Here is a 57,671-nt window from a genome sequence, read left to right as displayed (position 1 = left end):
TCTGCCGTATCGACGCATGCCCGGGCCGGGCGGTTCTCGGTCGGGCCCGGACGTCGCGCTTCTCCGCCGCGGAAGCCTCCCCCGCGGGTGGCCGTGCCGGAGCGTCAACGAGTACGGGTAAGTCGGATAAATGGGATGATCGCGGCATGACGCGAACCGACGGGCACCTCCTGGACAACCGGCAGACCGGAGCGGCGGAACACTTCAGCGCCTTCGCCGCTCTCTTCGATCCCACGACGTTCCGGCACCTCGAAGCGCTCGGCATCGGATCCGGCTGGCGGTGCTGGGAGGTCGGCGCGGGCACCACGGTGGTGTCCTGGCTGGCCAAGAAGGTCGGCCCGACCGGCCGCATCGTCGCCACCGACACCGACGCCTCACGGCTTGCTGTCGCGGCCCGGCCCCCCGTCGAAGTGCGGGCCCACGACCTCGACGCGCAGGAGCCGCCGGGGGAGGGCTTCGACCTGGTGCACGCCCGCATCGCCCTCGTCCACGTGACCGATCGGGAACGGGCTCTGCGGTCCATGATCAAGGCGCTGCGTCCCGGCGGGCGCCTCCTCGTCGAGGACGCCGATCCCGCCCTGCAGCCCCTTGTCTGCCCCGACGAGCACGGCCCCGAGCAGCAGCTCGCGAACCGGCTGCGGCAGGGTTTCCGCAGACTGCTCGCCGACCGTGGGACCGATCTGCCCCGCGGCCGCACCCTGCCGCGGCTGCTGCGGGACGCCGGGCTGACCGGGGTCCACGCCGAAGCTCATTTCCCCCTCGCCTCGCCGGCCTGCGCGGCGCTGGAGTCCGTCACGATCCGTCAGATCCGCGACCAGCTCGTGACGGCCGGCCTCGCCACCGACCAGGACATCGACCGGCACCTGGAGAACGTCACGTCCGGTGCGCTCGATCTGGCGACGGCACCGATGATCTCGGCGTGGGGACGCAAGCAGTAGCCGGGGCGCGCGAGGTGGCCCGTCTGGCGAGGTGGCTTCGTCAGGTGGGGTAGCCCGTCAGGCGAGGTGGCTTCGTCAGGTGGGGTGGCCCGTCTGGCGAGGTGGCTTCGTCAGGTGGGGTGGCCCGTCAGGCGAGGTGGCTCCGTCCGGTGGGGTGGCCCGTCAGGCGAGGTGGCTCCGTCCGGTGACGTGGTCAGTCCGGCACGGGTGGTCTGCCGCCCACCCACTCCACCGCTCGCGCACCCGCCCGGCAGCCCTCCGCCGCGGCGTCCTCCGGCCCGGCACCCGCCAGCAGGGCGGCGAGGAACGCGCCGGTGAAGGCGTCACCGGCCCCCGTGGTGTCCCGCGGCGTCGCCGGCACGGCCGGAACGCGGGCACTCACCTTTCCCGAGCGGGCCACGAGTGCCCCCTCGTGACCCTGCTTGGCGACGACCAGCGGCACGCGCAGACTCAGCTCGGCCGCAGCCTCGGCCGCGTCCGCCAGACCCGTCAGCAGGCACGCCTCGTCCCGGCTCGGCAGCAATAGGTCCACGCCCTCGACGAGCGACAGGAACCGCTCGGCGCCCAGCTCCGCGAGGAAGCCGGCAGAAGCGGGGTCCATGCTCACCGGCACCCCACGCGCGCGTGCGGCGTCGAGGGCCAACGTCACCAGAGCCCGGCCGGGCTCGGAGAACAGCAGGTAGCCCGAGAGGTGGACCCGGGCCACGTCGTCGAGCAGCGCGTCCGACCAGTCGGCGGGTCCGAGCCGCACCGACGCGCCCCCGTCGGTGAGGAACGTCCGCTCCGCCGAGGCGCCGCCGTCGACCACGCAGATCACCGTGCCGGTCGGCACCAGCGGGTCGACGACGAGCTGCGGACGCACCCCCTGGGCGACCAGCTCCCGTTCGTGCCAGGCGGCCGCGTCCGCCCCGACCCGCCCGAGCAACCGCACGTCCGCGGCTCCCCGGTGGGCCGCCCAGCACGCCACGTTGGCGCCCGCCCCGCCGGCCACGGTCCGGATCGAGGCAGCAGTGTCCGTGCCGGCCGCGAGCGGCCCGGCGTGCCGTGCGACGACGTCCGTGATGACGTCCCCGACGACCAGCAACCCCGGGCCCACCGCCACACCCCGGCCTCCGGGAGGCGTACTCCGGGAGCCGGTGCCCCCGTAGCCCGTGCTCCCGGAGCCGGTGCCCCCGTAACCCGTACTCCTGTAGCCCGACCGCCCGGATCCGGTACCCCCGAAGTCCGTACTCCCGGAGCCCGCCGGACCTTCCCGCCCCGTGCCGCCGGCCGTGGTCATCCCCGGGCCCGGGCCGCCGCGATCCTCGCTGCCAGGCGTACGTTCCCCCGGACGGCGGCCAGGTTGGCGCCGAGGGACGCGCCGTCCGTGTGCCGCACCAGATAGTCCAGCAGGAACGGCGTGACCGCCTGGCCGGTGACCCCCTCCGCCTCGCACGCGTGCAGCGCGTCCGCCAGCACGCGCGCGTGCAGCTCCGGATCGAGCTGCTCCTCCTCGGGCACGGGATTGGCGACGATCAGCGCCGATTCCGGCCCGCCGAGTGCGTCCTGCGCCCGCATGACGTCCGCCACCTGCTCCGGCGTCTCCAACGTCCAGTCCACCGGATGCCCGGAGTCGGAGAGGTAGAAGCCGGGGAACCGGCCGGTGCCGTACCCGGCCACGGCGACACCCAGCGTCTCCAGCCGCTGGAGAGTCGCCGGCACGTCCAGGATCGACTTCACCCCGGCACACACCACTGTGATGCGCGTACGCGCCAGCAGCCCCAGGTCGGCCGACTCGTCCTGCGTCACCGTCCACTCCCGGTGCACCCCGCCGAGCCCACCCGTCGCGAAGACCCGCACGCCCGCAAGCGCCGCCAGCAGCGCCGTCGCCGACACCGTGGTCGCCCCGCTGGCCCCGGACGCCACCGCGAGCGGCAGGTCACGGTGGCCGAGCTTGCGAATGCCGTCCTCGTTCGCGACCCGCTCCAGCTGCTCCTTGTCCAGGCCCACACAAGGACGCCCGTCCAGCACGGCGATCGTGGCGGGCACCGCGCCCTCCTGCCGCACGGCCGCCTCCAGCTCCAGGGCCACCTGGAGGTTCCGCGGCCGTGGAAGCCCGTGGGCGATGATCGTGGACTCCAGGGCCACGACGGGCCGGCGCGCGTCGATCGCCTCCCGCACTTCGTCGGACACCACCAGCACCACGCGCCTGCCTCCTGTCAGTCGGTCAGTCGTCTTCCCTCATCTCTGGCGAGCGGCGGACCGGGCCAAACCCTTGCGGGCCGGCGGAGTGGTCACGAGCCTGGGGTACATGACCGATCACACGCCACGTCTCGACCACGTCGTCCTCTGGGCGCGCGACCCGCTCGCAGCCGCCGACTTCTACGAGAAGGCCGTCGGCATGGAAACGCTCCGGCTCGCGGAATTCGCTGCGGGTGAGGCGCCGTTCCCCTCCGTGCGCGTCAACGGCGAGACCATCCTCGACCTCATGCCGCTGAGCCACGCGGAGCGCATGACGATGCTGCCCGGCTCCGCCGACAGCGCGGGGCACCCGGTCAACCACGTCTGCCTGTCCCTGACCCGCGGCGACTTCGACGCCCTTCTCAGCCGTCTCCAGGAGCGCTCCGTGCCGGTGTCGGACCTCGCGCACGGCTCGTTCGGAGCCCAGGGCCAGGCCACCCGCAGCTTCTACTTCCGGGACCCGGACGGCAACGTCTTCGAGGCCCGGCATTACGACTGACCGGGCCCGCTTCCTAGAAGAGCGGCTCCGGAAGCACACCTTCCAGGGCGAGCAGCCTCCGCTTGGTCTCCAGTCCGCCCCCGAAACCGCCGATGCCGCCGTCGCTCTCGACGACCCGGTGACAGGGCACCACCACCGGCAGCGGATTCGATCCCATCGCCATGCCCACGGCCTGGGCGGCGCCCGGCTGGCCGACCCGCCCTGCCAGGTCGCCGTATCCGACGACCGTGCCGTACGGCACGCCCGAGGCCAGTTCGCGCAGGACCTCCCGGTTGAAGCCGGAGATCAGCGACCAGTCCAGCGGCAGGTCGAAGTCCCGCCGCTCGCCCCCGAGGTACGCCTCGACCTGGCGTATCGCCTCGGCCAGCAGCGGGGAGCCGGGCGCCTCGACGGGCTCGGAGCCCAGCCGCGACGCCAACCGCTCGACGGCCCGCTCCCGTACCGCGTCCGTGGCGTGGAACACCACGTTGACCAGGCCGTCCCGGCTTGCGGCCAGCAGCAACGGCCCGATCCCGCTCTCGACGACCGCCCAGACGACCCGCGGCCCGACCTGCTCTCGGCTGTCCATGCGCCCACAGTAGGACCCGCCACTGACAACGCCGTCCGGCCGGGACGCCGGATCAGCCGCCCACCGCCTTGCGCACCACGTCCGGCCTGTTGGTGATGATCCCGTCGACCCCGTACCGGGCGACCCGCCGGGCCGTCCTCGCGTCGTCGACCGTCCAGGCGAAGACCTCCATCGGCTTGCCGTGCGGCCCGTCGAACGCCCGTACGGAGGACACGTACGCCGGGGAGAGCGAGCTGTGCGAGGGGTTGATCTGGTCGGCGAACTGGGCGTACGTGAGCAGGTCCGACACCGGCGGCGTCCCCAGGAGGGCCGTCTTCACGCCGGGCTTCAGCTGGTGCACCGTCCGCACGCTGTTCGCGCTGAAACTCTGCACGATCAGCCGGCGCGCCCGATGCGACCGGTCGAGCCAGCCCTCGTTGCTGAGGACCTTCAGCGTCTGCCGCTCGATGCCCGGGTACAGCTTCGGATTCTTGATCTCCAGGAGCAGCTTCTGACGGTGACGGTCCAAGCGGCGCACGAACTGCTCCAACGTCGGCACGCGCGCGCCCGCGTACGAGGGCCCGAACCAGCTGCCCGCGTCCAGCCGGGCGATCTCCGCTGCGGTGAAGTCCTTCACCTTCCAAGGAGCCCGGCCGGGGAAGACCTCCTCGGCGTCGGTGGTGCGCCGCAGGTTGTCGTCGTGAATGACGACCAGCTCACCGTCCCTGGTCCGCTGCACGTCGTTCTCCACCCAGCGGATGCCCAGCTCCGCCGCCCTGTCCACCGCGGCCAGGGTGTTCTCGGGCGCGTAGGCGGAGGCGCCCCGGTGCGCGATGACCAGCGGCGCCGCGCCGCCTTCCGCGGCATGCGCGGGGGAGAGGGGGAACAGCAGGGCGGCAGTACCCAGGAGTGCGGTGGTCGAGGCGGCAACAGCGCGCGCGTGCATGCGTACTCCTCGCGACGAACGAACGGCGACATCACAGACAGCACAACTGTGACAGCAGAGGGTCAACACGAGGGGGGTGCAGGATGGCCACACGTTGAACGGAGAGGACCCAACTCCGCTCACTGATAACGCACAACTGAGGCAAGGCCGTGTTTCTTTGCCGGAAAGTCGTTCGACCATTCCGGTGGGGGTCATACTCTCTGCGTCAACCCTGACCGCTCCTGCGGTCCTGGGAGGGGGCGCACATCAGGAATTCCGGGACGTACGAGGGCGGGAAGGGCAGCCGCGCATGCAGGGCACGGTCGACGGATTCAGCTACGGCCTGGTCACACCCCTGGTGGCCTACTTCATGGCCTGCCTCGGCGGCGCGCTGGGCCTGCGCTGCACCACGAGATCCATGCTCGTCGCCCAGTCCTGGCGCCCCGGCTGGCTCGCCCTCGGCTCCGCCGCCATCGGCTCCGGCATATGGACCATGCACTTCGTCGCCATGATGGGGTTCAAGGTCCGCGGCACCCCGATCCACTACGACAAGGCGATGACGTTCGCGAGCCTCGCCGTCGCGATCATCATGGTGGGCATCGGGATCTTCATCGTCGGCTACAAAGGTGCGCGCGGTACGGCGCTGTTCACCGGCGGCACCATCACGGGCCTGGGCATCGCGTCGATGCACTACCTGGGTATGGCCAGCATGAGCCTGGACGGAAAACTGGACTACAACACCGTCACCGTGGGCATCTCCGTCGCCATCGCCATGGGCGCCGCCACCGCCGCACTGTGGGCCGCCGGGCAGGTCAGGGGCTTCCTGTGGAGCGTGGGCGCCAGCCTCGTCATGGGGCTCGCGGTCAGCGGGATGCACTACACCGGCATGGCCGCCCTCAGCGTCCACCTGCACGGCACGGCCGAACCCGCCACGGGGGACTCGCCGGCGACTCTGCTGGCGCCCATGCTGATCGGCCCGCTCGCCTTTCTGCTCCTCGCCGCGGTGGTGGTCATGTTCGATCCGCTGATGGTCATGGGGAAGCCCCCCGTCGTCCCCGTCGAGCCCAAGCCCGGCGTCCCCGCCCACACCCACGTCCGTCACTCCGCTCGCCGGCTGCGGTTCCGCCCCCGCCGCACCGTGGAGCCCCGAGGGTCCCGCACCCCGCAGAACCGCTGATCAGAGCCCATTGTCAGTGCGGAGTCGTACGGTGGATCCCATGCGGCCCGTTTCAAAGATCGAACGCACGGTGGCGCCCTTCGAGGTCGTCAGCCCCTACCAGCCCAACGGCGATCAGCCCACGGCCATCGCCGAGCTCGCCCGGCGCATCGAGGCGGGCGAGAAGGACGTCGTGCTGCTCGGCGCGACCGGCACCGGCAAGTCCGCCACCACCGCGTGGATGATCGAGAAGCTCCAGCGCCCCACGCTCGTGATGGCGCCGAACAAGACGCTGGCCGCCCAGCTGGCGAACGAGTTCCGCGAGCTGCTCCCGAACAACGCCGTCGAGTACTTCGTCTCGTACTACGACTACTACCAGCCCGAGGCGTACGTCCCGCAGTCGGACACCTACATCGAGAAGGACTCCTCGATCAACGAGGAGGTCGAGCGGCTGCGCCACTCCGCGACCAACTCCCTGCTCACCCGGCGGGACGTCGTCGTGGTCGCGTCGGTCTCCTGCATCTACGGCCTGGGCACCCCGCAGGAGTACGTGGACCGCATGGTCCCGCTCAAGGTCGGCGAGGAGATCGACCGTGATGATCTGCTGCGCCGCTTCGTGGACATCCAGTACACGCGAAACGACCTTGCGTTCACCCGCGGCACCTTCCGCGTCCGCGGCGACACCATCGAGATCTTCCCGGTCTACGAGGAGCTGGCCGTCCGCATCGAGATGTTCGGCGACGAGATCGAGGCCCTGTCCACCCTGCACCCGGTCACCGGCGAGATCATCAGCGACGACCAGCAGCTCTACGTGTTCCCGGCCTCCCACTACGTCGCGGGCCCCGAGCGCCTGGAGCGGGCCGTCAACGACATCGAGAAGGAACTGGCCGAGCGCCTGACCGAGCTGGAGAAGCAGGGCAAGCTGCTGGAAGCCCAGCGCCTGCGCATGCGGACCACGTACGACATCGAGATGCTGCGCCAGATCGGCAGCTGCTCCGGCGTGGAGAACTACTCGATGCACTTCGACGGCCGCTCGCCCGGCTCCCCGCCCAACACCCTGCTGGACTACTTCCCGGACGACTTCCTCCTCGTCATCGACGAGTCCCACGTCACCGTCCCGCAGATCGGCGCGATGTACGAGGGCGACGCCTCCCGCAAGCGCACCCTCGTCGAGCACGGCTTCCGGCTGCCCTCCGCCCTGGACAACCGTCCCCTGAAGTGGGAGGAGTTCCAGGAACGCATCGGCCAGACGGTCTACCTCTCCGCCACCCCGGGCACATACGAGATGTCCCGCTCGGACGGCTTCGTCGAGCAGATCATCCGCCCCACCGGCCTCGTCGACCCGGAAGTCGTCGTCAAGCCCACCGAGGGCCAGATCGACGACCTGGTGCACGAGATCCGCCAGCGCACCGAGAAGGACGAGCGCGTCCTGGTCACCACGCTCACCAAGAAGATGGCCGAGGACCTCACGGACTACTTCCTCGAACTGGGCATCCAGGTGCGCTACCTGCACAGCGACGTCGACACCCTGCGCCGCGTGGAGCTGCTGCGTGAACTGCGAGCCGGCGAGTACGACGTGCTTGTCGGCATCAACCTCCTGCGCGAGGGCCTCGACCTGCCCGAGGTGTCCCTGGTGGCGATCCTGGACGCCGACAAGGAGGGTTTCCTCCGCTCCGGCACCTCCCTCATCCAGACCATAGGCCGCGCCGCGCGCAACGTCTCCGGCCAGGTCCACATGTACGCCGACAAGATCACCCCGGCCATGGAGAAGGCCATCGAGGAGACCAACCGGCGCCGCGAGAAGCAGATCGCGTACAACACGGAGCGGGGCATCGACCCCCAGCCGCTGCGCAAGAAGATCAACGACATCGTCGCCCAGATCGCCCGCGAGGACATCGACACGGAGCAGCTGCTCGGCTCGGGCTACCGCAAGGCCAAGAAGGACGGCGGGGGCACCAAGGCGCCCGTGCCCTCCCTCGGCAAGGCGGCCGGCAGCGCCAAGTCCGCCAAGGGCAAGGGCAAGGCCGCCGAGACCGCGCCGACCGACCGTCCGGCGGCCGAACTGGCCGGGCAGATCGAGGAGCTGACCGCTCGGATGCGGGCTGCCGCCGCCGAGCTCCAGTTCGAGATCGCGGCCCGGCTGCGCGACGAGGTCTCCGAGATGAAGAAGGAGCTGCGCCAGATGAAGGAGGCAGGCCTGGCCTGACAGCCTGCCGCGTACGCGCAGTGTTGCAAGACCGACACAAAGTGCGGACCGGGGTACGTCGCTGTCAGTGCCCCTGCGTAGGGTTCTGGTCAACCGCGAGCACGCGGCAACAGGGGAATTCGAGAGGGGAATCAGCGCGTGACCGTCAACATGACCAAGGGTCAGGCCATCAGTCTGCAGAAGAACGACGGCGGCAGCCTGACTGCGGTTCGCATGGGTCTCGGCTGGCAGGCGGCTCCCCGGCGCGGCCTGTTCGGCTCGCGCACGCGGGAGATCGACCTCGACGCCTCCGCCGTCCTGTTCGCGGACAAGCAGCCGGTCGACGTCGTCTTCTTCCGCCACCTCGTGAGCGACGACGGCTCCGTGCGCCACACCGGTGACAACCTCGTCGGCGGCGTCGGCCAGGGCGGCGACGACGAGGCGATCCTCGTCGACCTCGCGCGGGTCCCGGTCCACATCGACCAGATCGTCTTCACCGTGAACTCCTTCACGGGGCAGACCTTCCAGGAAGTGCAGAACGCGTTCTGCCGTCTGGTCGACGAGACCAACGGCCAGGAGCTCGCCCGCTACACGCTCGCCGGCGGCGGCCAGTACACGGCCCAGATCATGGCCAAGGTCCACCGCGCGGGTCAGGGCTGGACGATGACGGCCCTGGGCAACCCGGCCAACGGGCGCACCTTCCAGGACCTGATGCCGGCGATCCTGCCGGTGCTCTGAGCACACCCGGGCCCGGACCGGCGGGCCCGGCGAGCAGCACCCGACACCACACAACGACACAGGGGGACGAAGGCGATGACGGCCGAGCTGGTGCGGGGGCAGAACCACCCGCTCTCCCAGGCCCGCCTGGAGGTCCGGATCTCGGCCGGCACACCGATCGTGGCCGCGGCGGCACTCGGCGACGAGAACGGCCGGATCCACGGCGTGGAGTGGGTGGCCCATCCGGGCGCACCCACCCAGCCGGGTCTCGAGGTCTCACGGCAGGCCGCCGCCGACCACCGTCTCGCGGTGGACCTCGACGCCGTGCCCGAGACCGTCCACCGGGTCAGCGTGCTGCTCGCCCTGCCCGTCGGCGGGACGGGCCCCGTCCGTTTCGCCGCGGTGGCGGCCCCCTTCGTCGCGGTCACCGGCCTCGACGGCGAGGAGATCGCCAGCTACACCATCACCGGCCTGGAGGCCGAGTCGGCCGTCGTCGCCCTCGAGCTCTACCGCCGGCAGGGCGCCTGGAAGGTGCGCGCCGTCGGCCAGGGCTACGAGGGCGGCCTCGCCGAACTCCTCACCGACCAGGGCCTGTCGTCGGCCCACCAGCTCGCCGGGAGCATCAACGACGCGGTGGCCCAAGGGCTGGCCCGCTCCGTGCAGGCGCCCCCACCGCGTGCGGGGGACGGCGACCGTTCCCGTCAGGCAGCGGCACCCGCCCTCGGCCCGGACCAGGGCGGCACCGCACCTCAGACCGGCCCCGTTCCACCGCCGCCCCCCTACGGAGGGCAGACGTCCGGCGGACCCGGGCAGTCCGGCGGTCCTGGGCAGCCGGGTCATCCCGGCCGGCCCGCACCCCAGCAGCCGTCGTATCCCGCCGCCGCACCGGACCCCGACGCCGTGACCCAGCCGTCCGCGCCGACGGCCGGCGGCCCGATCGACTACAGCCACCCACGCCGCCGGAACGCCGCACCGCCGCCGCCCCCGCCGACCGCGCCCCCGGCCGCGCCCGGGCAGCCTGCCCAGCCCGTCGCGGGCGACGCGACCGGCTGGTCCATGGAGGAGCGGCTCTACAACCAGGTCTGGGGCATGTTCGAGGACCTGGCCCGCACGACCGCCGCCTACCGCAGTGCCGTCGACTTCGCCGAGTCCCGCATGGACAAGGAGCTGGAGCAGGTTCTCTCCGACCCGCGCAGCCGGATCGGCGGGCAGGGCGACGCCGCCCGCGAGGCGGCCCGCGCCCGGCACGCCGAGCTCGTCGCCCAGGCCCGGGAGGCGCTGGACCGGGACCTGGCCCAGCTCGCAGCCGAGGCCGACGTCGTCGAACCCGCCCTGCCACCGGCGTACGCCCGCTGGGACAACCCCGTGTGGCACGGCTACCGGGTGCCGATGGAGATCCCCATGGCCCTGCGCCTGGGCGATCTCCACCTCCCGGAGGCCGACCGGGTCCGCATCCCGATGCTGGTCCGGCTGCCGTTGGAGCGGGGGCTGTGGATCGACAGCGGAGCGGCCGGATCGTCCGACGGTTCCTTCACCGATTCCCACACCATGACCCGTCTCGCCATGGAGACGGCGGTCGCGCACGCGGCCCGGTTGCTGGCCGCCTATCCGGCGGGCGAGTTCACCGTCCACGTCATCGACCCGGCCGGTTCGGGGGCGCAGGCGCTGGTGCCCCTCGTGCAGACGGGTGTGCTCGCGGCGCCGCCCGCCCTCGGCGCCGCCGGGGTGGCGGACGTGCTGGGACGGCTCACCCAGAGGGTCGACCTGGTGCAGATGGCGGTCCGGGGCGGCGCCGCCGATTCCCTCCCGCCCGGCTTCGACACCTCCCAGCAACTCCTGATCGTCAACGACTTCCCGCACGGCTTCGACGACCGTGCCGTGAACCAGCTGCGCTACCTCGCCGACGAGGGCCCCGCCTTCGGTGTCCACCTGATGATGGCGGCCGACCGGGAGCAGTCCTCCGGGTACGGGCCTTTGCTCGACCCGCTGTGGCGTTCCCTGCTGCGACTGACGCCGGTGGCGGACGATCACCTCGCCGACCCGTGGGTGGGTCACGCCTGGACGTACGAGCCGTCGCTCGTGCCGCCCGGCAGCCAGATCCTCCAGCAGGTGCTCTCCCAGGTGGCCACCGCCCGCACCAAGTACACGTAAAGCCCTCCGACCAGGGATTTTGGCCTTTCTTTTACCAAGTGCTTTACCTGTTCTTGGTGATTGGGGTACTGTTGACGGCACGGAGGGGAGTACTCCCTGTCTGCTGCGGCGTACCCGTCAATACGGATCAGGCCAGATCCCGGGGCGTCGGCCCATCCTTGGGTGGAAGAGACCTCCGGCAGCGACGACGCTGACATTTGCCGTTAACGACTGCCGGAGGCGCAGTGGATGTTTCCGTGACCTTGTGGGTCCTGACGATCGTGGGCCTCGCCGCCCTCATCGCGGTCGACTTCTTCATCGGCCGCAAGCCGCACGACGTGTCGATCAAGGAAGCCGGGATCTGGACGATCGTCTGGATCGTGCTGGCCGCACTCTTCGGGTTCGGTCTGCTCGTCTTCGCCGGTGGCCAGCCCGCCGGTGAGTTCTTCGCCGGCTTCATTACCGAGAAGTCGCTCAGCGTCGACAACCTGTTCGTCTTCGTCCTGATCATGGCGAAGTTCGCGGTTCCGTCGCAGTACCAGCAGCGAGTCCTGCTGATCGGTGTCCTCATCGCCCTGGTCCTGCGGGCGATCTTCATCGCCGCCGGTGCGGCGATCCTCGCCAGCTTCTCGTGGGTGTTCTACCTCTTCGGCGCCTTCCTCATCTGGACCGCCTGGAAGCTCATCCAGGAGGCCCGAGCCGACGAGGAGGACGAGGAGTTCGAGGAGAACAAGCTGCTCAAGGCCGCCGAGCGCCGCTTCGGCGTGGCGGACCGATACCACGGCACCAAGCTGTGGATCGTGGAGAACGGCAAGCGGGTCATGACCCCGATGCTGGTCGTGATGCTGGCCATCGGCACCACCGACGTGCTCTTCGCCCTCGACTCCATCCCCGCGATCTTCGGCCTGACGCAGGACCCGTACATCGTCTTCACGGCCAACGCGTTCGCCCTGATGGGTCTGCGCCAGCTGTACTTCCTCATCGGCGGCCTGCTGAAGAAGCTGGTCCACCTCTCCTACGGCCTCTCGATCATCCTGGGCTTCATCGGCGTGAAGCTGGTGCTGCACGCGCTGCACGAGTCCGGGGTGCATGTCCCCGAGATCAGCATCCCGGTCTCGCTGGGTGTGATCTGCTCAGTCCTGATCGTCACCACGATCACCAGCCTGCGAGCTTCCAAGAAGCAGGCGGCGGCCGAGGGGGCGCAGGGCAAGAGCGGAGACGCTCCGAAGGACAGCATCGACGCCTGACCGCGTCGGGCGTAGGAACAACCATCACCGGGACCGGTGCGCGGCGAATTGCCGACCGCCGGTCCCGGTGCTTGCTTGTTTCCTGAAGCGTTCCCCGGCTCGGGGGCGCCGTGGCCGGCTGGAGGCGTCATGAAGTTCGTGCAGATCATCGAGTTCGAGACCGAGCGTCTGGACGAGATGCAGCAGGTGCTCGAAGAGGCGGGGCAGCGCAACGCCGGCCGTGCGAACGGCCCCACCCACAGCACGCTGCTGAAGGACCGGGACAAACCCGGCCGCTACCTGGCGCTGATCGAGTTCGACTCGTACGAGGAGGCCATGCGCAACAGCGACGACCCCGAGACCAGCGCGATGGCGCAGCGGCTGGACGCGCTCAGCACGGGCGAGCGGGTCTTCACCAACTGCGACGTCCTGGACGCGCGGGACCTCAAGTAGCGCCTCAGCAGCGTCTCGGGGCGTCCTCAAAGGCCCGGCAAACCGGAGTGCAAGGCCCGAGCACGTCTGCGACGATCGCTGCATGATCGTTCGGAGCGGGCGGCTCGCGGCACAGTGGACGACCCTGGTGCCCCTGCTGGCGGTCCTCCTGCTGGTCCTGACCTGGGGACGGGATCTGCCCGTGGCGGTCGTCGCCCTGGTGACCCTGGTCCTTGCGGGCGCAGTCCTGGCCGCCGTGCACCACGCCGAAGTGGTGGCCCACCGCGTCGGTGAGCCGTTCGGCTCTCTCGTGCTCGCCGTCGCCGTCACGATCATCGAGGTCGCCCTCATCGTCACCCTGATGGCCGACGGCGGGGACAAGAGCTCCACCCTGGCCCGGGACACGGTCTTCGCGGCCGTGATGATCACCTGCAACGGCATCGTCGGACTGTGCCTGCTCGTCGCCTCACTGCGGCACGGCACGGCCGTCTTCAACCCGGAGGGCACCGGCGCCGCACTCGCCACGGTCGCGACCCTGGCCACGCTCAGCCTGGTCCTGCCCACGTTCACCACGAGCAAGCCGGGGCCCGAGTTCTCCACCGTCCAGCTGACCTTCGCGGCGCTGTCCTCGCTCGTTCTGTACGGCTTGTTCGTCGCCACACAGACCGTGCGGCACCGGGACTACTTCCTGCCGATCACCCGGCACGGCGAGGTGATCACCGCCGAGGAGCACGCCGAGGCGCCGACCGTCTCCACCGCCCGCATCAGTCTGGCCCTGCTGGGCCTGGCCCTGATCGGTGTGGTGGGCCTCGCCAAGGGCGTCTCGCCCACCATCGAGTCGGGGGTGGAGGCGGCCGGGCTCCACCATGCCGTCGTCGGCGTGATCATCGCCCTGCTGGTGCTGCTGCCGGAGACCATCGCCGCGCTTCGCTCGGCCCGTCGCGACCGTGTGCAGACCAGCCTGAATCTCGCGCTGGGCTCGGCCATGGCCAGCATCGGCCTGACCATCCCCGCCGTGGCCCTCGCCTCCCTGTGGCTCTCCGGCCCGCTCGTCCTCGGTCTCGGTGCCACGCACATGGTGCTGCTCGCCCTGACCGTGGTGGTCGCCTCGCTGACGGTGGTGCCGGGCCGGGCCACGCCGCTCCAGGGCGGTGTTCACCTGGTGCTGTTCGCGGCGTACCTGGAGCTGGCGATCAACCCGTAGGGCGGCACCACCCGGCCCACCCCGCAGCGGCCACCCGGCTCACCCCGCCGCGGCCTCGGCCGCGCTGCCCACCCGCACCGGGCGAGTCTCCGGCAGCAACGCGAAGCACCCCAGGCTGAGAAGCGCGATCGCCGTCAGATAGGCGGCCACACCCCAGGGCACCCGCCCGCCCTGCTCGGCGAGGGCGGTCGCCACGATGGGTGTGAGGGCTCCTCCGACGACCCCGCCGAGGTTGTAGCCGACGGCAGCGCCGGTGCAGCGCACCCGCGGCTCGTACAGCTCCGGCAGATACGCGGCGATCACGGCGAACATCGTGATGAACGCGAGCATCGCCCCGAGGAACCCGACGAACATCGGCAGCGGGGCCCCGGTGGCGGGGAGCGCGACCATCGGAAACATCCACAGGGCGGCAGCCACACATCCGGCGAGGCACAGTGGCCGCCGGCCGTAGTGGTCACCGAGCAGCGCCACCAGCGGGGTGAGAGCACCCTTCACGAGCACCGCGCCCATGATGCAGGTCAGCATGACGCTGCGGCTCACCCCGAGCCGCTCCGTGCCGTAGGCGAGGGACCAGGTCGTCACGGCGTAGAAGATCGCGTAGCCGATCGCGAGCCCTCCGCCGGTCAGCAGCAGGAGCCGCCAGTGGTGGCGGACGACCTCGGCGAGCGGCACGCGCGCGTGGTCGTCGATCTTGAGGAAGCTCGGGCTCTCCGCGAGGGAGGACCGCAGCCACAACCCCGCGACGGCCAGTACCCCCGCCGCCCAGAACGGCACCCGCCACCCCCAGGCGGCGAACTGCGCCTCGGTCAGCGCCGAGGACAGCCCCAGCACCACACCGTTGGCGATCAGGAACCCCAGCGCGGGCCCGACCTGCGGGAAGCTCGACCACAGCACACGCCGTCGGGCGGGTGCGTGTTCCACGGCCAGCAGCACCGCCCCGCCCCACTCGCCGCCGAGCCCCAGACCCTGGAGGAAGCGCAGGACCAGAAGGAGCAGGGGAGCAGCCACGCCGATCGAGTCGTACGTCGGGACGCAGCCGACGGCGACCGTGGAGGCCCCGGTGAGCAGCAGGGAGGCGACCAGGACCGGCCGCCGCCCGCGACGGTCACCGATGTGCCCGAACAGGATCGAGCCGAGCGGTCGTGCCACGAAGCCCACGCCGAAGGTGGCGAAGGCGGCGAGTGTCCCGGCGACCGGAGAGAAGGTCGGGAAGAACAGCGGCCCCAGGATCAGGGCCGCCGCGGTGCCGTAGACGAAGAAGTCGTAGAACTCGATGGCCGTTCCGGCGAGCGAGGCGGCCGCGAGGCGCGGCATGGAGGGTGCCCTTACGGTGCGTACGTGGTGCATGCCGCGTCACTACCCACCGTGACCGCCGGTCAGGGGGGCGCGTAGAGGGACTCGGGGGTTCTCAGTACGTGACCGTGACGCGCCGGGCGGGTCCGTCCACGCGCACCGTGCCGCCATACGGAATCACCAGTTGTGGATCGGTGTGCCCGAAGTCCACGTCGAAGACGATCATGGTGTCGGGGGCGTAGGTCCGCATGGCGCGCAGGACGGCCTCGCGCTGGTCGGCCGCGTAACGAGCCGCCTGGTGAGGGGTGTTGGGGCGGTCGAGGGACCAGGTCTTGGGCCTGCCCATCAGCAGGGCGGGAAAGCGTTCCAGCAGCCCGCGCTCGCCCATGCAGCGCAGGGTGCCGAACACCTCCGTGGCGCTCGGCATGTCCTCCGAGGTCTCCAGCAGCAGCACGTTGCCGTCGTACTCGGACAGGTCCCGGGCGATCTCCCGGTCGGCCATCAGCAGCCAGGCGATGATCTCCAGGCAACCGCCCCAGCTGCGGCCCTCGGCCACCCGGTCGGGGTGCACCCAGGTCCAGCCGGTACCGGGCCGGGTATCCGGCTCGGCGTCGAAGGTCGCCGGATCCGCCCAGTCCCTGTCGATGTCGCGCCACCGCTCGGCGGGCCTCAACTCGTACGGTCCCGAGGTGAACAGGGCCGCGCGCAGGGACTCGGCGGTCTGCGGGTGCATGGCGCCGGGGCGGCCGAGTTCACACATCACGCTGCCGCCGTGGAAGGCGACGACGCCGCAGGTGCGCAGGAACGCGAGCAGGTTCGTGTTGTCGCTCATCCCGAAGAACGGCTTCGGGTTGGCCCGGATCAACTCCCGGTCCAGGTACGGCAGCACGGTGATCTGGTCGTCGCCCCCGATCGACGCGATGACCGCCTTGATCGCCGGGTCGGCGAAGGCGGCGTGGATGTCGGCGGCCCGCTCCCGTGGCGTGGAGCCCATGATGCGGGTCGCCGGGTACTCCACCGGTTCCAGCCCGAACTCCTTGCGCAGCCGCTGAAGGCCGAGCTCGTAGGGGAGCGGGAAGAGTCCCGGCAGGCCCGAGGAGGGCGAGATCACGGCGATGCGGTCACCGGGGGACGGCTTCGGTGGATAGGCCGGGCTGGTCAGGCTCGTCATGCCAGGAGGCTACGACCCGGCGCGCTGCCGTCGCACCGAGATAAAACCGGCCGCGCGCACGGACACGAGCGGCGTGCCGAGCGGGGGAGGCCGGTATGCGCACCGGGACGTGATCAGCGTGCCGAGCGGGCGAGTCCGGCAGGCGCCGGGACGTGATCAGCGTGCCGAGCGGGCGAGTCCGGCAGGCGCCGGGATGAGATCAGCGTGCCGAGCGGGCGGGTCCGGCGAGCGCACCGGGACCTGAGCGGCGTGCACAGCAGGGCGAGACCGGTACGTGCTCCGTGATAGACCGGCTGTGAGCAGCGGTCCGTCACGGGCCGCACGACCCTGAACGGACCGGAGGAACCGTGCCCCGCACCCTGGCCCACGCCCCGATCATGATCCTCAACGGCCCCAATCTGAACCTGCTCGGCCAGCGCCAGCCGGAGATCTACGGTTCCGACACCCTCGCCGACGTGGAGGCCCTGTGCGCCAAGGCGGCGGCCGCGCACGGCGGTACGGTCGACTTCCGCCAGTCCAACCACGAGGGTGAGCTGGTCGACTGGATCCATGAGGCCCGGCTGAACCACTGCGGCATCGTGATCAACCCCGGTGCCTACTCGCACACGTCCGTCGCCATCCTGGACGCCCTCAACACCTGTGACGGCCTGCCGGTGCTGGAGGTCCACATCTCCAACATCCACCAGCGCGAGTCGTTCCGGCACCACTCCTACGTGTCGCTGCGGGCCGACGGGGTCATCGCGGGCTGTGGCGTGCAGGGGTACGTGTTCGGCGTGGAGCGGGTGGCGGCGCTGGCAGGTACGGGCAAGGCGGACGCGTGAGCCGTCACCGGCACGCCCCGTAGCGACCCGGAGCCCCGTCGGCCACCCCGGTAAGCCCCGCCGGCCATGGCGAAAGCCCCTTACACGTACTTCGCGTCGGCGTGTGCCGGGGCCGCCGACCGAGGGCGGGGAACGACAGGCCGGCGGCCCAAACCGCCCAGGAGCCGTCATCCTGCGCGGGGCTGAGACCAGTTGACTGCGCAACTACGTGCGAGGGGAGCGCACGTGCGACACCGGCGTGTGCGAACACTTCACACGGGGCGCGTGCACGGCGCGCACGCTCGCCGACAGCGCCCCGCGCGGCCCCTCACGCCGAACAGCGCCTCACGCGACCCCTCACGGCGAACAGTGCCTCGCACCACCCCTCACGCCCAGCAGCGCCCGGCGCACACAGTCACCACCCGCGCGCGTGCCACTCCGGCAGATGCGGGCGCTCCGCGCCGAGGGACGTGTCGTGGCCGTGCCCCGGGTAGACCCAGGTCTCGTCCGGGAGTGCGTCGAAGATCTTGGTCTCGACGTCGTGGATGAGGCTGGCGAACGCCTTCGGGTCCTGATGGGTGTTGCCCACACCGCCGGGGAACAGGCAGTCCCCGGTGAACACATGGGGGTGCCCGTGCGGGTCGTCGTAGACGAGGGCGATCGAGCCGGGCGTGTGCCCGACCAGGTGGCGGGCGGTGAGCTCCACGCGCCCGACCCGGATGGTGTCCCCGTCGTCGACCGGCACGTCGGTCCGTACGGGGATGCCCTCGACGTCCTCCCGGCCCGCGTAGGTGCGGGCACCGGTGGCAGCCACGACCTCGGCCAGCGCCTGCCAGTGATCGCCGTGCCGGTGGGTGGTGACGACGGACGCGATGCCGTCGCCACCGATCATGCCGAGCAGTGTGCCGGCCTCGTTGGCGGCGTCGATCAGCAGCTGCTCGTCCGTGGCCCGGCAGCGCAGCAGATAGGCGTTGTTGTTCATCGGACCCACCGCGATCTTGGTGATCATCAGGTCCTTGAGCTCGTGCACATCGGCCGGCCCGCCGACCGTCACCTCTCCGCTGTACGTCATGTCCGCCAGCCTATAGCGGCGGCAGCGTGGGAAGCGGCCCGCCGGCCGACGACAGCGCGGAGCCGTCGCGGCGGCCCGCGAGCCAGCCCAGCAGGTCGGCCGGGGTACCGGTGACCGTCACCTCGGGCCCGTGCTCGCCCGGCTTCCGCCCGGTGCTCCACGCGCGCGTGCCGTCCGTGACGTGGGTGGCCGGCACGTCGGGGTGCCCGGTGAACCGGTCGGCCAGGAAGTCGATCTCCCGCTCGGTGAAGTCCTCGGGGAGGTCCTCCAGCTCGTAGCCGATCCCCAGGTCCACGTGGTGCAGCTCCACCTCGACCCAGCGCCGGAACGGCACCCGGGACGCGGAGTCCGTGACCCCGTTGCGCAGCTCCACCGTGCGCGTCCAGTCCGCCGGAGCGTCGCCGGCCTCCTGGAAGCGGGCCGCACTCTCGCGCAGGTCGGCGAGCTGGACGTCGAGGGCCCGCGGGGCGTCCCGCTCGATGTCGGCGTCCCGGGCCTCGCCGGAGACGTACATGGGGCGGCCCCGCAGGACGTTCACGAGGGCGTCCGCGTTGCGGGCGAGGTGGGCCAGGACGTGGCCGCGGCTCCAGCCGGGCAGCCGTGACGGCTCCGTCACAGCCGCGTTGTCCAGTGCACCGACTGCGGTCAGCAGCCGCTCCGTCGCGTCACGTACAGACGCCAGGTCATGAGCGTGATCAATCATGGTGCTGACCCTAGCCGCGCCACTCCTTCGGGTGAAGGTGGTGGAGGAGTGCCGTAAATCGAAAGCACGTGCTATATGGTCGGACGTGGCGTCGGGCATGCTGGAGAGCCGGGGTTTGTTGGCAACCCGTGAACCCGACCGGCGTTGTCAGTGGCTCCCCCTAGTCTGAGAAAGACGGGGGCCCCGCCCCTGTCACTTCTCTCAAGAAAGGTGCGGACCGGCGTGGCCGACCGTCTCATCGTTCGTGGAGCGCGCGAGCACAACCTGAAGAACGTCTCGCTCGACCTCCCGCGCGACTCGCTCATCGTCTTCACGGGCCTGTCGGGGTCGGGCAAGTCCTCGCTGGCCTTCGACACCATCTTCGCCGAGGGACAGCGGCGCTACGTGGAGTCCCTCTCCTCCTACGCCCGGCAGTTCCTCGGCCAGATGGACAAGCCGGATGTCGACTTCATCGAGGGCCTGTCCCCGGCCGTCTCCATCGACCAGAAGTCGACCTCGCGCAACCCGCGCTCCACCGTGGGCACGATCACCGAGGTCTACGACTACCTGCGCCTGCTCTTCGCGCGCATCGGCAAGCCGCACTGCCCGGAGTGCCGCCGTCCTATCTCCCGCCAGTCGCCGCAGGCCATCGTCGACCGGGTCCTGGAGCTGCCCGAGGGCAGCCGCTTCCAGGTGCTGTCGCCGCTGGTGCGCGAGCGCAAGGGCGAGTTCGTCGACCTCTTCTCCGACCTCCAGACCAAGGGCTACTCCCGCGCGCGGGTGGACGGCGAGACGATCCAGCTGTCCAGCCCGCCCACGCTGAAGAAGCAGGAGAAGCACACCATCGAGGTGGTCGTCGACCGCCTCACCGTCAAGGACGGCGCCAAGCGCCGCCTCACCGACTCGGTGGAGACCGCCCTCGGTCTGTCGGGCGGCATGGTCGTGCTCGACTTCGTCGACCTCCCCGAGGACGACCCCGAGCGCGAGCGCATGTTCTCGGAGCACCTGTACTGCCCGTACGACGACCTGTCCTTCGAGGAGCTCGAGCCCCGCTCCTTCTCCTTCAACTCGCCCTTCGGCGCCTGCCCCGACTGCACCGGCATCGGCACGCGCATGGAGGTCGACCCGGAGCTGATCGTCCCCGACCCGGACAAGAGCCTCGACGAGGGCGCCATCCACCCCTGGTCGCACGGCCACACCAAGGACTACTTCGGCCGCCTGATCGGTGCTCTCGCCGACGCGCTGGGCTTCCGCACGGACATCCCCTTCGCCGGCCTGCCGCAGCGCGCCAAGAAGGCCCTGCTCCACGGCCACAAGACGCAGGTCGAGGTCCGCTACCGCAACCGCTACGGCCGCGAACGCCGGTACACCACGGCCTTTGAGGGCGCCGTCCCCTTCGTCAAGCGCCGGCACAGCGAGGCCGAGAGCGACTCCAGCCGCGAGCGCTTCGAGGGCTACATGCGCGAGGTACCCTGCCCGACCTGTGAGGGCACGCGCCTCAAGCCGATCGTCCTCGCGGTCACGATCATGGACAAGTCCATCGCCGAGGTCGCCGCGATGTCGATCAGCGACTGCGCGGACTTCCTGGGCGAACTGAAGCTCACCGCCCGCGACAAGAAGATCGCCGAGCGCGTGCTGAAGGAGGTCAACGAGCGGCTGCGGTTCCTGGTCGACGTCGGCCTGGACTACCTCTCGCTGAACCGCGCGGCCGGCACCCTGTCCGGCGGCGAGGCCCAGCGCATCCGCCTGGCCACCCAGATCGGCTCCGGCCTCGTCGGCGTCCTGTACGTCCTCGACGAGCCGTCCATCGGTCTGCACCAGCGCGACAACCACCGGCTGATCGAGACGCTGGTCCGGCTGCGCGACATGGGCAACACCCTCATCGTCGTCGAGCACGACGAGGACACCATCAAGACCGCCGACTGGATCGTCGACATCGGCCCCGGCGCCGGCGAGCACGGCGGCAAGGTCGTGCACAGCGGCTCCCTGAAGGAGCTCCTCGCCAACGCTCGATCGGAGACCGGTCAGTACCTGTCCGGCAAGAAGGCCATCCCGCTGCCCGACATCCGCCGCCCGCTGGACCCCTCCCGGCAGCTCACCGTGCACGGCGCCCGGGAGAACAATCTCCAGGACATCGACGTCTCGTTCCCCCTGGGCGTGTTCACGGCCGTCACCGGCGTGTCCGGCTCCGGCAAGTCGACGCTGGTCAACGACATCCTGTACACGCACCTGGCCCGCGAGCTGAACGGCGCCCGGAGCGTACCCGGGCGGCACACGCGCGTGGACGGCGACGACCTCGTCGACAAGGTCGTGCACGTGGACCAGTCGCCCATCGGCCGCACCCCCCGCTCCAACCCGGCCACGTACACCGGCGTCTTCGACCACATCCGCAAGCTGTTCGCCGAGACCACCGAGGCGAAGGTCCGCGGCTACCTGCCCGGCCGCTTCTCCTTCAACGTCAAGGGCGGCCGCTGCGAGAACTGCGCGGGCGACGGCACGATCAAGATCGAGATGAACTTCCTGCCGGACGTCTACGTCCCGTGCGAGGTCTGCCACGGCGCCCGGTACAACCGGGAGACCCTGGAGGTCCACTACAAGGGCAAGTCCATCGCCGAGGTGCTGAACATGCCGATCGAGGAGGCCACCGCCTTCTTCGAGGCGGTCCCCGCCATCGCCCGGCACCTCAACACGCTCAAGGACGTCGGCCTCGGCTACGTCCGCCTCGGCCAGGCCGCGACGACCCTGTCCGGCGGCGAGGCGCAGCGCGTGAAGCTCGCCAGCGAACTGCAGAAGCGCTCCACCGGCCGTACGGTCTACGTCCTGGACGAGCCGACCACCGGTCTGCACTTCGAGGACATCAGCAAGCTGCTGACGGTCCTGTCCGGCCTGGTCGACAAGGGCAACACGGTCATCGTCATCGAGCACAACCTCGACGTGATCAAGACCGCCGACTGGATCGTGGACATGGGCCCCGAAGGCGGCGCCGGCGGCGGCCTGGTCGTCGCCGAGGGCACACCCGAGCAGGTGGCCGGGGTCCCGGCCAGCCACACCGGCAAGTTCCTGCGGGAGATCCTCGGCGCCGACCGCGTCAGCGACGCGTCCTCGGTGAAGGCACCGCGCAAGACCACGGCCCGCAAGACAGTCGCGGCCAAGACGGTCGCGGCCAAGACGGCACCGGCACGCAAGACCGCCACCAAGACGGTCACCGGCACCGCCGCCACCAAGAAGACAGCGGCCAAGGCCACCAAGACGACCAAGGCCGCCGCCAAGAAGACGACCCGGTCCAGCAAGGGCTGAGGTCACCCGCGCCGAACGCGCCGGGCCCCACGGGAAACGTCCCGTGGGGCCCGGCGCGTTCGCCGTGCGGTCAGACGCTCTCCCGCGGTTCCACGAACTGCATGTCGAGCTGGATCCTCACCACGTCACCGAGCAGGCCGGGAGCGAAGTCGAGGCCGAAGTCGCCGCGCCGGATCTCACCCGTCGCCTCGAACCCGGCGTGCCGGCTGCCGTCCATGGGCACCTCGACCAGCCCGCCGAACTCCACGGCGAGCGTCACCGGTCGGGTCACCTCGCCGATCGTCAGATCCCCCTCCACGGTCCAGTCCTCGCCCCCGCCCGACACCCGCGTCGAGCGGTACGTCATCGTCGGGCGCTTCTCCACGTCCAGCAGGTCGGAGGCGCGGACGTGCGCGTCCCGGTCGGCGTTGCCGGTGTTGATCGAGGCCAGGTCGACGGTCGCGGAGATCCGCACGTCCTCGACCCGCTCCCCGACGAACAGTCCGGCCTCCAGCCGTTCGAAGCGCCCCCGCACCTTGGCGATGCCCAGGTGCCGAACGGTGAAGTTCACGGAGGAGTGGAACGGGTCGAGGGCCCACTCGCCCGGGGCGAGCGGCAGGGGCGTCGGGGCGGTGTCATTCGTCATGCCCTCCACCCTGAGGGGCGGGCGGCCCGGGAGGGAGACCGGCCGGAGCCTGGTAGTGACGGGGCCACCCTCCGCGTCCGCCCACCCGGTACGTTCGGCGGGTGAGCGACAACGAGTTGGGCACGTTCCTGCGGACCTGGCGTGAAGCCGTCACCCCGGCCGAGGCGGGTCTGCCCGCAGGCCCCCGACGCCGCACGCCGGGCCTGCGGCGTGCCGAACTGGCCACCCTCGCGGGCGTCAGCGTCGAGTACATCACCCGGCTGGAACAGGGCCGCGACCGCAACCCGTCGGCCCAGGTGCTGGGAGCCCTGGCCGACGCCCTGAACCTCTCCCTCACCGACCGGATGCTGCTGCGCCGCCTGACCAAGGAGGCGGGCGGCGGCGACCCGCTGATCTGTGCGGCGGCCCCGCCGCTCAGCCGTACGGCGCGCCCCACCGTACGGGCCGTGCTGGACCGGCTGGAGCCGGCTCCCGCGCTGGTGGTCAACTGGATCGGCGACGTCCTCGCCCACACGGCCGGCTACGAACGGCTGGTCGGCCCTCTCGGCCTGCTCGACGACGAGCGGCCCAACCTGCTCCGGTACCTGTTCACCGACGACCGGGCCCGCAGCGCGTACCGCGACTGGGACCGGGTGGCCGACGACCTCGTCGCCCGGCTCCGGCACGGCGTCCCTCTCCGGGACCCCTACCTCGCCGAGCTGGCCGACGAGCTGACGGTGACGGCGGGGGCGGAGTTCACCGACCGGTTCGCCGATCTGGCGGCGGCGCCGCGCCGGACGGCCGCCCAGCACATCGAGCACCCGCAGGCCGGTTCCCTGCGGCTGCTCAGCGAGACGCTCGCCCTTCCCGACGAGGGGCAGCACCTCATCGTCCAGCTGCCCGCGGACGACGCCACTGCCACCGCCCTGGACCGCCTCAACGGCCGCCGCCCCGGCGCGCTGCGGGCGGTGGCGGCGGGGGAGACCGGCTGACCCGCCGACCGGGTACGAGGCACAGAACCCGAACCCCAGTTGAGCCGCCGACCGGGTACGAGGCACACAGGATCCGGCTGAGCCGCCGACCGGGTAGAAGGCGCACAGGACCCGGCGGTCCGGTCGTCGATGTGGGGACGTCTCGGGTTGAGGAAGGCGGGTGCCCGGCCCGTGTCAGCCCTCCAGCTCGTGCGCGTACGGCGGTTCCGCCCCGGCCCGTGAGCAGGTGATCGCCGCCGCGCGGGCCGCGAAGGTCAGCAGTTCCGTCCAGCCGCCGCGGCCCAGTCCCGCGAGGCCCCGCGTGCTGAGGGCGCCGCGTACGGCGAGTCCGTGCAGCAGGGCCGCGTTGACCGTGTCGCCCGCGCCGATGGTGTCCACGACCTCGACGCGTTCGCCCGGCACCGCGTACTCCCCGTCGGCGGTGAAGGCGGTCAGACCGTCACCGCCCCGCGTGATCACCACCGCGTCCGGGCCCGCCGCCAGCCATTCCCCGGGCGTGCCGCCGAGCCACTCCGCGTCCTCCGCGGACAGCTTCAGCAGCGACACCGACGGCAGCCAGCTCTTGAACCGCGCCCGGTAGGCGTCCGCGTCCGGGATCAGCCCGGGCCTGATGTTCGGGTCCAGCGCGGTGAACACGCCCTCTGCCGCCGCCCGGCGCATCATCTCCTCGTAGGCGCTCGCGCCCGGCTCCAGGACCAGCGAACAGGTGCCGAAGGACACCGCTCGGGTGCCGGACGGCAGCGCCGAGGGCGCCTGGAACAGCCGGTCGGCCGTCCCGTCGACGTAGAAGGAGTAGGCCGCCGAGCCGTCGGCGCCCACCGTGGCGACGGCGAGGGTCGTCGGCTCGGTGCCCCGCTGCACCGAGGACACGTCGACCCCGGTCTCGCTCAGTCCGTCCAGCAGAGCCTGCCCGAAGGCGTCGGACGACACCCGGGAGCAGAAGGCAGTGGGGGAGCCGAGGCGGCCCAGCGCCACGGCCGTGTTGTAGGGGCCGCCCCCGAGCGCGGGACGCAGTGCGGCCAGGGCACCCGTGCCCTGCGGTACCAGGTCGATCAGTGCCTCACCGGCGACGACGATCACGACGGGGTTCCTTCCTCGGACGGACTGGGGCAGCCGCACGACGTGCGGTGGACGAAGGCGCAGGGCAGCCGCACGGTCCGGACGGGCCGGTCCGGCTCGGCGAGCCGCTCCAGAAGCACGTGGACGGCCCGGGCACCGATGTCCCTGCCGGGCTGGGCGATCGCGGTGAGCCGGGGCGAGAACAGATCCGCCCACGCGAAGTCGTCGAAACAGCACAGGGCGATGTCACCCGGCACGGACAAACCGTGCGCGCGCAGGGCCCGCAGCACCCCGATGGTCATGGCGTTGTTGCCGGTCACCAGCGCGGTGGGCGGCACACCCAGCGACAGCAGGGCCCCGGCCGCCTGCTCGGCACCCGCCGACTCCGAGTCGCCGTGCACCAGCAGCCGCTCGTCGTACGCCAGCCCGGCGAAGGCCAGACCGCTGCGGTACCCGGTGATCCGCTCGCTCGTCGTGCTGAGCCCGGGCCGCCCCGCCACCAGCCCGATCCGCCGGTGACCCAGCCCGGCGAGGTGGGTGACCAGCCCGGACATCGGTTCTGCGTTGTCGGCGCACACCTGGTCGACGTGCCCACCGCCGTCCTTCCCCGGTGTGTCCACCACCCGGTCCAGGAACACGGCCGGTACGTCGTGCCGCCCCAGGTAGGCGAGCAGCCCGCGCGGATCGGCGGAGGGCGCGACGATCAGGCCGTCGACCCGGCGCTCGTGCAGCAGCTGGACGACCTTGCGCTCGTGCTCCGGGTCGTCGTGCGGATCGGCGATCAGCAGGCTGTAGCCGGCCTCCAGCGCGGCGGCCTCGACGCCTTGGAGGATTTCCGTGAAGTAGGGATTGCTGATCGCCGACACCGCCAGCCCGATGGACCGGGTGCGGGCCGTTACGAGGGAACGGGCCAGCGTGTTCGGGGTGTAGCCGAGCTCCTCCACGGCCTCCAGCACCGCCTGGCGGGTGTGCGGCAGCACCGGCCGGGTGCCGTTCAGCACATGCGAGACCGTCGCCACGGAGACACCGGCGCTGCGCGCTACGTCGGCCATGGTCGCCATGGGCGTTCCCTCCTCCGGTGGTTCCGGTCCGCTTCCGGCGGAACGTACCGCATCGAGCGCCAGACGTAAACGCTTGCGCAATCGTTTACGTCCGCCGCCTCCCGGCGCCGGAGCCAGATCCGGGCCGGGGGAGAAGGCGGGACCATGCGTCGGAGAGCCCAGATCCGGGCCCTGAGGCGGCGGACCGTGCGCCGGAGAACCAGCTCCGGCCCGGGAAGCGGACAGCTCCGGCCCGGGAGGCGGACCGTGCGGCTACTCCCAGTCCCAGCCGATGCCCAGGAACCCCGCCCGCACCCGGGGCTCGACCAGGTGCACCGAGTGGTGCCGGCCGCTGAGCGACAGGCCCTGGCATCCGCTGCGCGGCGCCGCCGCGGTGTGCTGGGCGAAACGGTGGCACCGCACCGGCAGGGCCGCCGGATCGAAGCACACCTGGAGGACGTACTGGCCCCCGGGGCAGTCGAAGCCGCGCACGTACTCGCGTGACGCACCCGCGGTGCCGTCCTCGACGCCATAGCGGAACAGGAAGGTGTCCCCGGCCCGCAGCCGGGTGTCGAAGAGGAGCTCGGCCGCCAGCACCCCGGTGTCGCGGTGCCAACGGACGCGCCCGGTACGGCAGTTCTCCAGGGCGTGCACCCGCATGCGCTCCGGCGCCGCACCCCGGTCCCCGTGGTGGACGGCCACGAAACGGTCGATGCCGTCCCGGTGGGCGCGCACGATGTGGTGCGACTCACGCTCGGCGAGCTCGCGCCGGGCCCCGATCCGGAGCCGTTCGTGGTGGCCGAGGGAGTGCAGGCCCCCGTCCGGCGAACAGTCCAACTCGGCGAGCAATTGGTCCAGGACCCCGGAGGCCTCGACGAGGGAGCGGTAGGAGCGGGCGGCGGACCGCAGCCCGGACGTGCTGTCCCCGCCCTCGGCGAGCAGCCGGATCAGCGACTCCTCGGGAAGCTCCAGGATCTCCTCCAGCGCGCGCACGGCCCGCAGCGACTCGGGGCGCTGCGGACGCCGGGCCCCCTGCTGCCAGTAACTCAGGCTCGTGACACCGACCTTCACCCCGTGCCGGGACAGGTGGTGCTGAACGCGCTGCAGGGGCAGGCCGCGGGCGGCGATGGCGGCCCGCAGGGCGACGTGGAAGGGGCCGCCTCGCAGGGCCGAGTCCAGTTCCGCGGTGGCGACGTCCGCGTGCTGTGGGGCGTGCGGCATGCAGGGGCCTCTTCTCTGAGTCGGCAACGGCTGGTCAGACCGCTAGCGCGGGGCCCTCCCACCGGCGCGGGCAGGTCTTCACATCCGTACGCCGTCGTTCAGGGCCCGAGTTCCCCCGCATTGAAGCGTGTTGACCCGGCCCCGACAACACCTGATGCCGGACAGTGACCCACCTGCGCTCGGCAGGCTCCACCCGGACATGCGAACGCCCGGGGCGTGCGCCCCGGGCGTTCGCATGGACGTGTGCTTCCGGAAGTGGCCGCCTAGGAGCGGTCGCCGCCGCCCTGCTCCCGCAGAGCCAGGCGCTTGGCCCGCACGATGTCGGGATCGCGCGGGTCCAGGGAGTCGGGCAGCGCGAACGCGTCGTCCGCGTACCGGCGGGCACGGACCGTCCGCCGGGTTTTCTCGATCCGCATCCGCTTCATCTGCGCAGCCCTCCGACCCGTGGCCCGCCCGCTCCCCACCGGGAACGACCGGTCCGCACCGACAACCTGTGCCTGCACCGGCACCGACTCCGCCCACCGGACGTCGCCCTGTGCCGTGGGTGAGCCACATTCCCGCTCCCGGTGGGCCGTAACCCCCGGGCGGCCCATGCCGTTGGAAACTGCCTGCCGCCGGGGCTCTGATCATGTCCCTCCGCCGAGCCTGACTGTCGGTGCTCGCCAGTAGGGTGTGAGACATGGCCGACCCCTCCAGCTACCGCCCCAAACCGGGTGAGATCCCCGACTCGCCGGGGGTCTACAGGTTCCGTGACGAGCACCGCCGGGTGATCTACGTCGGAAAGGCGAAGAGCCTGCGCCAGCGCCTGGCGAACTACTTCCAGGACCTGGCGGGCCTGCACCCGCGCACCCGCTCCATGGTCACCACGGCCGCGTCCGTGGAGTGGACGGTGGTGTCGACGGAGGTCGAGGCGCTCCAGCTGGAGTACTCCTGGATCAAGGAGTACGACCCCCGGTTCAACGTCAAGTACCGCGACGACAAGAGCTACCCGTACCTCGCGGTGACGATGAACGAGGAGTACCCGCGCGTGCAGGTGATGCGCGGTCACAAGAAGAAGGGCGTGCGCTACTTCGGGCCGTACGCGCATGCGTGGGCGATCCGCGACACGGTCGACCTGCTGCTGCGCGTCTTCCCCGTGCGCACCTGCTCGGCGGGCGTGTTCAAGAACGCCGCCCGTACCGGCCGCCCCTGCCTCCTCGGCTACATCGGCAAGTGCTCCGCCCCCTGCGTGGAACGCGTCTCCGTCGAGGAGCACCGCGAACTGGCCGACGAGTTCTGCGACTTCATGACCGGCCGGACGAACACCTACATCCGCCGGCTGGAGAAGCAGATGGCGGAAGCGGCCGACGAGATGGAGTACGAGCGGGCCGCCCGGCTGCGCGACGACATCGGGGCCCTGAAGAAGGCCATGGAGAAGAACGCGGTCGTGCTCGCCGACGCGACCGACGCCGACCTGATCGCGGTCGCCGAGGACGAGCTGGAGGCGGCCGTCCAGATCTTCCACGTCCGCGGCGGGCGGGTGCGCGGCCAGCGCGGCTGGGTCACCGACAAGGTCGAGGAGATCACCACCGGCGCCCTGGTCGAGCACGCCCTGCAGCAGCTGTACGGCGAGGAGACGGGCGACGCCGTCCCCAAGGAGGTGCTGGTCCCCGCCCTGCCGGACCCCCTGGAGCCGGCCCAGGAGTGGCTCACCGGCCGCCGCGGTTCGGGCGTCTCCCTGCGCATTCCGCAGCGCGGGGACAAGAAGGCCCTCATGGAGACCGTGCAGCGCAACGCCCAGCAGGCGCTCGTGCTGCACAAGACCAAGCGCGCCTCCGACCTGACCACGCGCTCACGCGCTCTGGAGGAGATCGCCGACGCCCTCGACCTGGACAGCGCCCCGCTCAGGATCGAGTGCTACGACATCTCCCATCTCCAGGGTGACGACGTCGTGGCCTCCATGGTCGTCTTCGAGGACGGCCTGGCCCGCAAGAGCGAGTACCGCCGCTTCCAGATCAAGGGCTTCGCCGGGCAGGACGACGTCCGCTCCATGCACGAGGTGATCACCCGGCGCTTCCGGCGTTATCTCGCCGAGAAGGAGAAGACGGGGGAGTGGACCGACGGCGAGAGCGCCGCCGCTCCGGTGGCCGAGGGCGAGAGCGCAGCTCCCGTGACCGACGATGAGAACGCCGCGGCTCCCATGACCGACGGCAACGGCGACATCGTCGGCACCGGCCCCACCGAGGACGACGGCCGCCCCAGGAAGTTCGCCTACCCACCCCAGCTCGTCGTCGTCGACGGGGGCGCCCCACAGGTCGCGGCCGCCCGGCGCGCCATGGACGAACTCGGCATCGACGACATCGCCGTGTGCGGCCTCGCCAAGCGACTGGAAGAGGTCTGGCTGCCCGGCGACGACGACCCGGTGGTCCTGCCCCGCACCAGCGAGGGCCTGTACCTGCTCCAGCGCGTGCGTGACGAGGCCCACAGGTTCGCGATCACCTACCAGCGCACCAAGAGGTCCAAGCGCTTCCGTTCCAGCCCGCTGGACGACGTCCCCGGCCTCGGGGACACCCGCAAGCAGGCACTTCTGAAGCACTTCGGTTCGTTGAAGAAACTGCGATCCGCCACGATCGACCAGATCTGCGAGGTCCCCGGCATAGGCCGCAAGACAGCCGAGACGATCGCCGTGGCCCTCGCCCGGTCGGCCCCGGCCGCGCCCGCCGTCAACACGGCGACCGGAGAGATCATGGAAGAGGAACCAGGCACCATGGGTTCCAGTGGGGAACCCGTGGCAACGGGCGCCCCGGACGAACGACGGGGGCAGGAGACATGAATGTGAACGAGCACGACGCGCGACAAGAGCAAGCCGGAGACGGAGCACAGGTGAGTACGGGCACGCCCAACGAGAAGGCCCCGGTCCCGGACGCGGCCATCCCCGAACTGGTGATCATCTCCGGCATGTCCGGAGCCGGGCGCTCCACGGCGGCGAAGTGCCTGGAGGACCTCGGCTGGTTCGTCGTGGACAACCTGCCGCCCGCCCTGATCCCCACCATGGTGGAACTCGGCGCCCGTTCCCAGGGCAACGTGGCGAGGATCGCCGTCGTCGTCGACGTCCGCGGGCGCCGCTTCTTCGACAACCTCCGCGAGTCCCTCGCCGACCTGGAGGCGAAGAACGTCACACGGCGGATCGTCTTCCTGGAGTCCTCCGACGAGGCCCTGGTCCGCCGCTTCGAGTCGGTGCGCCGCCCGCACCCGCTGCAGGGCGACGGCCGCATCGTCGACGGCATCGCCGCCGAACGCGAACTGCTGCGCGAGCTGCGCGGCGACGCCGACCTGGTGATCGACACCTCCAGCCTGAACGTCCACGAGCTGCGCGCCAAGATGGACGCCCAGTTCGCCGGCGAGGAGGAGCCGGAGTTGCGGGCCACGGTGATGTCGTTCGGCTACAAGTACGGCCTCCCGGTCGACGCCGACCTCGTCGTCGACTGCCGCTTCCTGCCGAACCCGCACTGGGTCCCGGAGCTGCGGCCGTACACCGGCCTCAACGAGGAGGTCTCCGGTTACGTCTTCAACCAGCCCGGCGCCAAGGAGTTCCTCGACCGCTACACGGAGCTCCTCCAGCTGGTCGCCACCGGCTACCGCCGGGAGGGCAAGCGCTACGTGACCATCGCCGTGGGCTGCACGGGCGGCAAGCACCGCTCGGTCGCCATGTCGGAGAAGCTCGCCGCCCGGCTCGCCGCCGAGGGCGTGGAGACGGTGGTCGTACACCGGGACATGGGACGCGAATGACACGACGTACACCCCGGCTGAGCCGGCTGCGCCGGGTGGTGCCCGAGAGCAACGGCGACAAGGGCACCGCAGACCGAAAGGGCGGCCGGCCCGCCGAGGCCCGGGGCGGCAGGCCGCGCCGCCGGGGCACCCAGCCCAAGGTCGTCGCCCTCGGCGGCGGCATGGGACTGTCCGCCTCGCTCGCCGCGCTGCGCCGGATCACCGGTGACCTCACCGCCGTCGTCACCGTGGCCGACGACGGCGGCTCCAGCGGCCGGCTGCGCGACGAACTGGGTGTACTGCCGCCCGGGGACCTGCGCAAGGCCCTGGCGGCGCTGTGCGGCGACGACGACTGGGGCCAGACCTGGGCCCGGGTCATCCAGCACCGCTTCCAGTCCCAGGGCGACCTGCACGAACACGCGGTCGGCAACCTGCTGATCGTCGCCCTGTGGGAGCAGCTCGGCGACCATGTCCAGGCCCTCGACCTGGTCGGACGGCTGCTCGGCGCCCAGGGGCGGGTGCTGCCGATGTCCGCCGTGCCGCTGGAGCTCCAGGCCCTCGTCAAGGGCCACGACCCCAAGCGCCCGGAGGAGGTCGACACGGTCCGCGGGCAGGCGACCGTCGCCCTCACCCCGGGCGAGGTGCAGTCCGTGCACCTTGTGCCGTGCGACCCGCCGGCCGTGCCCGAGGCGGTCGAGGCCGTCCTGGACGCCGACTGGGTGGTGCTCGGCCCCGGCTCCTGGTTCTCCTCGGTCATCCCGCACCTGCTCGTGCCCGAGCTGCTGGACGCGCTCACGCAGACGAAGGCCCGCCGGGTACTCTCCCTGAACCTCGCGCCGCAGCCCGGAGAAACCGAGGGCTTCTCCCCGCAGCGTCATTTGGAGGTTTTGGGACGACACGCCCCTAAACTCGCCCTGGACGTGGTGCTGGCCGACGAGGCCGCCGTGCCCGACCGTGACTCCCTGACCGACGCCGCCAAGCGATTCGGGGCCGCGGTCGAGCTGGCGCCGGTGGCCGGACCCGACGGAACACCGAGGCACGACCCGGAGCTGTTGGCCGCCGCGTACGACCGTATTTTTCGGATGCATGGAAGGATCGGCCCATGGCGATGACGGCAGCGGTGAAGGATGAGATCTCCCGGCTCCCCGTCACCCGGACCTGCTGCAGGAAGGCGGAGGTCTCCGCCATCCTGCGGTTCGCCGGCGGCCTTCACCTCGTGAGCGGTCGGATCGTGATCGAGGCGGAGCTGGACACCGCGATGGCGGCCCGCCGTCTCAAGCGGGACATCCTGGAGATCTTCGGCCACAGCTCCGAGCTGATCGTGATGGCTCCGGGCGGGCTGCGCCGCGGCTCGCGCTACGTGGTGCGGGTGGTGGCGGGCGGTGACCAGCTCGCCCGCCAGACCGGCCTGGTCGACGGGCGGGGCCGCCCGATCCGCGGCCTGCCCCCGCAGGTGGTCTCGGGGGCCACCTGCGACGCCGAGGCCGCCTGGCGTGGCGCGTTCCTGGCGCACGGTTCGCTCACCGAGCCGGGCCGCTCCTCCTCCCTGGAGGTGACCTGCCCGGGTCCCGAGGCCGCGCTCGCCCTGGTCGGTGCCGCCCGACGGCTGTCGATCCCCGCCAAGGCCCGCGAGGTGCGCGGCGTGGACCGGGTCGTCGTCCGCGACGGCGACGCGATCGGCGCCCTGCTGACCCGTCTCGGCGCGCACGAGTCGGTGCTGGCCTGGGAGGAGCGCCGGATGCGCCGAGAGGTGCGCGCCACCGCGAACCGGCTCGCCAACTTCGACGACGCCAACCTGCGCAGATCGGCCCGCGCGGCCGTCGCCGCCGGCGCCCGGGTGCAGCGCGCCCTGGAGATCCTCGCCGACGACGTGCCAGAGCACCTCGCCGCCGCCGGCCGGCTGCGCATGGAGCACAAGCAGGCCTCCCTGGAGGAACTGGGCGCGCTCGCCGACCCGCCGCTGACCAAGGACGCCGTCGCCGGCCGGATCCGCCGCCTGCTGGCCATGGCCGACAAGCGCGCCTCCGACCTCGGCATCCCGGGCACGGAGGCCAACCTCAGCGAGGAGCTGGCCGACAACCTCGTCGGCTGATCCCACACGACGTCAAACAGCCGGTTCGGGCACCCACTTGGGTGACCGGAACCGGCTTTTGCGTGTCGCTGATGCGCCCTTGACTCGATCATGGTCTGTCATGAGCCTGGCATCTGTTCGCTGCTGTGGCGGACCCACGCTAGGGGGGTTCATGAGACGAAGAGCGAGATCGATCCTCGCTGTCGGCGCGCTCCTGATCGGCGGAGCGAGCTTCGCACCCATCGCCCAGGCACAACCGGGGAGTCCGGCCCCGTCCGACCCGGACGAAGTCAAGGTCTTCCGGGCCGACGTGAACCAGCAGCAGGTACCCCTGCTGCTCGCGGCCGGCCAGGACGGCCACGAACTGAGTGAGCGCGTCCCCGCCAAGGGCGTCGCGACCGTCGAGGTCTACCTGACGGACCGGCAGGCCGAGAAACTTCAGAAGCAGGGCGTCGAGCTCACCGAGCACGAACTCTCCTCCCGCGCCGAGGCCCGTGTCGAAGCCGCCGCCGAGGGTGTGTTCCGCCCGTTCAGCGGCAAGGGCGGCCTGCGGGAGGAACTCCTGCGCACCGCCCAGGAGCACCCGGACCTCACCAAGGTCGTCTCCATCGGCAAGACCGTCAAGGGTCAGGACATGCTCGCGCTGAAGCTCACCAAGGGCGCCAAGAGGACGAAGGACGGCTCCAAGCCCTCGGTCCTCTACATGTCCAACCAGCACGCGCGCGAATGGATCACGCCGGAGATGACCCGGCGTCTGATGCACCACTATCTGGACAACTACAAGAAGGACCGGCGTCTCAAGAAGATCGTCGACTCCACCGAACTGTGGTTCCTGCTGTCGGCCAACCCCGACGGCTACGACTACACCTTCGCGGACCCCGCCAACCGCCAGTGGCGCAAGAACCTGCGGGACGTCAACGGCGACGGCGTCATCGCCACCGGCGACGGTGTCGACCTCAACCGCAACTTCGCCTACAAGTGGGGCTACGACAACGAGGGTTCGTCTCCCAACCCCACCAGTCAGACGTACCGCGGCGCGGGCCCGAACTCCGAGCCGGAGACCCGGGCCCTGGATGCCTTCCAGAAGCGGATCGGCTTCACCTACGGCATCAACTACCACTCCGCCGCCGAACTCCTCCTCTACGGAGTCGGCTGGCAGGTGGCCACGCACACCCCGGACGACGCCCTGTACGAGGCGCTCGCCGGCACGCCCGACAACTCCGCGATCCCCGGCTACCACCCGCAGCTCTCCTCCGAGCTGTACACCACCAACGGTGAAGCCGACGGCCACGCGGCGAACGTCAACGGGCTGGCGATGTTCACCCCCGAGATGTCGACCTGCCAGACCGCCTCGGACCTGGACCCGAACGACGAGTGGAAGGCGTCCGACTGCCAGTCGGTCTTCACCTTCCCGGACGACGAGAAGCTGATCCAGCAGGAGTTCGCCAAGAACATCCCGTTCGCGCTCTCCGTCGCCGAGTCCGCCGCGCGCCCCGACCGGCCGTCCTCGTCGGTCGGTCTGAAGGCCGCCGACTTCACCCCGGCCGCGTTCACCACCTCCTACTCCCGCGGCGCCGACCAGGAGGTCTCCGTCGTCGCCCGGAAGGCCCTGCGCGACAAGGAACTCAAGTACCGCGTCAACGGCGGCCGCACCTGGGACATGGCACTCAGGCCCTGGAAGGGCGGCGAGACCTACGGCGGTGAGGACAACCTCTACTTCGACGAGTACCGGGCGAAGGTCAAGGACGGCGACCCGGGCGACAAGGTCGAGGTGTGGTTCACCGGCGAGGCGAAGAACGGCAGGAAGGTCTCCAGCGAGCACTTCACGTACACGGTCGCCGAACGGCCCCGGGCGAACACCCTCGTCGTCGCCGAGGAGGGCGCGACCGCCACGCAGGCACAGACGTACGTGGACGCGCTCAAGGCGAGCGGCCGCAAGGCGGCCGTCTGGGACGTCGCCGGGCAGGGCGCGCCCGACGCGCTCGGCGTGCTGAGCCACTTCGACACCGTCGTCCACGCCACGGGCGCGGGCGTCCCGGGCGTCGCCACCCAGCTCCAGTTGCGTGCCTTCCTCAACGAGGGCGGCCGGCTGATCGAGGCCGGTGAGCAGGCCGGTGGCACCGTCGACCTCGGCGGCGGCGCGCTGTCGGACGACTTCAGCCAGTACTACCTGGGCGCCTACACCCGCACCGCCACCCCCGGAGCCACCGGCTTCACCGGCTCCGGCGAGCTGGGCGGCGTCACCGGCCCGCTGGGCGCCGCCCCCGGCAACCCGCTGGACAAGGCCGGCACCTACAGCGTCACCTCCGACGAACTGCGGACCGACGAGTTCCCGCAGTTCGCGAGCAAGGGCGCCGGGCAGTTCGCCGGCACGGTCAACCCGTACGGTCCGTACGCGGGCACCTCGATGGCCGCCGCCGTCCACACCGACGACGCCTACAAGCGCCTCACCCGCACCGTGGACCTCACCGGTACCACCGCGGCCCAGCAGCCGGCCCTGCGCACCCAGCTCCTGTGGGACACCGAGTCCGGCTACGACCACGCAGTGGTCGAGGCCCATGTCACCGGCTCCGACGACTGGACGACCCTTCCCGAGGCGGGCGGCGCCACCAGGACCACCGTGCCGACGGAGTGCGAGGGCGGGTTCTACGTCAACGAGCACCCCTGGCTGAAGCACTACCTGACCGTGGCGGCCGACGGCTGCGCCGCGACCGGCACCACCGGCGGGTGGAACAGCCTCACCGGCAGCTCCGGCGGCTGGCGGCAGGTGAACTTCGACCTGAGCGCCTACGCCGGGAAGACGGTCGAGGTCTCGATCAGCTACGTCACCGACCCGGGCAGCGGCGGGCGAGGCGTCCTCGCCGACGACGCCTCGCTCGTCGTCGGCGGCACGGCGCGGGAGACCGAGGGCTTCGAGACCTCGCTCGGGGCCTGGAAGGTGGCCGGACCGCCCGCGGGCAGCCCGGCCGTCCTCAAGGACTGGGCTCGTACCGGCGCCCTGTTCCAGACGTACGGAGCGGTCACCACGGACGACACCGTGCTGCTGGGCTTCGGCCTGGAGCACGTCACCGCCGCGGCCGACCGGGCGGCGCTGATGAGGAAGGCACTCGCTTCCCTCGACGGGTGAGTTCCCTGGTCAACAGGGAACCCGTGAGGTAGCGAAATCGAGTGATCTTGCTCGCGGCGGTGGGCGGTCCGTACCCCTACTGGCGGGTAAGGGCCGCCCTGCCGTGTATGAGGCATCTGGATGTCACCACCAGGCCTTCAGAGAGGTAGGGTCGTAGGCGGTCGGGGACATCCCAAACAGAGCTCGCCGGCACTTCATGGCCGGCGTACCAACGAGGAGATCGGTTCGTGACGATCCGCGTAGGCATCAACGGCTTCGGCCGCATCGGTCGTAACTACTTCCGCGCGCTGCTGGAGCAGGGTGCAGACATCGAGATCGTGGCTGTCAACGACCTGGGTGACACCGCGACCACCGCTCACCTGCTGAAGTACGACACCATCCTGGGCCGCCTCAAGCAGGAGGTCACGCACACCGCCGACACGATCACGGTCGACGGCAGGACCATCAAGGTCCTGGCCGAGCGCAACCCCGCCGACATCCCGTGGGGCGAGCTGGGCGTCGACATCGTCATCGAGTCGACCGGCATCTTCACAAAGAAGGCCGACGCCGAGAAGCACCTGGCCGGCGGCGCGAAGAAGGTCCTCATCTCGGCTCCGGCCAAGGACGAGGACGTCACCATCGTGATGGGCGTCAACCAGGACAAGTACGACCCGGCGAACCACCACGTCATCTCCAACGCCTCCTGCACCACCAACTGTGTGGCGCCGATGGCGAAGGTCCTCGACGAGAACTTCGGCATCGTCAAGGGTCTGATGACCACGGTGCACGCGTACACCAACGACCAGCGCATCCTGGACTTCCCGCACAAGGACCTGCGTCGCGCGCGTGCCGCCGCCGAGAACATCATCCCGACCACCACGGGTGCCGCCAAGGCCACCGCGCTGGTCCTCCCGCAGCTCAAGGGCAAGCTGGACGGCATCGCCATGCGCGTCCCCGTCCCGACCGGCTCGGTCACCGACCTGGTCCTCGAGCTGTCCCGCGAGGTCACCAAGGAAGAGGTCAACGCCGCCTTCCAGAAGGCCGCGGAGGGCGAGCTGAAGGGCATCCTCGAGTACACCGAGGACCCGATCGTCTCCTCCGACATCGTGAACGCCCCGGCGTCCTGCACCTTCGACTCCTCCCTGACCATGGTCCAGGAGGGCAAGAACGTGAAGGTCATCGGCTGGTACGACAACGAGTGGGGCTACTCCAACCGCCTCGTGGACCTCACGGTCTTCGTCGGCAACCAGCTCTGATCGAATAGACCAGGCACCACGGTGTGAGAGCAGGGCTCGGGCAGCGCGCGGTCGCGCTGCCCGAGCCCTGACTCACGTACAGATCAGATCTGTTAGATCACGAGCGCTTCCGAGCGATCACGAGCTCTTTCAGGAGTCCCCTTTCATGAAGACGATCGACGAACTCCTCTCCGAGGGAGTGGCGGGCAAGCGGGTCTTCGTCCGCGCCGACCTGAACGTGCCGCTGGACGGCACGCGCATCACCGACGACGGCCGCATCCGCGCCGTGCTGCCCACGGTCAAGGCCCTCGCCGAGGCGGGCGCCCGGGTCGTCGTCGCCTCCCACCTGGGCCGCCCCAAGGGCGCCCCGGACCCGGCCTTCTCCCTCGCCCCGGCCGCCGCGCGCCTCGGTGAACTCCTCGGCGCGGAGGTGGCCTTCGCGACCGACACGGTCGGCGCATCCGCCCAGGACACCGTCGCCGGCCTGGCCGACGGCCGGGTGGCGGTCGTCGAAAACCTGCGCTTCAACGCCGGAGAGACCAGCAAGGACGACGCCGAGCGCGGCGCGTTCGCCGACCAGCTCGCCGCCCTCGCGGACGTCTACGTCGGTGACGGCTTCGGCGCGGTGCACCGCAAGCACGCCTCGGTCTTCGACCTCCCGGCGCGCCTGCCGCACTACGCCGGGTACCTCATCGCCACCGAGGTCGGCGTCCTGAAGAAGCTCACCGAGGACGTCAAGCGGCCCTACGCCGTCGTCCTGGGCGGCGCCAAGGTCTCCGACAAGCTCGCCGTCATCGACCAGCTGCTCGGCAAGGCCGACCGCCTGCTCATCGGCGGCGGCATGGTCTTCACCTTCCTGAAGGCCAAGGGCCACGAGATCGGCACGTCCCTGGTCCAGGAGGACCAGCTCCCGGCCGTCCGTGAGTACATCGAGCGCGCCGAGAAGAACGGCGTCGAGCTGGTCCTGCCGGTGGACGTCGTGGTCGCGCCGGAGTTCCCGGACCTCAAGACCAAGGCCCCGGGCCGGCCCAGCACCGTGCCCGCGGACGCCATGCCCGCCGGCCAGATGGGCCTGGACATCGGCCCCGAGTCCCGCACGCTGTACGCCTCGAAGATCGTCGACGCCGCCACCGTCTTCTGGAACGGCCCCATGGGCGTCTTCGAGCACCCCGATTTCGCCGAGGGCACCAAGGCCGTCGCCCAGGCACTCCTCGACTCGAAGGCCTTCACGGTGGTCGGCGGTGGCGACTCCGCCGCCGCCGTCCGCATCCTTGGCTTCGACGAGAACGCATTCGGCCACATCTCGACCGGTGGCGGCGCCTCCCTCGAATACCTCGAGGGCAAGACGCTCCCCGGCCTCGCCGCACTGGAGGACTGACCCTTTATGAGCACGCGCACGCCGCTGATGGCGGGCAACTGGAAGATGAACCTCAACCACCTCGAGGCCATCGCGCACGTCCAGAAGCTCGCCTTCGCCCTGGCCGACAAGGACTACGAGGCCGTCGAGGTCGCCGTCCTGCCCCCCTTCACCGACCTGCGCTCCGTGCAGACCCTGGTCGACGGCGACAAGCTCAAGATCAAGTACGGCGCCCAGGACATCTCGGCGCACGACGGCGGTGCCTTCACCGGCGAGATCTCCGGCCCCATGCTGGCCAAGCTGAAGTGCACGTACGTGGCCATCGGCCACAGCGAGCGCCGGCAGTACCACGCCGAGACCGACGAGCTGGTGAACGCCAAGGTCAAGGCCGCGTACAAGCACGGCCTGACGCCGATTCTGTGCGTCGGTGAGGAGCTGGAGGTCCGCGAGGCGGGCAACCACGTCTCCCACACCCTCGCCCAGGTCGAGGGCGGTCTGAAGGACCTGCCCGCCGAGCACGCCGAGACCGTCGTGATCGCCTACGAGCCCGTGTGGGCCATCGGCACCGGCAAGGTCTGCGGCGCCGAGGACGCCCAGGAGGTCTGCGCGGCGATCCGCGGCAAGATCGCCGAGCTGTACTCCCAGGACCTGGCCGACAAGGTCCGCATCCAGTACGGCGGCTCCGTGAAGTCGGGCAACGTCGCGGAGATCATGGCCCAGGCCGACATCGACGGTGCCCTGATCGGCGGTGCCTCGCTGGACGCCGACGAGTTCGTCAAGATCGTGCGCTTCCGCGACCAGTGAGTAGGCCCTAGCGGCGATCCGTCGTACCCTTGCGGGGTCCAGCGCTGTGCTGGGCCCCGCGTCGTCCATCCGAATCCGAGGAAGTTGGTCCAGCCGTGGTTTTGGGGTTCTCGATCGCCCTGATCGTCTTCAGCCTGCTGCTGATGCTGCTGGTGCTGATGCACAAGGGGAAGGGCGGCGGCCTCTCCGACATGTTCGGTGGCGGCATGCAGTCCTCCGTCGGCGGCTCCTCGGTCGCCGAGCGCAACCTCGACCGGATCACCGTCGTGATCGGTCTGCTGTGGTTCGCGTGCATCGTCGTGCTCGGCATCCTGATGAAGGTGAACAACTGACCGAGCCGCCATCCGCACGGAACTCGTACGTAGGGCCCCATGTTCGGTACGCGCAGCTGAGCGCGGCCTATCATGGGGCTTGCGTCTAGGTGTGAGGGTTGTAACTCCAATCACTGGACGCGCGTTGGGCCTTACGTAGACTGAGGCGCTCGCGGCGAAGCGGAACGCCGACTCGCTTCGCGGCACCATCACGCAGGGAGTTACGACCGTGGCAAGTGGCAACGCGATCCGGGGAAGCCGGGTCGGGGCGGGGCCGATGGGCGAGGCCGAGCGCGGCGAGTCCGCGCCGCGGCTGCGCATCTCCTTCTGGTGCTCCAACGGACACGAGACCCAGCCGAGCTTCGCCAGCGACGCGCAGGTGCCCGATACCTGGGACTGTCCCCGCTGCGGCTTCCCGGCAGGCCAGGACCGGGACAACCCGCCGGACCCGCCGCGCACCGAGCCCTACAAGACCCACCTGGCGTACGTCCGGGAACGGCGCAGCGACGCGGACGGCGAGGCGATCCTCGCCGAGGCGCTCGCCAAACTGCGGGGCGAGATCTAGAGGACGAGACCGGCCGGGCACCAGCGGGTGCCCGGCCGGAACTGCCTCCCGGGCATCAGCGGACGGCCGGCAGGTCCCGGCTTCTCGGCACCGGCGGGCGTCATCCGTGCCTCCTCGCCGTCACCGTCTCACCGTCGGCCGATTGTCAGTGGTGCCCTCTACGGTTTGTGCATCGGACGAACCATGAGGGGGAGCGGTGGCGACGGTCGAGGCGGGGGGCCTACGCGTGCCCGCGTGGCGCGGTGGCTTCGGACGGCTGTGGAGTGCCGCCGTCCTGTCCAGCTTCGGCGACGCGCTGCGCACGTCCGCGCTGCCCCTGCTGGCCGTCACCCTGACCGACGATCCGCTGCTCATCGCCTCCGTCACGGCCTGCGGCTACCTGCCCTGGATCGTCTTCGGCCTGCTCGGCGGGGCCGTCGCCGACCGGGTGGACCAGCGGCGGGCCATGTGGACGGTGGACGCGTCACGCGGGCTGCTGGTGGCCGCCTTCGCGGTGGCGGTCGCGCTCGGACACGCCTCGATCGGCCTGCTCATCGCCCTGGCCGTCGCGCTCACCACCCTCCAGACCCTCTTCGACAACGCTGCCACCGCGTTGTTGCCCGTGCTGGTCGACCGGGAGGCGCTCGGCAGCGCCAACGCCCGGTTGATGACCGGTCAGCGGCTCGCCGGAGGCCTGCTCGGCGGCCCCGTCGTGCCGTTGCTGCTGGCAGCGGGGGCCGCCGTGCCGTTCGCTGCCGACGCCGTGACCTTCCTCGTGGCCGCCGCGCTGATCGCCTCCCTGCCTGCCGCCGGATCCGACCGCGAGCCGAGGCCCGCGGGCAGCACCCTGCGCCGGGAGATCGCGCAGGGCCTGCGCACCCTGTGGCGCGACCGTGCCCTGCGTGCCCTGTGCACGTCCACGGCTCTGTGCAACATCGGCATGGGCACCATGCTCGCCCTGCTGGTCGTCCTCGTCACCGACTGGCTCCGGGCGGGCCCCGTGGGATACGCGGCGGCGGGCACCGCCTTCACCCTGGGCAGCCTGGCCGGGGGAGTGGTGAACGGCCGGCTGGTGGCGCGGCTCGGCCGTCTGCCAGCGGTGCTCCTCGCCGGATCGGCGCAAACCGTGCTCCTGGTCGTGATGGGCACCGTGCGCAGCCTCGCCGTGCTCGTGGGCGCGCTCGCCGTCTTCGGTCTCCTCGGCATGGTGTGGAACGTCAACACGACGACCCTCATGCAGGAGCGCAGCCCCGCCGGACTGCTGGGCCGGGTCAGTTCGGCCTTCCGGACCCTGGCCTTCGCCGGAGTACCCCTCGGTGCGCTGCTGGGCGGAGCCGTCGCCGCCGCCTGGGGGCCGAACACCCCGCCGCTGCTCACGGCCGTTTTCTTCGTCCTCGCCGTCATCGCGCTGATACCCGTGCGCACGGTGGACGTATCTGTGGTGGAGCCGGAGGACGGCGCCACGACAGCCGACGTCACGCGCTGATCAATTAGGTTGGGACCGGCAGCGGGGCAAGGTACGCAGGACAGGAAAGAAGGCTTAAGTCCGAGATGAACGCAGACAGCCGTACCAGACTCAACCAGACGCCTGAGTGGACGGCACTGGCCAAGCACCGCGAGGAGCTCGGCGACGTGGGGTTGCGCGAGTTGTTCGCCGCCGACTCCGGCCGCGGCACCGCGTACACCCTCCGGGTCGGTGACCTGTACGTCGACTACTCCAAGCACCTCGTCACCGACGACACCCTGCGGCTGCTGCGCGAACTGGCCGCCGCCACCGACGTCTTCGGACTGCGGGACGCCATGTTCCGCGGCGAGAGGATCAACACCACCGAGAACCGGGCCGTGCTGCACACAGCACTGCGCGCCCCTCGGGACGCGGTGATCGAGGTCGACGGCGAGAACGTGGTGCCGGATGTGCACGCCGTGCTCGACAAGATGGCGGACTTCGCGAACCGGGTGCGGTCGGGTGAGTGGACCGGCCACACGGGTGAGCGGATCCGGAACATCGTCAACGTCGGCATCGGCGGCTCCGACCTGGGTCCCGCCATGGCCTACGAGGTGCTGCGGGCCTTCACGGACCGCGCGCTGACGGTGCGTTTCGTGTCGAACGTCGACGGTGCCGACCTGCACGAGGCGGTCCGCGACCTGGACCCGGCTCAGACGCTGTTCGTCATCGCCTCCAAGACCTTCACCACGATCGAGACGGTCACCAACGCCACCTCCGCGCGCACCTGGCTGCTGGACGCGCTCGGTGACGAGGCCGCCGTGGCGAAGCACTTCGTCGCTCTGTCGACGAACACGGAGAAGGTCGCCGAGTTCGGCATCGACGTCGACAACATGTTCGAGTTCTGGGACTGGGTCGGCGGCCGCTACTCCTACGACTCCGCGATCGGTCTGGCCCTGATGATCGCCATCGGCCCGGACCGCTTCCGGGAGATGCTGGACGGCTTCCGCATCGTCGACGAGCACTTCCGGACAGCTCCGGCCGAGTCCAACGTGCCGCTGCTGCTGGGCCTGCTGGGCATCTGGTACGGCAACTTCCACGACGCCCAGTCGCACGCGGTCCTGCCCTACAGCCACTACCTGTCGAAGTTCACCGCCTACCTCCAGCAGCTCGACATGGAGTCCAACGGCAAGTACGTCGGCCGGGACGGGCGCGAGGTCGAGTGGCAGACCGGCCCGGTGGTGTGGGGCACGCCGGGCACCAACGGGCAGCACGCCTACTACCAGTTGATTCACCAGGGCACCAAGCTGATCCCGGCGGACTTCATCGGCTTCGCGAGGCCCGTCGCCGAGCTGAGCGAGCAGCTGAAGGCACAGCACGACCTGTTGATGGCCAACTTCTTCGCCCAGACGCAGGCGCTCGCCTTCGGCAAGACGCCCGAGGAGGTGCGCGCCGAGGGCGTGCCGCAGGAGCTGGTGCCCCACAAGACGTTCAAGGGCGACCACCCGACGACCACGATCCTCGCGCCCGAGCTGACCCCGTCCGTCCTCGGCCAGCTGGTCGCCCTCTACGAGCACAAGGTGTTCGTGCAGGGCGCGGTGTGGAACATCGACTCCTTCGACCAGTGGGGCGTCGAGCTGGGCAAGGTCCTCGCCAAGCGCGTCGAGCCCGCGCTGACCGGGGACACCGAGGTCGAGGGCCTGGACGCCTCCACCCGGGCCCTGGTCGCCACGTACCGGGAGCTGCGCGGCCGACGGTGACGAGCGCCGGGCGCAAGGCGGGCGGCAGCGCACCGGGCGGGAAGGCGGGCGGCAGCGCGCCGGGCACAAGGCGGGCGGCAGTGCGCCGGGCGGGAGAGCGGGCGGCAGTGCGCCGTCCGCTTCCCGTAGACTCCCGGGCGATCAGCACGGCGAGTGCCCGGGGGAGCGCGAAGTGGCACGCACACGCGGAAGTTGGACCGGCGGCACGCTGACGGTGGGGTCCGTCCTGAAACCCCAGGACGTGGCCCGGGCGGTGTTCCATCCCGCCTGGATCCCGCAGCCGCTCGACCCGTCCGTGGAGCGTCTGAAGCGGTTCCGTGTCATCGCCGGGGCGGTCGCCTCGCTCGGTGTCTACACCTTCGTCCAAGGCGGCTTCGACCTCACGGAGCTGCTGGAGAACGCGATGACGGCCTCCGTCGTCCTGCTCTTCCTCACCCCGCTGACGGTCGGGGTGATGCTGTGGGTCTGGCGGCGCGGGGGCACGGTGCGGCAGTTGCGGACGCCGCTGCTCAGGTCCCTCGCGCTGCTCGTGCTGTTCGTCGGCTGTGTGGCGGCCGTGCTGCTGCTGGTGCGGACGGTGAACGCGTCCGCGAACGTCGCCGTGATCATCGGGTTCGGCATGACGATGCTGTGGCTGCTCGCCTTCACGGCCTACGGAGCCGTGCGCGTCTCGGGCAACTTCTTCGGCACGGCCGCCGTGCACCGCTGCCTGCCGCCGCTGCTCGCCATGGTGACCAGCTGGCTGGTGGCCGTGCCGGACCTCGTGACCGGTGATCTGCACGGGCTCAGCCTGACCCTGGGCGTCGTCTTCATCCTGGGTGCGCCCGTGACGGTCACGGCCATCGCCCTGCTGGAGATGCGGCGGCTGAAGCGGCGGTACGGAATCCGGCTGAACGCCCATCCGGCGGCACACCCGCCCGTCCCGGGGCCGGTCCCGCCGATGTCCCCGGCGGGCTCGCCCCACCTGCCGCCGCAGGGGAACCCGTACGGGCATCCCTTCGCGCCGGGCGGACAGCATCCCTACGCCCCGCACCCCTCCCCGCACCCCCGGCCTCCGTACCACCCGCAGCAGCCGTACGGCGGCTGACCCCGGGGTCGTGCCGGCGTCAGGCCACCGCGCTCAGTGTGTCCGCGAGGCGCCGCCGGGCGGCCCGGGCCGCGGGAAGGGCGGCCAGTGCGGCGGCACAGAGGACCGCCGCCGTGCCCAGCAGCACCATCAGCACCGCGGAGGGCCCCTGGGCGATCCCCGCCCCGATGCCGCTGGAGCGGCCCTGGGTGTCGATCAGCCACCGGGCCAGGGGCAGGCCCAGGGCGAGGGCGGCGAGGACGGCGGCCAGAGCCGTGAGGCCAGTGGCCGTGACGGTGATCGCCGTGATCTGCCGGGGGGACAGCCCGATGGCCTTCAGGGCCAGCAGGTCCCGCTCGCTCTCGCGGACCGTGCCGCCGATCGCGGTCAGCAGTTCGATGAGCCCGATGAGGGCGAGGACGGCGATCAGCCCGGCGACCACCGCGCGCAGGGGGGAGAGGCCGTCGGCCGGGTTGGCCACCGGGTGCACGTCCAGGTGGCCGCGCCCCGCGGCGGCGAGCCGGTCGGCGACCTCCCGCGGGTCCGCGCCGGGTTCCAGACGGAGTTCGTAAAGGGTCGGGCGGAGCCCCGGGTCGTTCTCGCGGAGGGTGTCGAGGGAGGTGGAGATGACCCGGCCGGCGTTCTCCGGCTCGATGCTGCGGCCCACGATGTGCAGGATCTGCGGACGGTCGCCGACGGTCATCCGCACCCAGGCACCGACCCGCACGTCCAGCAGGTCGAGCAGCCCCTGCCCGGCCACCGCCTCGTCAGGGCCGCGGGCGGGGCGGCCCTCGGCGAGGGTGTGCGGGTAGGGGTCCTCCTGGGTGCCCAGCCCGCGCAGGGCGATGGTCGCGGTCTGGCTGGGTCCCAGGGCTGCCGTCTCGACGCCCGGGTAGGCGGCGGCGACCTGCGGGTCCTTCTCCAGGAGGGAGCGGACCCGCTGTTCGCCCAGGCCGGAATCGGCGCGGACGCTGAGCGCGGCCGGCAGGCCGATCCGCTCGGGCTCGCTGTGGAAGCGGTCGAGGGTGGTCCAGGCGCTCATCGCCACGACGATCAGCAGCAGCGGCAGCGTGAGCCGGGCGACGGTGGCCAGGGACCGGGGGCGGCGCGTGAACGCCTTGTGCCAGCCCAGCACCAGCGCGGGCGGGATCCGCACGCCGAGGGCCCGGCGCGCCACGCCGGACAGCCGTCCGCCCGAGGTCGCGGCCGGCCGGGGCACCGGCACGGGCGGCACCCGTCCGGCCCGCCACGCGGCCAGCCCGGTGGTCGCTCCGATGAACAGCACCGCGCCCACGGGCACCACGAGCAGCGCCGCGGTGTGGCCGGGCAGCCCCTGCCACACGCCGACGGCGTCCCCCAGCCGCCCCGGGATCCGGCTGCCCAGGGCCTCGGCGAGACCGGCCGCGGCCAGGGCGCCCAGCAGGGCGTAGGCGAGGTGCTGGAGCAGGAAGATGCGGACCACCTGGCCGGGGGTGAAGCCGATGGCCTTCAGGACGGACAGGTCGCGCAGATGCCCGCGGATGCGGGTGCCGATCGCCCCGTGGACGGCGAAACCGGCCGCGACGAGGGCGCCCAGCCCGAACAGGCCCAGCACCTGACCGAGCAGCCGGTTGTCGCCCTGCGCCTCGGCCCGCGCCTGCTGCCAGGTGGAGACCTCGCCGATCGCCCCCGGGCCCAGCACGGTCACGGCTCGCTGGACGATGTAGGACGTGTCGCCCGGGTCCGTCAGCCGCAGCCCGATCACCTGGCCGCCCGGGTCCGGCACGGCCGACGGAAGCGCCCACACCAGACCCGGCTGCTCACCCGGCCGGTAGCGCGGCTCGGCACTGTCGGCGAGGCCCACGACGGTCAGCTCGCGGGCGGTACCGGGCACGTCGAGGGTGTCGCCCGGCTGAGCCAGCAGAGCACGGGCGAGACGGCTCTCCAGCACCACACCGTCGGGAGTCGACGGGGTGAGCCAGTGCCCGGAGACGACCGGCGGGCGGCCGGGGGAGGGCTTCTGAGGCATGCCGCGCAGTTCGACGGCGGCGCGGCTGCCGCGCGAGGAGACGGTGGTGGCGGCACTGGGGTAGGGGCCGACGACGGATTCCACGCCGTCCAGACGGGCCAGCTTCCCCGGGTCGGCCGCCGTATCCGTGTGCAGCCACACATGCGCGCCGTGCGACTGCGTGAAGACGCGCTGCCAGGGGTTGGTCGCGTAGCCGAACAGTGCGGTGGCCAGCAGCAGGGAGGCGACGATGCCCGCGGTGGCGAGGACGAGGAACAGCGCCTCGCCGCGGTGTGTGCGCAGATCGGAGTGCGCCCAGCGCAGGGTGGCTCGCATCCGGGTCAGCCCCTCCGGGGTTCGTCGTACCCGCGCATGTCAGTCCTTCAGCTCCAGCACACCGGATATGCCGGCGCGGCGCGGCGGCGTGGTGCCGCCGTCGAGTGCCGCGTCGTCGGCGATCCGGCCGTCGAAGAAGCTGATCACCCGGTCCGCGGCGCTCGCCAGTCGGGCGTCATGGGTGACCAGCACGATCGTCTGGCCGCGCTGGTGGAAGCGGGACAGCAGCCGCATTACCTCGCGGGTGCCCTTGCTGTCGAGGCTGCCCGCGGGCTCGTCGGCCAGCAGCAGCGGCGGGTGATTGACCAGTGCCCGGGCCAGGGCGACGCGCTGCTGCTCACCGCCGGACAGCTCGCCCGGCATGCTGCGCTCCTTGCCCGTCAGGCCCAGCTCGGCCAGCAACGCCTCACGCTCGGTGCGCGCCTGCTTCGGCGGGGTCCCGGCGAGCAGGGCGGGCAGTTCCACGTTGTCGGCGACGGACAGGTTCGAGACGAGGTTGAAGAACTGGAAGACGATCCCGATCCGCTTCCTGCGCTCCACCGCCCAGCGCGCCTCGCTGTAGGTGTCGGTGGACTCGCCGTCGAGCCAGATGTGGCCCGCGTCCGGACGCTGGAGCCCGCCGAGCAGATGCAGCAGCGTCGACTTGCCCGCGCCGGACGGGCCGGTGATCGCCACGAACTCGCCCTGCCGTACGCAGAGGTCGACCCCGCGCACGGCGTGGGCCGGGGCGCCCTCGCCGTGGTGGGTCTTCGCCAGTCCCTCGGCGCGCAGCACAGGAGCGGGACGGTCGTCGCTCACTCCAGCTCCTCCAGCTCTTCCTGGCACCGTTCCAGCCAGTCGAGGTCGGCCTGCAGGTGCAGCATCGCGCCCTCGATCAGCAGATGGGCGATGCGGTTGTCGCGGTCTTCGGCGGCGGCCAGCTTCGACATCTGCCGCATGGTGTTCAGGTACTGGCGCCGCTGCTGGTTGATTAGGGTGATCTGCTCGGCGAGACCGGTCTGCGGAGCGAGCGCAAGCTTCATGAAGAACTCGTCCCGCACCCGTGGCTCGTCCTCGGGCTCCTCGAACCAGGCGCGCAGCGCCTCCCGCCCGGCGTCGGTGAGGTGGTAGACCTTTTTGTTGGGCCGGCTGGACTGCGCCACGTCCTCGCCCTCGATCAGTCCCGACTTCTCGAGGCGGCCGAGGGTCACATAGATCTGGCCGACGTTCGGCTGAGGGTACGCGGAGCCCAGCAGTTGCTCAAGGTCCTGCTTGAGCTCGTAGCCGTGGGCGGGTCCGCGGGCGAGGAGGGCCAGGAGGGGCAGGCGCACGCGTGCAGTCCTCCTGTCCGGTCCAATGTGCTCCAGGCCCTAGTATCGCCCATACCTAACAGGTATACATGGCCTCTGATTCCGGGCAAGGGTGCCCAGCGCCGGTGTACAGGGAGGAACCTATGCGGTGGATCCATGCCGCGGGTAGGGGCCTTCTCGTTCTCGTCGTGGTCCTGACAGGCTACGTTGCCGCCGGAGCGCAGGCGGGCGAGCCCCCGGAGGGCGGCCGCGGCCCCCTCACCCTGGCCACCGCCGGGGACCTCACCGGTTATCTCGGCCCCCTGCTGGAGGGCTGGAATCGTACTCATCCCGGCGAGAAGGTGACCCTGGTCGAGCTGCCGGACTCGGCCGACGAGACCCAGGCCCAGATGATCACCGACCTGCGCGACGGTGATCGCAGCCGGTTCGACGTGCTCAACATCGACGTCAACTGGACCTCGGAGTTCGCCGCGGCGGGCTGGATCAGGCCGCTGCCCCGGGACCGTTTCCCCCTGAAGACCTTCCTCCAGCCGGTCGTGGACACGGCGACCTACGACGGGCAGCTCTACGCGGTCCCGTACGTCACGAACGCCGGTCTGCTCCTGTACCGCAAGGACGTCCTCGCCCAAGAGGGCGTCGATCCGCCGCGCACCTGGGCGGAGCTGGAGCGGTACGCGAAGACCATCGCCCCGAAGCACGGCCTCGGCGGCTACGCCGGACAGTTCCTGCCCTATGAGGGCCTGACCGTGAACGCGGCGGAAGCCGTCTACTCGGCGGGCGGCTCGATCCTCGGCGACGAGGGCGAGCGTGTCACCGTCGACTCGGCGGCGGCCCGCGAGGGCATCGGGTTCCTGGCGCGCGGGGTGCGCGAGGGCTGGATCCCCAGGGAAGCGCTGACGTACAAGGAGGAGGAGTCCAAGCAGGCCTTCCAGGACGGCCGGCTGCTCTTCCTGCGGAACTGGCCGTACGCCTACGTCGGTGCCTCGGCCCCCGGCTCGAAGGTCGCCGGCAAGGTCGGTGCCGTTCCCCTGCCCGGGCCGGGCGGGCCGGGGACCAGTGTCCTCGGCGGATCCAACCTGGCTGTCAGCGCGCATGCGCGGCACCCCGACTCGGCGGCCCGCCTGATCGCGTACCTCACCGGTGAGCGCGTCCAGCGGCAGGTCCTCACACGCGGCGCGCTGCCGCCCGTGCGCGCGGATCTCTACCGGGATCCCGCGCTCATCCGCAGGTTCCCCTACCTGCCGACGCTGCGGACGAGCGTCCTCGCGGCCGCGCCGCGCCCCAAGAGCCCGCGCTACGACCAGGTCAGCCTCGTGGTGCAGGCGGTCGTGAACGACGCGATGGCGGGGCGCCAGACGCCCGAGGCGGCGGTCCGGCGGCTGGCGCGCGAGCTCGCCGTCATCTCGCGCGGCTAGCGCTTCCCGCGCCCCTCGGCACTCTCTCCTACTTACTTGTTAGGTAACGCGAGCATCTCATCTCGCTGAGTATCGACCAGTATGTCCTTATTTCAGCACCCCAACCGCTGGATACCTTCTGCCTTTTCATTGACACCCTCTCGACACGCCTACTTAACATGCATGCATAACCGCTGCCCTCCTCAGAGACAGGTCGATGGGTTGAACAGGCACCACTGGTGGCGTGACGCAGTGATCTATCAGGTGTACGTCCGCAGCTTTCTCGACAGCACCGGCGACGGCATCGGCGACCTCGCCGGCGTCCGGGCCGGACTGCCGTACCTCAAGAAGCTCGGCGTCGACGGGATCTGGCTGAGCCCCTTCTATCCCTCGCCGCAGCACGACCACGGCTACGACGTGGCCGACTACTGCGACGTCGACCCGCTCTTCGGCGACCTCGGCGAGTTCGACCAGCTGGTCGGGGCCGCCCGGCGGCTCGGCATCAAGGTGCTCCTCGACATCGTCCCGAACCACTGCTCCAGCGAGCACCCCTGGTTCCGCGAGGCGCTCGCCGCCCCCGCCGGCAGCCCCGCCCGGGCCCGCTTCCACTTCGCCGACGGCCGCGGCCCGGACGGCTCCGAGCCGCCCAACAACTGGCACGCCATGTTCGGCGGCCCGGCGTGGAGCCGGGTGACCGAGGCGGACGGCCGGCCCGGCCAGTGGTACCTGCACATGTTCACGCCCGAGCAGCCCGACTGGAACTGGCGCGACCCCGAGGTCGCCGCCGAGTTCGACCGGGTGCTGCGGTTCTGGCTGGACCGGGGCGTCGACGGCTTCCGCATCGACGTCGCCGCCGGCCTCTACAAGCACCCCGAACTGCCCGACTCCGACGACCCGGAGGCCGACGCCCGCACCCGCGACTCGGTCAACCCGCTCGCCTGGAACCAGCCCGAGGTGCACGACGTGTGGCGCCGCTGGCGCTCCATATGCGAGGAGTACACCGAGCGCGACGGCTGCGAACGCCTCCTCGTCGGCGAGGTCTCCGTGCCGACCGCCCGCGAACACGCCCAGTACGTCCGCTCCGACGAACTGCACCAGGCCTTCTTCTTCGACCTGCTCAGCGCCTCCTGGGACGCCGACGCCTTCCAGAAGGTCATCGCTGAGGCCATGCAGGACATCGCCGGCACCGGCTCGACCGTCACCTGGGTCCTCAACAACCACGACCAGGTCCGCACCGTCACCCGCTACGGCGAACCCGCGACCGAAGGCAGCGGCCTCGGCGCCGCCCGCGCCCGCGCCGCCGCACTCCTCATGCTGGCCCTGCCCGGCGCCGCCTACATCTACCAGGGCGAGGAGCTCGGCCTGCCGGAGGTCGTCGACCTGCCCGACGACGTGCTCACCGACCCGATCTTCCACCGCACCGGCAGCCGCGCCCGCATCCGCGACGGCTGCCGCGTGCCCCTGCCCTGGTCGGGCCAGGCCTCACCGTTCGGCTTCACACCCGGCGTGGAGAGCGCCAAGCCGTGGCTGCCGCAGCCGGAGTACTTCGCCGAGTACGCCACCGACCGCGCCCTGGCCGACACCCGCTCCTTCTGGCACCTGTACCGCGACGGCCTCCAACTGCGCGCCGCCCTGCCCCAGCTGGGTGAGGGGACGCTGCGCTGGCTGGACGCCCCGCCCGGCGTGCTGGCCTTCGAACGCGGCGACGACCTGGTCTGCGCCGTCAACTTCGGCACGGCCCCCACCCCCGCGCCGGTCTCCGGCACCCCCCTGCTCGCCAGCGGCTCCTGCCCGCCCGGAGTCCTCTCCGGCTCCACGGCCGCCTGGTGGATCCGTTCCTGAACGCCCCGCAAGCGAACGCCCCGCAAGTCAACTCCCCGAAGGGACATCAACGATGATGCGACGACGTACCACCCTGCTCACCGGCTGCACCGCTCTCGTCCTGGCGCTCGGCGCGACCGCCTGCGGCGGCGGCCCCGTCTCGGCCGGCGGCGGCGACAAGGCGCTCGACGGCCAGTCGATCACCGTCGCCGGCGTCTGGTCCGGCACCGAACAGAAGAACTTCCAGAAGGTGCTCGACGCCTTCACCGAGAAGACCGGCGCCAAGACGCAGTTCGTCTCCACCGGCGACAACGTCTCCACCGTCGTCGGCAGCAAGATCGAAGGCGGCAACGCCCCCGACGTCGTGATGGTCCCGCAGGTCGGCGTGCTCAAGCAGTTCGCGCAGAAGGGCTGGCTCAAGCCGCTGTCGCAGAAGACCGAGCAGGCCGTCGACGCGGGCTACGCCCCCGTGTGGAAGAAGTACGGCAGCGTCGACGGCACCCTCTACGGCCTCTACTTCAAGGCCGCCCACAAGTCCACCGTCTGGTACAGCCCCGACGCCCTCGAACAGGCCGGCGTGAAGCCCCCGAAGAGCTACGACGAGATGCTCAAGGCCGGGCAGACCGTGTCCGACTCCGGGCTCGCCGCGTTCTCCGTCGCCGGACAGGACGGCTGGACCCTCACCGACTGGTTCGAGAACGTCTACCTCTCCCAGGCCGGACCCGAGAAGTACGACGCCCTCGCCGCGCACAAGCTGAAGTGGACCGACGCGTCCGTCGTCGACGCCCTCACCACCCTCGGCAAGCTCTTCAAGGACAAGCAGCTCATCGCCGGCGGCCAGAAGGGCGCCCTGAACACCGACTTCCCCGGCTCGGTGGAGAAGGTGTTCGGCCCCGAGCCCGAGGCCGGCATGGTCTACGAGGGCGACTTCGTCGCCGGTGTCGCCAAGGACCAGTTCGGCAAGAAGGTCGGCGAGGACGCGAACTTCTTCCCGTTCCCCGCGGTCGGCGGCGGCGAGGCACCCGTCGTCAGCGGCGGCGACGCGGCCGTCGTCCTCAAGGACGGCAAGAACCAGAAGGCCGCCCAGGCTCTCCTGGAGTACCTCGCCACCCCTGAGGCCTCCGCGGTGTGGGCCGAGGCCGGCGGCTTCCTCTCCCCGAACAAGAAGCTCGACCTCGCCTCCTACGGCGACGACGTCACCCGTGCCACCGCCAAGTCCCTCGTTCAGGCCGGGGACTCGGTCCGCTTCGACATGTCCGACCAGGCCCCGGCCGCGTTCGGCGGCACCAAGGGCACCGGCGAGTGGAAGCTGCTCCAGGACTTCCTGCGCGACCCGTCCGACCCGAAGGGCACCGCGGCGAAGCTGGAGGCCGCGGCGGCCAAGGCGTACCAGGACTGATACGCCATGACAGCGACTCTCGTGCAAGAGACGAGTTCCCCACCACCCGGCCCGGTCGCCGACCGCACCCGGCGGCTGCGCCGGCGCGGGAAGATCATCGCCCTGCTCTTCGTGCTGCCCGCGCTGCTGCTGCTCGGCGCACTCGTCGTCTACCCCGTGCTGTTCAGCATCGGCCGCAGCTTCTTCGACGCCTCCGGGACGAGTTTCGTCGGCGGCGACAACTACGCCGAGATGTTCCGTGACCCGGCGACCCTCAAGGCCGTCCGCAACACGGCCATCTGGGTCGTCATCGCCCCGGCCCTGCTCACCGGCCTCGGGCTGATCCTCGCCGTGCTGGTGGAGAAGGTCCGCTGGGCCACCGCCTTCAAGCTGCTCCTCTTCATGCCGATGGCGGTCTCCTTCCTCGCCGCCGGCATCATCTTCCGGCTCGCCTACGACGAGGACCCCGACAAGGGCGTGCTCAACGCCGCCGTGGTCTCCGTCCACGATGCCTTCCAGGGGCAGTCCTCCTATCCGACGGCCCGGGCGCGTGACGCCCAGGGCCTGACCAAGGACAAGGACGGCTCGTACCGCACGAGCACGAGCGTGTCGCCCGGGGACGCGGTGGCGCTGGGCCTGGTCGGCGTGCAGCCCGACGACCTGCCGGGCGGGGCCGAACCGGCGTACGCGGCGGCCGGGCGGAAGGCCGCCTCCGACGAACTGCGCGGCGTGGTCTACCTGGACTTCACCCCCGGCGGGGGAGGGGAGCAGGGCAAGGTGGACCGGCGGGAGAGCGGACTGCCGGAGATGACGGTCGAGGCGGTCCGCGACGGCGAGCAGATCGCCTCGACGACCACGGCCGCCGACGGCTCCTTCCGCTTCGGGAAACTCGAACCCGGCTCCTACGAGGTGCGCCTGCCGTCGTCCAACTTCGCCCAGGCCTACGACGGCGTCTCCTGGCTCGGGCCGGCGCTGGTCACCCCGGCGATCATCGGCGCGTACCTGTGGATCTGGACCGGTTTCGCCATGGTGCTGATCGGGGCCGGTCTGTCGACGCTGCCCCGGGACGCCCTGGAGGCGGCGCGGATGGACGGCGCGAACGAGTGGCAGATCTTCCGGCGCATCACGGTGCCGCTGCTGGCACCGGTGCTCTCGGTCGTGTTCATCACCCTCGTCATCAACGTGATGAAGGTCTTCGACCTCGTCTACATCATCGCGCCCGGCCCCGTGCAGGAGGACGCGACCGTGCTCGCGACGCAGATGTGGCTGGTGTCGTTCGGCGGCGGCAACAACCAGGGGCTCGGCAGCGCGCTCGGTGTGCTGCTCCTGCTGCTGGTCGTCCCGGCCATGGTGTTCAACGTCCGCCGTTTCCGAAGGAGTCAGCGATGAACGCGGTCCGGCGCGGGCTGGGCAACGGGGCCGTCCAGGCCTTCCTCGTCCTGATCGGCCTGGTGTGGATGACGCCGCTGGCGGGGCTGTTCCTGTCGTCGCTGCGGTCCGCCGAGGACACGGCCAAGGGCGGCTGGTGGACGGTGTTCTCCAGCCCCGGGCAGCTGTCCTTCGACAACTACTCGGAGCTGCTGGGGAACGCCGGGATCACGCAGGCGTTCTGGAACACGGTGCTGATATCGGTGCCGACGACGGTGCTGGTCGTGGTGATCGCGGCCCTCGCGGGGTACGCCTTCGCGTGGCTGGACTTCCCCGGGCGGGAGACGATCTTCCTGGTCGTCGTGGCGCTGCTGGTGGTGCCCGTGCAGATCGGTCTGCTGCCGGTCGCCAAACTCTTCGGGCAGCTCGGCCTGTTCGGCACGATTCCCGGCGTCGTCCTCTTCCACGTGGCCTACGGCCTGCCGTTCGCGGTGTTCCTGCTCCGCAACTACTTCGCCGAGATGCCGAAGGAGATGCTGGAGGCGGCCCGCATGGACGGGGGCAGCGAGTGGCGTATCTTCACGCGGCTGGTCCTGCCCGTGGGGCGGCCGGCGATCGCCTCCCTGGCCATCTTCCAGTTCCTGTGGGTGTGGAACGACATGCTGGTGGCACTGCTGTTCGCGGACAGCACGTCGCAGCCGCTGACGGTTGAACTCCAGTCGCAGATACGCCAGTTCGGCAGCAACATCGACGTCCTGGCACCCGGGGCGTTCGTGTCCCTGGTCGTCCCCGTCGTCGTGTTCTTCGCGTTCCAGAGGCACTTCGTGCAGGGCGTGATGGCCGGCTCGGTCAAGTAGACCCCCCCCGGGGGGGGATTCCACCGGCCGTCCACCGCAGAGGCCCGCGCGCGTTCCACGTGAGCGCGCAGGCTGCGCGGCGGGCGGCCGGTGAGACGTTCGACCGTGTCGGTGACCCGGTCCTCGGCTCCTTTGGCGACGGCGCACTCCAGGGCCGCGAGCACAGCGCGAACTCCGGTGGGGAGGGACTGCGCCAGCCGCCCACTGCGACTGGTGGCACGGGACGCTCCGGGACGTCCTGGCGCGACTTTCCGGCTTCACCGACGCGGACTTCACCGCCCACGCGCTGCCGGCCGCGGTCCGTGCGGACCTCGTCGACCACCTGACCGACCGGCAGCGGATGACGCGCGAGCGACGGCGAGCCGACCTGGTCGCCTTCACCGCCCGGGTGCTGGGCGGAGACCGAGTCCGGGAAAACCGGAGCGGCCGGAACCCCCGCGCTCAGGGGTTCCGGCCGCTCCGGTGTGCGAACCGGTCGGCGCTCGTGCCGGTCAGGCCGACGCAGGCGGGTACAGGGAACGCGGCAGTTGCGAAGCCGCCGCCCCGTCCAGCAGCCACAGCGTCCGGCTGCGGCCGTACGCCCCGGCCGCCGGTGCCTGGACCTCGCCCGCGCCCGAGAGGGCGATCGCCGCTGCCCGGGCCTTGTCCTCGCCCGCCGCCAGCAGCCACACCTCACGAGCCGCACGGATCGCGGGCAGGGTCAGCGTCACCCGGGTCGGTGGCGGCTTCGGAGCGCCGTGGACGCCCACGACCGTACGCTCCGTCTCCCGCACCGCCGGCAACTCCGGGAACAGCGACGCCACATGCGTGTCCGGCCCGACGCCCAGCATCAGCACGTCGAACGCGGGCACGGGGCCGTGGTTCTCAGGCCCCGCCGCCTTCGCCAGTTCCTCCGCGTACGCGGCCGCCGCCGCGTCCACGTCGGTGCCGTGCGGCCCGTCCGAGGCGGGCATCGCGTGCACCCGCTCCGGGGTGAGCGGCACCGAGTCGAGGAGGGCCTCCCTCGCCTGGGTGACGTTGCGCTCCGGGTCGCCCTCGGGCAGGAACCGCTCGTCACCCCACCAGAGGTCGAGCCGGCCCCAGTCGATCGCGTCCCGGGCGGGTGCCGCGGCCAGCGCCGCCAGCAGGCCGTTGCCGTTGCGGCCGCCCGTCAGGACCACCGACGCCGAGCCCCGCGAGGCCTGCGCGTCCACGATCCTGGTGATCAGCCGGGCCGCCGCGGCCTGCGCCATCAGCTCCTTGTCGCGGTGGACGACCAGCTGCGGTGCCGTGCTCACTTCGTCGTCGCCTTCCGTACGGGCTCCAGCTTCGGCGGTTCCCGCTTCACCGGTGCCTGCGCCGTCGCTTCCGCAGCGGGTGCTTTCGCAGCCGCTTCAACGGGAGCGGGGAGGGCGAGTCCTGCTCGCCCCTCACTTTTGGGCACCGACGGCACCGACGACGCAGAAGCGGTCGACGCGGACTTCAGCCGGTCCACCCCGTACCGAAGCGCCGACGCGTACGTGTCGTCCGGGTCGAGACGCCGCAGCTCCTCCGCCATCAGCTCGGCGGTCTCCCTGCGCTTGAGCGCCACGGCCCGGTCCGGCTGGCCGTCGATGGACAGCGTCGCCAGCGAGCCGTCGGCCCGGTCCAGCTTAATCGGGCCGCAGTTGGTGTCCATCCGCACGGCCGTCAGACCCGGGCCGCTGGACAGCGAACGCTTCACGGGGACGTCCAGCCGGTCCGCGAGCCACATCGCCAGCAGCTCACAGCTCGGGTTGAACTCCTCGCCCTCCACCTCGACGGCCCGCACCTCGCAGGTCACCTGGTCGAGGGCCGCCGCCAGCATGGAGCGCCAGGGCGTGATGCGGGTCCACGACAGGTCCGTGTCGCCGGGGGTGTAGGTCCCCGACCGGGTGGCCAGGTCCCGGACCGGCTGCTCGGAGGCGTACGTGTCGGTGACACGGCGCTGCGCGAGGGCACCCAGGGGGTCCTTCGCCGGGTCGAGCGGCGCGTTCACCGGCCACCACACCACCACCGGGGCGTCCGGCAGCAGCAGCGGCAGCACCACCGACTGGGCGTGGTCCGCGACCTCGCCGTACAGCCGGAGCACCACCGTCTCGCCGGTGCCCGCGTCCGCGCCGACCCGGACCTCCGCGTCCAGGCGGGACTGCGTACGGTCACGGGGTGAGCGGGAGACGCGCTTGATGACGACGAGCGTGCGCGAGGGATGCTCGTGCGCGGCGTCGCTCGCCGCCTTCAGCGCGTCGTAGGCGTTCTCCTCGTCCGTCACGATGACCAGCGTGAGCACCATGCCGACCGCCGGAGTGCCGATCGCCCGGCGGCCCTGCACCAGCGCCTTGTTGACCTTGCTGGCCGTGGTGTCCGTGAGGTCTGTCTTCATGGCCGG

At 71.1% G+C, this 57,671-nt stretch carries 49 protein-coding genes (1 of these 49 running past the window's edge); 30 read left to right on the top strand and 19 right to left on the bottom strand.

What is annotated here, in order from left to right; genetic code table 11:
- Window positions 1-146: 146 nt before the first annotated feature.
- Window positions 147-938, top strand: coding sequence for a methyltransferase domain-containing protein (locus ACIQU3_RS24075; protein ID WP_403729870.1), 792 nt, complete (start codon window positions 147-149; stop codon window positions 936-938).
- A 193-nt stretch (window positions 939-1,131) separates the two neighbouring features.
- On the opposite strand, the gene ACIQU3_RS24070 is transcribed toward ACIQU3_RS24075, so the two are convergent.
- Both ACIQU3_RS24070 and ACIQU3_RS24065 read right to left on the bottom strand, forming a co-directional pair.
- Window positions 1,132-2,040 carry a carbohydrate kinase family protein gene (locus tag ACIQU3_RS24070; protein ID WP_403729873.1) on the bottom strand — a complete coding sequence of 303 codons (909 nt, stop codon included), beginning with the start codon at window positions 2,038-2,040 and terminating at the stop codon, window positions 1,132-1,134.
- A gap of 173 nt (window positions 2,041-2,213) precedes the next feature.
- Window positions 2,214-3,122, bottom strand: coding sequence for a pseudouridine-5'-phosphate glycosidase (locus ACIQU3_RS24065; RefSeq protein WP_403729876.1), 909 nt, complete (start codon window positions 3,120-3,122; stop codon window positions 2,214-2,216).
- A gap of 106 nt (window positions 3,123-3,228) precedes the next feature.
- On the opposite strand from ACIQU3_RS24065, the gene ACIQU3_RS24060 reads away from it, so the two are divergent.
- Complete coding sequence (locus ACIQU3_RS24060) at window positions 3,229-3,657, top strand: VOC family protein (RefSeq protein WP_403729879.1); 429 nt, start codon at window positions 3,229-3,231, stop codon at window positions 3,655-3,657.
- Window positions 3,658-3,670: 13 nt separating this feature from the next.
- Here the strand turns inward: ACIQU3_RS24060 and ACIQU3_RS24055 are convergent, their stop codons facing one another.
- Together ACIQU3_RS24055 and ACIQU3_RS24050 are read right to left on the bottom strand one after the other, a co-directional pair.
- On the bottom strand, window positions 3,671-4,225 hold the full coding sequence (locus tag ACIQU3_RS24055; protein ID WP_403729882.1) for a methylated-DNA--[protein]-cysteine S-methyltransferase: 555 nt from the start codon (window positions 4,223-4,225) through the stop codon (window positions 3,671-3,673).
- A 52-nt stretch (window positions 4,226-4,277) separates the two neighbouring features.
- Window positions 4,278-5,150: a glycerophosphodiester phosphodiesterase gene (locus ACIQU3_RS24050; protein WP_403729885.1), complete on the bottom strand. Its 873-nt coding sequence runs from the start codon at window positions 5,148-5,150 to the stop codon at window positions 4,278-4,280.
- Window positions 5,151-5,439: 289 nt separating this feature from the next.
- Between ACIQU3_RS24050 and ACIQU3_RS24045 the strand changes: the two genes are divergently transcribed.
- The 7 genes from ACIQU3_RS24045 to ACIQU3_RS24015 all read left to right on the top strand — a co-directional run bounded on the left by ACIQU3_RS24045 (window position 5,440) and on the right by ACIQU3_RS24015 (window position 14,179).
- Window positions 5,440-6,306, top strand: coding sequence for an MHYT domain-containing protein (locus ACIQU3_RS24045; protein WP_403729891.1), 867 nt, complete (start codon window positions 5,440-5,442; stop codon window positions 6,304-6,306).
- A gap of 40 nt (window positions 6,307-6,346) precedes the next feature.
- The gene (gene uvrB / locus ACIQU3_RS24040) at window positions 6,347-8,491 is read left to right on the top strand and encodes an excinuclease ABC subunit UvrB (protein ID WP_403729894.1); all 2,145 of its coding nucleotides are present in this window, start codon (window positions 6,347-6,349) and stop codon (window positions 8,489-8,491) included.
- 138 nt (window positions 8,492-8,629) lie between these two features.
- A complete protein-coding gene (locus tag ACIQU3_RS24035; RefSeq protein ID WP_234849816.1) occupies window positions 8,630-9,208 on the top strand; it encodes a TerD family protein in 579 nt (192 codons plus the stop codon).
- 75 nt (window positions 9,209-9,283) lie between these two features.
- Window positions 9,284-11,338 carry a TerD family protein gene (locus ACIQU3_RS24030; RefSeq protein ID WP_403729898.1) on the top strand — a complete coding sequence of 685 codons (2,055 nt, stop codon included), beginning with the start codon at window positions 9,284-9,286 and terminating at the stop codon, window positions 11,336-11,338.
- A gap of 224 nt (window positions 11,339-11,562) precedes the next feature.
- A complete protein-coding gene (locus ACIQU3_RS24025; RefSeq protein WP_403729906.1) occupies window positions 11,563-12,564 on the top strand; it encodes a TerC family protein in 1,002 nt (333 codons plus the stop codon).
- Window positions 12,565-12,693: 129 nt separating this feature from the next.
- A complete protein-coding gene (locus tag ACIQU3_RS24020; RefSeq protein WP_403729914.1) occupies window positions 12,694-12,996 on the top strand; it encodes a hypothetical protein in 303 nt (100 codons plus the stop codon).
- 82 nt (window positions 12,997-13,078) lie between these two features.
- Window positions 13,079-14,179 (top strand): calcium:proton antiporter, encoded by a 1,101-nt coding sequence (locus ACIQU3_RS24015; RefSeq protein WP_403729917.1) that lies wholly within the window; start codon window positions 13,079-13,081, stop codon window positions 14,177-14,179.
- A gap of 39 nt (window positions 14,180-14,218) precedes the next feature.
- On the opposite strand, the gene ACIQU3_RS24010 is transcribed toward ACIQU3_RS24015, so the two are convergent.
- Together ACIQU3_RS24010 and ACIQU3_RS24005 are read right to left on the bottom strand one after the other, a co-directional pair.
- Window positions 14,219-15,493 (bottom strand): MFS transporter, encoded by a 1,275-nt coding sequence (locus tag ACIQU3_RS24010; RefSeq protein WP_403927653.1) that lies wholly within the window; start codon window positions 15,491-15,493, stop codon window positions 14,219-14,221.
- Window positions 15,494-15,587: 94 nt separating this feature from the next.
- On the bottom strand, window positions 15,588-16,634 hold the full coding sequence (locus tag ACIQU3_RS24005) for a S66 peptidase family protein (RefSeq protein ID WP_403927733.1): 1,047 nt from the start codon (window positions 16,632-16,634) through the stop codon (window positions 15,588-15,590).
- A gap of 356 nt (window positions 16,635-16,990) precedes the next feature.
- On the opposite strand from ACIQU3_RS24005, the gene aroQ reads away from it, so the two are divergent.
- Entirely contained in the window at window positions 16,991-17,464 is a 474-nt protein-coding gene (gene aroQ / locus ACIQU3_RS24000; protein WP_366709495.1) for a type II 3-dehydroquinate dehydratase, read from the top strand.
- 394 nt (window positions 17,465-17,858) lie between these two features.
- Here the strand turns inward: aroQ and ACIQU3_RS23995 are convergent, their stop codons facing one another.
- Together ACIQU3_RS23995 and ACIQU3_RS23990 are read right to left on the bottom strand one after the other, a co-directional pair.
- Window positions 17,859-18,515: an MBL fold metallo-hydrolase gene (locus ACIQU3_RS23995; RefSeq protein ID WP_403927650.1), complete on the bottom strand. Its 657-nt coding sequence runs from the start codon at window positions 18,513-18,515 to the stop codon at window positions 17,859-17,861.
- A gap of 10 nt (window positions 18,516-18,525) precedes the next feature.
- Complete coding sequence (locus ACIQU3_RS23990; RefSeq protein ID WP_403729929.1) at window positions 18,526-19,218, bottom strand: maleylpyruvate isomerase family mycothiol-dependent enzyme; 693 nt, start codon at window positions 19,216-19,218, stop codon at window positions 18,526-18,528.
- A 222-nt stretch (window positions 19,219-19,440) separates the two neighbouring features.
- On the opposite strand from ACIQU3_RS23990, the gene uvrA reads away from it, so the two are divergent.
- On the top strand, window positions 19,441-22,494 hold the full coding sequence (uvrA, locus tag ACIQU3_RS23985; RefSeq protein ID WP_403927648.1) for an excinuclease ABC subunit UvrA: 3,054 nt from the start codon (window positions 19,441-19,443) through the stop codon (window positions 22,492-22,494).
- Between the two features lie 70 nt (window positions 22,495-22,564).
- Here uvrA and ACIQU3_RS23980 read toward each other — a convergent pair whose 3' ends face one another.
- Window positions 22,565-23,119, bottom strand: coding sequence for a YceI family protein (locus ACIQU3_RS23980; RefSeq protein WP_403729935.1), 555 nt, complete (start codon window positions 23,117-23,119; stop codon window positions 22,565-22,567).
- Between the two features lie 101 nt (window positions 23,120-23,220).
- Between ACIQU3_RS23980 and ACIQU3_RS23975 the strand changes: the two genes are divergently transcribed.
- Window positions 23,221-24,090: a helix-turn-helix domain-containing protein gene (locus tag ACIQU3_RS23975; protein ID WP_403729938.1), complete on the top strand. Its 870-nt coding sequence runs from the start codon at window positions 23,221-23,223 to the stop codon at window positions 24,088-24,090.
- A gap of 174 nt (window positions 24,091-24,264) precedes the next feature.
- Here ACIQU3_RS23975 and ACIQU3_RS23970 read toward each other — a convergent pair whose 3' ends face one another.
- The 4 genes from ACIQU3_RS23970 to ACIQU3_RS23955 all read right to left on the bottom strand — a co-directional run bounded on the left by ACIQU3_RS23970 (window position 24,265) and on the right by ACIQU3_RS23955 (window position 27,826).
- On the bottom strand, window positions 24,265-25,170 hold the full coding sequence (locus ACIQU3_RS23970) for a carbohydrate kinase (RefSeq protein ID WP_403927645.1): 906 nt from the start codon (window positions 25,168-25,170) through the stop codon (window positions 24,265-24,267).
- Window positions 25,167-26,210: a LacI family DNA-binding transcriptional regulator gene (locus ACIQU3_RS23965; RefSeq protein WP_403927643.1), complete on the bottom strand. Its 1,044-nt coding sequence runs from the start codon at window positions 26,208-26,210 to the stop codon at window positions 25,167-25,169. Before ACIQU3_RS23965 ends, ACIQU3_RS23970 begins: the two co-directional genes overlap by 4 nt.
- Window positions 26,211-26,462: 252 nt before the next feature.
- The gene (locus ACIQU3_RS23960; RefSeq protein ID WP_403927640.1) at window positions 26,463-27,410 is read right to left on the bottom strand and encodes a hypothetical protein; all 948 of its coding nucleotides are present in this window, start codon (window positions 27,408-27,410) and stop codon (window positions 26,463-26,465) included.
- A gap of 263 nt (window positions 27,411-27,673) precedes the next feature.
- A complete protein-coding gene (locus ACIQU3_RS23955) occupies window positions 27,674-27,826 on the bottom strand; it encodes a hypothetical protein (protein ID WP_366709486.1) in 153 nt (50 codons plus the stop codon).
- Between the two features lie 263 nt (window positions 27,827-28,089).
- Between ACIQU3_RS23955 and uvrC the strand changes: the two genes are divergently transcribed.
- From uvrC to ACIQU3_RS23890, 13 genes are all read left to right on the top strand, one after another.
- Entirely contained in the window at window positions 28,090-30,222 is a 2,133-nt protein-coding gene (gene uvrC, locus ACIQU3_RS23950) for an excinuclease ABC subunit UvrC (RefSeq protein ID WP_403729955.1), read from the top strand.
- A complete protein-coding gene (gene rapZ / locus ACIQU3_RS23945) occupies window positions 30,219-31,178 on the top strand; it encodes an RNase adapter RapZ (protein WP_366709484.1) in 960 nt (319 codons plus the stop codon). The genes uvrC and rapZ overlap by 4 nt, the downstream gene beginning before the upstream one ends.
- On the top strand, window positions 31,175-32,269 hold the full coding sequence (gene yvcK / locus ACIQU3_RS23940; protein WP_403729959.1) for a uridine diphosphate-N-acetylglucosamine-binding protein YvcK: 1,095 nt from the start codon (window positions 31,175-31,177) through the stop codon (window positions 32,267-32,269). The genes rapZ and yvcK overlap by 4 nt, the downstream gene beginning before the upstream one ends.
- The gene (whiA, locus tag ACIQU3_RS23935) at window positions 32,260-33,249 is read left to right on the top strand and encodes a DNA-binding protein WhiA (RefSeq protein WP_366709482.1); all 990 of its coding nucleotides are present in this window, start codon (window positions 32,260-32,262) and stop codon (window positions 33,247-33,249) included. Before yvcK ends, whiA begins: the two co-directional genes overlap by 10 nt.
- 151 nt (window positions 33,250-33,400) lie before the next feature.
- A complete protein-coding gene (locus ACIQU3_RS23930) occupies window positions 33,401-36,355 on the top strand; it encodes a M14 family zinc carboxypeptidase (protein WP_403729964.1) in 2,955 nt (984 codons plus the stop codon).
- 227 nt (window positions 36,356-36,582) lie between these two features.
- The gene (gap, locus tag ACIQU3_RS23925) at window positions 36,583-37,590 is read left to right on the top strand and encodes a type I glyceraldehyde-3-phosphate dehydrogenase (protein WP_403729967.1); all 1,008 of its coding nucleotides are present in this window, start codon (window positions 36,583-36,585) and stop codon (window positions 37,588-37,590) included.
- A gap of 145 nt (window positions 37,591-37,735) precedes the next feature.
- Window positions 37,736-38,947, top strand: a complete 1,212-nt coding sequence (locus ACIQU3_RS23920; RefSeq protein WP_403729976.1) for a phosphoglycerate kinase — start codon at window positions 37,736-37,738, stop codon at window positions 38,945-38,947.
- Window positions 38,948-38,953: 6 nt separating this feature from the next.
- Entirely contained in the window at window positions 38,954-39,730 is a 777-nt protein-coding gene (gene tpiA / locus ACIQU3_RS23915) for a triose-phosphate isomerase (protein ID WP_403729984.1), read from the top strand.
- Between the two features lie 95 nt (window positions 39,731-39,825).
- Window positions 39,826-40,062: a preprotein translocase subunit SecG gene (gene secG, locus ACIQU3_RS23910; protein ID WP_094052663.1), complete on the top strand. Its 237-nt coding sequence runs from the start codon at window positions 39,826-39,828 to the stop codon at window positions 40,060-40,062.
- A gap of 208 nt (window positions 40,063-40,270) precedes the next feature.
- Complete coding sequence (locus tag ACIQU3_RS23905; protein ID WP_003957010.1) at window positions 40,271-40,606, top strand: RNA polymerase-binding protein RbpA; 336 nt, start codon at window positions 40,271-40,273, stop codon at window positions 40,604-40,606.
- A 196-nt stretch (window positions 40,607-40,802) separates the two neighbouring features.
- Window positions 40,803-42,071 carry an MFS transporter gene (locus ACIQU3_RS23900; protein ID WP_403729992.1) on the top strand — a complete coding sequence of 423 codons (1,269 nt, stop codon included), beginning with the start codon at window positions 40,803-40,805 and terminating at the stop codon, window positions 42,069-42,071.
- Window positions 42,072-42,136: 65 nt separating this feature from the next.
- Window positions 42,137-43,789 carry a glucose-6-phosphate isomerase gene (gene pgi, locus ACIQU3_RS23895; RefSeq protein ID WP_403729995.1) on the top strand — a complete coding sequence of 551 codons (1,653 nt, stop codon included), beginning with the start codon at window positions 42,137-42,139 and terminating at the stop codon, window positions 43,787-43,789.
- Between the two features lie 172 nt (window positions 43,790-43,961).
- Entirely contained in the window at window positions 43,962-44,876 is a 915-nt protein-coding gene (locus ACIQU3_RS23890) for a hypothetical protein (RefSeq protein WP_403927637.1), read from the top strand.
- Window positions 44,877-44,895: 19 nt separating this feature from the next.
- Here the strand turns inward: ACIQU3_RS23890 and ACIQU3_RS23885 are convergent, their stop codons facing one another.
- Genes ACIQU3_RS23885 through ACIQU3_RS23875 form a run of 3 tightly spaced genes read right to left on the bottom strand, consistent with a single transcriptional unit; the run spans window position 44,896 to window position 48,488 of the window.
- A complete protein-coding gene (locus ACIQU3_RS23885) occupies window positions 44,896-47,178 on the bottom strand; it encodes an FtsX-like permease family protein (protein WP_403927634.1) in 2,283 nt (760 codons plus the stop codon).
- 39 nt (window positions 47,179-47,217) lie between these two features.
- Window positions 47,218-47,976, bottom strand: a complete 759-nt coding sequence (locus tag ACIQU3_RS23880) for an ABC transporter ATP-binding protein (protein WP_403927631.1) — start codon at window positions 47,974-47,976, stop codon at window positions 47,218-47,220.
- Window positions 47,973-48,488, bottom strand: a complete 516-nt coding sequence (locus ACIQU3_RS23875; RefSeq protein ID WP_104779514.1) for a PadR family transcriptional regulator — start codon at window positions 48,486-48,488, stop codon at window positions 47,973-47,975. The genes ACIQU3_RS23880 and ACIQU3_RS23875 overlap by 4 nt, the downstream gene beginning before the upstream one ends.
- A 122-nt stretch (window positions 48,489-48,610) precedes the next feature.
- On the opposite strand from ACIQU3_RS23875, the gene ACIQU3_RS23870 reads away from it, so the two are divergent.
- From ACIQU3_RS23870 to ACIQU3_RS23850, 5 genes are all read left to right on the top strand, one after another.
- The gene (locus ACIQU3_RS23870) at window positions 48,611-49,882 is read left to right on the top strand and encodes an ABC transporter substrate-binding protein (RefSeq protein WP_403730008.1); all 1,272 of its coding nucleotides are present in this window, start codon (window positions 48,611-48,613) and stop codon (window positions 49,880-49,882) included.
- 162 nt (window positions 49,883-50,044) lie between these two features.
- Window positions 50,045-51,703, top strand: coding sequence for a glycoside hydrolase family 13 protein (locus tag ACIQU3_RS23865; RefSeq protein ID WP_403730011.1), 1,659 nt, complete (start codon window positions 50,045-50,047; stop codon window positions 51,701-51,703).
- A gap of 52 nt (window positions 51,704-51,755) precedes the next feature.
- Window positions 51,756-53,081 (top strand): ABC transporter substrate-binding protein, encoded by a 1,326-nt coding sequence (locus tag ACIQU3_RS23860; RefSeq protein WP_403730017.1) that lies wholly within the window; start codon window positions 51,756-51,758, stop codon window positions 53,079-53,081.
- A 6-nt stretch (window positions 53,082-53,087) separates the two neighbouring features.
- Window positions 53,088-54,449 (top strand): ABC transporter permease subunit, encoded by a 1,362-nt coding sequence (locus ACIQU3_RS23855; protein WP_403730023.1) that lies wholly within the window; start codon window positions 53,088-53,090, stop codon window positions 54,447-54,449.
- Entirely contained in the window at window positions 54,446-55,285 is an 840-nt protein-coding gene (locus ACIQU3_RS23850; RefSeq protein WP_366709468.1) for a carbohydrate ABC transporter permease, read from the top strand. The genes ACIQU3_RS23855 and ACIQU3_RS23850 overlap by 4 nt, the downstream gene beginning before the upstream one ends.
- Window positions 55,286-55,776: 491 nt before the next feature.
- On the opposite strand, the gene pgl is transcribed toward ACIQU3_RS23850, so the two are convergent.
- The 3 genes in view from pgl to zwf are tightly spaced (each overlapping or abutting the next) and all read right to left on the bottom strand, a layout consistent with a single transcriptional unit that may run on beyond the window.
- Complete coding sequence (pgl, locus tag ACIQU3_RS23845) at window positions 55,777-56,562, bottom strand: 6-phosphogluconolactonase (protein WP_403730030.1); 786 nt, start codon at window positions 56,560-56,562, stop codon at window positions 55,777-55,779.
- Complete coding sequence (gene opcA, locus ACIQU3_RS23840) at window positions 56,559-57,665, bottom strand: glucose-6-phosphate dehydrogenase assembly protein OpcA (RefSeq protein ID WP_403730033.1); 1,107 nt, start codon at window positions 57,663-57,665, stop codon at window positions 56,559-56,561. The genes pgl and opcA overlap by 4 nt, the downstream gene beginning before the upstream one ends.
- Window positions 57,662-57,671 carry the end of a glucose-6-phosphate dehydrogenase gene (gene zwf, locus ACIQU3_RS23835; protein WP_403730037.1) on the bottom strand. The gene runs 1,514 nt beyond the window's last position, so 10 of the gene's 1,524 nt are visible here — the last part of the coding sequence; the start codon falls outside the window, past its right edge — the gene reads right to left on this strand; its stop codon occupies window positions 57,662-57,664. Before zwf ends, opcA begins: the two co-directional genes overlap by 4 nt.

Origin of the sequence: Streptomyces sp. NPDC101110, from assembly GCF_044759525.1 — a bacterium.
In the GTDB taxonomy this organism is placed as follows: Bacteria; Actinomycetota; Actinomycetes; order Streptomycetales; family Streptomycetaceae; genus Streptomyces.
This window is presented reverse-complemented; position numbering and strand designations above follow the sequence as displayed.

Excerpts from the sequence above, each read along its gene's own strand:
- ACIQU3_RS24075 (WP_403729870.1), top strand. The coding sequence starts at position 147 with ATGACGCGAACCGACGGGCACCTCCTGGACAACCGGCAGACCGGAGCG.
- ACIQU3_RS24060 (WP_403729879.1), top strand. The coding sequence starts at position 3,229 with ATGACCGATCACACGCCACGTCTCGACCACGTCGTCCTCTGGGCGCGC.
- ACIQU3_RS24055 (WP_403729882.1), bottom strand. The coding sequence starts at position 4,225 with ATGGACAGCCGAGAGCAGGTCGGGCCGCGGGTCGTCTGGGCGGTCGTC.
- ACIQU3_RS24050 (WP_403729885.1), bottom strand. The coding sequence starts at position 5,150 with ATGCACGCGCGCGCTGTTGCCGCCTCGACCACCGCACTCCTGGGTACT.
- ACIQU3_RS24045 (WP_403729891.1), top strand. The coding sequence starts at position 5,440 with ATGCAGGGCACGGTCGACGGATTCAGCTACGGCCTGGTCACACCCCTG.
- uvrB (WP_403729894.1), top strand. The coding sequence starts at position 6,347 with ATGCGGCCCGTTTCAAAGATCGAACGCACGGTGGCGCCCTTCGAGGTC.
- ACIQU3_RS24030 (WP_403729898.1), top strand. The coding sequence starts at position 9,284 with ATGACGGCCGAGCTGGTGCGGGGGCAGAACCACCCGCTCTCCCAGGCC.
- ACIQU3_RS24020 (WP_403729914.1), top strand. The coding sequence starts at position 12,694 with ATGAAGTTCGTGCAGATCATCGAGTTCGAGACCGAGCGTCTGGACGAG.
- ACIQU3_RS24015 (WP_403729917.1), top strand. The coding sequence starts at position 13,079 with ATGATCGTTCGGAGCGGGCGGCTCGCGGCACAGTGGACGACCCTGGTG.
- ACIQU3_RS24010 (WP_403927653.1), bottom strand. The coding sequence starts at position 15,493 with ATGCCGCGCCTCGCGGCCGCCTCGCTCGCCGGAACGGCCATCGAGTTC.
- ACIQU3_RS23995 (WP_403927650.1), bottom strand. The coding sequence starts at position 18,515 with ATGACGTACAGCGGAGAGGTGACGGTCGGCGGGCCGGCCGATGTGCAC.
- ACIQU3_RS23990 (WP_403729929.1), bottom strand. The coding sequence starts at position 19,218 with ATGATTGATCACGCTCATGACCTGGCGTCTGTACGTGACGCGACGGAG.
- ACIQU3_RS23980 (WP_403729935.1), bottom strand. The coding sequence starts at position 23,119 with ATGACGAATGACACCGCCCCGACGCCCCTGCCGCTCGCCCCGGGCGAG.
- ACIQU3_RS23965 (WP_403927643.1), bottom strand. The coding sequence starts at position 26,210 with ATGGCGACCATGGCCGACGTAGCGCGCAGCGCCGGTGTCTCCGTGGCG.
- ACIQU3_RS23960 (WP_403927640.1), bottom strand. The coding sequence starts at position 27,410 with ATGCCGCACGCCCCACAGCACGCGGACGTCGCCACCGCGGAACTGGAC.
- ACIQU3_RS23955 (WP_366709486.1), bottom strand. The coding sequence starts at position 27,826 with ATGCGGATCGAGAAAACCCGGCGGACGGTCCGTGCCCGCCGGTACGCG.
- uvrC (WP_403729955.1), top strand. The coding sequence starts at position 28,090 with ATGGCCGACCCCTCCAGCTACCGCCCCAAACCGGGTGAGATCCCCGAC.
- rapZ (WP_366709484.1), top strand. The coding sequence starts at position 30,219 with ATGAATGTGAACGAGCACGACGCGCGACAAGAGCAAGCCGGAGACGGA.
- yvcK (WP_403729959.1), top strand. The coding sequence starts at position 31,175 with ATGACACGACGTACACCCCGGCTGAGCCGGCTGCGCCGGGTGGTGCCC.
- whiA (WP_366709482.1), top strand. The coding sequence starts at position 32,260 with ATGGCGATGACGGCAGCGGTGAAGGATGAGATCTCCCGGCTCCCCGTC.
- ACIQU3_RS23930 (WP_403729964.1), top strand. The coding sequence starts at position 33,401 with ATGAGACGAAGAGCGAGATCGATCCTCGCTGTCGGCGCGCTCCTGATC.
- ACIQU3_RS23920 (WP_403729976.1), top strand. The coding sequence starts at position 37,736 with ATGAAGACGATCGACGAACTCCTCTCCGAGGGAGTGGCGGGCAAGCGG.
- tpiA (WP_403729984.1), top strand. The coding sequence starts at position 38,954 with ATGAGCACGCGCACGCCGCTGATGGCGGGCAACTGGAAGATGAACCTC.
- pgi (WP_403729995.1), top strand. The coding sequence starts at position 42,137 with ATGAACGCAGACAGCCGTACCAGACTCAACCAGACGCCTGAGTGGACG.
- ACIQU3_RS23885 (WP_403927634.1), bottom strand. The coding sequence starts at position 47,178 with ATGCGAGCCACCCTGCGCTGGGCGCACTCCGATCTGCGCACACACCGC.
- ACIQU3_RS23870 (WP_403730008.1), top strand. The coding sequence starts at position 48,611 with ATGCGGTGGATCCATGCCGCGGGTAGGGGCCTTCTCGTTCTCGTCGTG.
- ACIQU3_RS23865 (WP_403730011.1), top strand. The coding sequence starts at position 50,045 with ATGCATAACCGCTGCCCTCCTCAGAGACAGGTCGATGGGTTGAACAGG.
- ACIQU3_RS23860 (WP_403730017.1), top strand. The coding sequence starts at position 51,756 with ATGATGCGACGACGTACCACCCTGCTCACCGGCTGCACCGCTCTCGTC.
- ACIQU3_RS23855 (WP_403730023.1), top strand. The coding sequence starts at position 53,088 with ATGACAGCGACTCTCGTGCAAGAGACGAGTTCCCCACCACCCGGCCCG.
- ACIQU3_RS23850 (WP_366709468.1), top strand. The coding sequence starts at position 54,446 with ATGAACGCGGTCCGGCGCGGGCTGGGCAACGGGGCCGTCCAGGCCTTC.
- opcA (WP_403730033.1), bottom strand. The coding sequence starts at position 57,665 with ATGAAGACAGACCTCACGGACACCACGGCCAGCAAGGTCAACAAGGCG.